Here is a 55576-nt window from a genome sequence, read left to right as displayed (position 1 = left end):
ATTCAAGTCATTTCACCAGGGACTTTAATGAACGAAAAAGGACTGCAAGAAAAAGAAAATAATTATATTTGCTCGGTCACGCATTTCCCAGATGACACGTTTGGATTAGCGCTATCGGATTTATCGACCGGGGAAAATAGCGTCACGCTTATTTCTTCATTCCATGACGTTGTTTCTGAAATCTATGCCAAAGAAGCAAAGGAAATAGTTGTTTCAAGCAGCTTTTCTGCTGAATTGCTGCAAACAGTGAAAGAGAGAATGACCATCACTATTTCGTTTGAAGAAAGTACAAAGGTTGAAGATGCCTTTTTACATTTAACTGAATCACTTCAACAGCAAAAATTAGTAGATACATTTGCTCGTATTTTACAGTATTTAGTACGTACACAAAAGCGTTCTCTTGAACATTTACAGCCTGTACAGCTTTATCAAATCAATGAATATATGAAGATTGATTTGTTTTCTAAGCGAAACTTAGAGTTAACAGAAACGATTCGTTCAAAAGGTAAAAAAGGATCTCTTTTATGGTTATTAGATCAAACAGTCACGGCAATGGGTGGACGTTTATTAAAAAATTGGATTGACCGCCCGCTTCTAAGCAAAGAGAAAATTGATGAGCGTTTAAATATGGTTGACGTTCTTATGAAACAATTTTTTGAACGTGAAGAACTGCGAGATTTATTAAAAGAAGTGTATGACCTAGAGCGTTTAGCAGGTCGCGTAGCATTTGGTAACGTTAATGCGCGTGATTTAGTACAGCTGCGCAAATCCCTGCAAAAGGTTCCTGAAATTCAAGAAGTGGTTTATCGATTAAATAATCCATATGCTTCTAAACTCGTTGAAGATATTGACCCATGTGAAAGGTTAACTGCGCTACTGGAAAGAGGATTAAAAGAACATCCTCCTCTATCAATTAAAGAAGGGGATATTATTGCAGATAATTATAACCATCAGCTTGATCAATATCGAGATGCTAGTCGGAACGGGAAGACATGGATTGCTTCTTTAGAGCAGAAAGAGCGTGAAAGAACAGGGATTCGTTCGTTGAAAATTGGTTATAACCGCGTGTTCGGCTACTACATCGAAGTAACGCGTGCCAACTTGCATTTACTACCTGAAGGGATGTATGAGCGTAAGCAAACCTTAACGAACGCTGAGCGCTTTATTACACCTGAGCTTAAAGAAAAAGAAGCGCTTATTTTAGAAGCGGAAGAAAAAATTGTTGAGCTTGAGTACGAGCTGTTTGCGCAAATTCGTGAAGAGGTCAAAGTATATATTCCTCGTCTTCAAGCGTTAGCTAAAAAAGTAAGTGAGCTTGATGTATTGCAGTGTTTTGCAAAGGTCAGTGAAGAGCGTCATTATACAAAACCTACATTCTCTACTAATGGAGATATTCATATTAAAAATGGGCGTCATCCCGTTGTTGAAAAAGTGATGAATGCACAAGAGTATGTACCAAACGACTGTCAAATGACTGACGATAGCTCAATCTTACTCATTACAGGACCAAATATGTCGGGTAAAAGTACGTATATGCGCCAAGTAGCGCTAACAGCCATTTTAGGACAAATCGGCTGCTTTGTTCCTGCAGAAGAAGCAGAGCTGCCCATCTTTGATCAAGTGTTTACGCGAATTGGAGCAGCGGATGATTTAATCTCAGGTCAAAGTACGTTTATGGTTGAAATGTTAGAAACGAAAAATGCAGTTACCAATGCGACACAGTCAAGCTTAATTTTACTGGATGAAATTGGACGAGGTACGTCAACATATGATGGAATGGCGCTGGCTCAAGCAATTATTGAATATGTGCACGAACATATTGGATGTAAAACACTATTTTCTACACACTATCATGAGTTAACGGTATTAGATCAACAGCTTTCAGCACTGCGTAATGTGCATGTTAGCGCAATTGAAAAGAACAATAAGGTGGTCTTCTTACACAAAATTAAAGAAGGGCCAGCAGATAAGAGTTATGGTATCCATGTTGCTGAGCTAGCAGAGCTTCCAGAGCCTTTATTGCAGCGTGCGCGCGTCATTTTAGCAGATTTTGAGAACGCGAGCGAAGAGCAAAAAGTGAAGCCGACTGCTGATGCAGTAGCTGAACCTGAACCTCAGCCAATTGAGCAACCAAAAGCTGAAACTAAAACAGATACCGAGCAAAGTCAACTTTCATTTTTCGGAGAAGAAAAAGAACAGCAGGTAAAAGAAGCCAGTTTATCGAAGCGTGAAAAGCAAATTCTAGCAGAATTAAAGCAGCTTGATCTTCTTGAGATGACGCCGCTTGATGCAATGAACGCCATGTATAAGCTACAAAAACTACTAAAGAAGAAATAGACTTGAAAGGGGTGAGTCTGTGGGTAAAATTAGACAGCTTTCAGACGAACTTTCAAATAAAATCGCAGCAGGAGAGGTTGTAGAACGACCTGCTTCTGTTGTGAAAGAGCTCGTTGAAAATGCGATTGATGCAAATAGCACAGTTATTGAAATTGAACTAGAAGAAGCAGGGTTATCAAAGATTCGTATTTTAGATAACGGAGACGGGATTGCACCTGAAGATTGCTTAACTGCTTTCCGTCGACATGCGACGAGTAAGATTAAGACTGAGAACGACTTGTTCCGAATTCGGACATTAGGTTTTCGCGGTGAAGCACTGCCAAGTATTGCGTCTGTATCCATGCTTGAAATTAAGACAAGTACCGGTGATGAAGCCGGTACCCACTTAAAGCTTCGTGGAGGAGAAATAACGCATCACGAACCGTCTTCAAGCCGAAAAGGTACAGAAATTATTGTAGAAAACCTATTTTTCAACACGCCAGCACGCCTTAAATACATGAAAACAATTAATACAGAATTAGGAAACGTAACGGATGTTGTGAATCGCCTTGCCATGGCGAATCCTCATGTATCCATTCGTTTAATTCACCAAGGTCGTCAGCTTCTCTATACAAACGGAAGTGGAGATGCGCGTCAAGTGTTAGCCGCTATCTATGGGATGGCAGTAGCGAAAAAGATGATTCCGTTAAAGGTAGAATCGCTAGATTATGATATCACCGGCTATATTGCCTTGCCGGAAGTAACACGTGCATCTCGAAGCTATATGTCTACGACAATTAACGGTAGATTTATAAAAAACTACGGGCTTTTAAAAGCTATCCAGCAAGGCTATCATACGCTGTTACCGATTGGACGCTTTCCGGTTGTATTTTTAGCTATTAACATGGATCCATTGCTAGTAGATGTGAACGTACACCCAGCAAAGCTTGAAGTAAGGTTAAGTAAAGAAGCAGAGCTGTATGAGCTTGTAGAAGAGGCAATTAAAGCTGCGTTTAAAAAACAGCAGCTTATACCAGAAGTGACAGCAGCTTCTCGCTCTAAACAACCAGTGCTGCCAACGGAGCAGCAAACCTTCACGTTTAATCATGGATTGCCTAAAGAGCCTCTTCCTTTATCGAAGGAATTTGTTGAACCGAGCAAAGCTCAGCCTTTCTTTAGCAAGAACGTTGCCGAAACGCAAGAAAAGCCAGGTTTTATGGTGACAGAAAATGTTGAAAATGAGCTTGAATACGATGAGCTGGAAGAGCAGGATGCAGAACCAGTGTTTTCTTATGAGGAAGAAAATGATGTACAAAAGCAAGAATCGGGTAATGAGAAAGTCGAAGAAGTGCAAGCAGAGCGAGTTCCTCCCATGTATCCGATTGGTCAGATGCACGGTACGTATATATTAGCTCAAAATGAAAACGGCTTGTTTATCATTGACCAGCATGCGGCTCAAGAGAGAATCAAATATGAATTCTTTAAGAAAAAGCTTGGTCAAGTAGATGCAGAAGTGCAGGAACTTTTAATGCCACTCACGTTTGAGTTTTCAGGTAACGAAGCGCTCATTCTAGAAGAAAATCGTAGAGCTCTTGAAGATGTCGGCGTATTTTTAGAACCGTTTGGCCAAAATGCTTATATCGTTCGAGCACACCCTCAGTGGTTCCCAAAAGGTGAAGAAAAAGAAACAATTGAAGAGATGATTCAGCAAGTATTTGTGATGAAACGTGTAGATATAGAAAGCTTACGTGAAGAAGCTGCTATTATGATGAGTTGCAAAGGTTCAATCAAAGCGAATCATCACCTTCGAAATGATGAAATTTTAGCTTTACTTGAAACGCTAAGAAAAACAACCGATCCGTTTACTTGTCCGCACGGGCGACCAATTATCATTCACTATTCAACATATGAAATGGAAAAAATGTTTAAGCGCGTGATGTAAAGTGATTTATACAATGTTTTACCCCATTTGATGAAGTTATATCTGCACCATTTTTCACCGTAATTGTGTGTTTAAAAGTAAAATTGCAAAGCGGTATGTGGTGCAGGTATTTTTTTAAAAGAAAAGATTGTTTTTCTTTTATTGTGTATGTAGATTCTGTAAGTCAGCTACCTATACGTTAGTAGTTTCTATTGCATATACTAGCGGTAGAAATTAAACATAATGTGAAGGGGAAGTTATGATGAATAACGATTTTAACAGATTACAAACCAATTCAAACCATGATATCGGTTCTAATAGAGATAATGAGTCGGGAAATAAAAATATTATTAGCAATAGTGGAAGCTCTAACGTTAATATTAATATACCTCAGATAAGAGAAACATCTCAAAATCGCTCGGGGCGTCGTAGAAAATGTCGAGCAGAAAACCGCTCTCAAGGTCGTGTACAATCCGAATCAGAAAACCTCTCTGGCCGTCGCAGAAAATGTCGAGCAGAAAACCGCTCTGGTGGTGGCACACAACCTCAATCTGGAAACCAATCCCAACCTCTTGTTCGACCCCAGTCAGAAAATCCTTCTGGAAATCGTGTACAATCTGAATCAGAAAACCGCTCTGGAAATCGTGTACAGTCACAATCAGAAAACCGCTCTCAATGTAGAAGGAATCCTTTTCGGTTCTTTTAATTCAGAAGGTAGAACTTTTAAGAGGAACAGATGTAGAATGCTAATTTTCAAAGCGAAAAAAGAATCTCCATCATTGTTTTGGAGTTTCGTGCTTGCTCAAAACTAGCTTTCAAACAATACCTGTTTCTCTTCTTTTTATAGGCCTGTAAAGAAATTTTTATGTACATTCAGCTTTTTTTCTTTTTTAGTAAATATCTTTTCCAACCAAGTTACTGTCATTGGTGTATGTTCAGGTTAAGAGTTGACTTTTTCTAAAAACCATTCATATTCTTTTATTATTTCATCAGTTAAACGAATTGAGTCTTTGTTTCTACTTTTATAGTCGAGCTCCGCTAATTCAATTGCTGTAACAGAACGTTCCTTCTTTATCAGCCTTGAATAAAGATGGGTTTTCCGGGTAAAATGAGAAGATGTAAATGTAATAGATGAAAGTAGTGTGGTTATGACGGGAGAGAAACAAAAATTAATAGTAATTATTGGTCCGACAGCCGTTGGTAAAACCAAGTTGAGCATTGAAATGGCCAAGCTGTTAAATGGAGAAGTTATTTCGGGAGATTCCATGCAAATTTATAAAAAGATGGATATCGGAACAGCGAAGGTTACAAGCGATGAAATGGAAGGAATTCCTCATCACTTAATTGATATTAAAGAGCCGACTGAGTCGTTTTCCGTGGCTGAATTTCAAGAGATGGTAAGAGAGAAGATTACAGATATTCATGACCGGGGTAAACTGCCGATTATTGTAGGTGGTACAGGGTTATATATTCAATCTGTCATCTATGACTATCAGTTTACTGAATCAGCAGGCGACGAACACTTCAGACAGCGCATGGAACATTTTGTTGCAGCGCATGGAATTGAGCCTCTTTATCAAAAACTTTGTGAAATAGATCCAGTTGGCGCAGAGTCCATTCATCCTAACAACCATAGGCGCGTTATTCGTGCTCTTGAAGTGTATGAAGTGACTGGTAAGCCTTTCAGCGTTTATAATCGTGAGCAAACTCAAGAGCTTCTCTATGATGTGACGCTCATTGGTTTAACAATGGAGCGTAAACAACTATACGATCGAATTAACCAACGTGTTGATCTTATGGTGCAAAAAGGCTTGGTAGAAGAAGTCAAATCACTGTACGATGCAGGGGTTCGTGATGTACAATCAATTCAAGCGATTGGCTACAAAGAACTGTATACATATTTCGACGGAAACTGCACGCTTGAAGAAGCGATTGAACAGTTAAAGTTGAATTCAAGAAGGTATGCCAAACGTCAATTAACGTGGTTTCGTAATAAGATGCCTGTAACGTGGTTTGAAATGGAAGTTGACAATTTTCATGAAAAGTTCAACAAAATTTTCACTTATGTAGCAGGAAAGCTGAAAGAAGAAGCGAATTAATCTAGTAAAGATAGAGAAATGAGGAGGCCGAATAGTGAAACAATCCGTTAATATTCAAGATCAGTTTTTAAATCAATTACGCAAAGAAAATATTTATGTCACTGTGTTTTTATTAAATGGTTTTCAACTGCGCGGACTAATTAAAGGGTTTGATAACTTTACAGTTCTATTGGATTCAGAAGGAAAGCAGCAGTTAATTTATAAACATGCAATCTCAACGTTTGTTCCAAATAAAAATATCTCTGTAGAATTAGAGTAGTCAGATAACCAGCCAAATCCGCGGGGATGAGGCTGGTTTTTCTTATGGTTGAAAGAGAGAAGTATTTTTCTTAACATGGTTTACTGTTTTACCACATACAACTATAATAAGCGTTTATTTCTTGGGTAATGGCGAGCTACAGAAAAAATACAAGCCGCTAAAAGAAAATGATGATTTCATTCGTTCGTCCTACAGCTAGAGATAGAGCGATACAATGTCATCAGCGTAACTGTGATGAAACGAGAGGTGAACAGTGTGGAGCAGCCTATAACTCTTAAAAACAATGGGCAAATTAATATTGTTTTAAATAACGAGACAAAGAAAGAACGAGTCTATACAACGTCAATTCCACGTCCTGTGAAACGACCGATTGTTAATCATGAACCACTGCTAGAAATTGAAAGAGAAATGAGCGGTCTGGTTGGAATGGATGAGCTAAAAAAAATGATTAAAGAAATATATGCTTGGTTATATATTAATAAAAAGAGAGAAGAAAGTGGTCTGAAGGCAGAAAAACAAGCGATGCATATGATGTTTAAAGGAAATCCAGGTACAGGAAAAACAACGGTTGCAAGGCTTTTAGGGAAATTGTTTTTAAATATGAATGTGTTATCAAAAGGACACCTCATTGAAGCTGAAAGAGCAGACTTAGTGGGTGAGTACATTGGACATACAGCACAAAAAACCCGAGATCTTGTGAAAAAAGCGTTGGGTGGTATTTTATTCATTGACGAAGCCTATTCGCTTGCCCGAGGTGGAGAGAAAGATTTTGGGAAAGAAGCAATTGATACGCTTGTGAAGCATATGGAGGATGCAAATGATAAGTTTGTCTTAATTTTGGCTGGCTATCCACGCGAAATGGAGAACTTTTTAAGCTTAAACCCTGGTCTTCGTTCAAGGTTTCCGTTCATCTTTGATTTTCCGGATTATGATGTCAATGAGCTAATGGATATTGCAGACCGGATGATGGATGATCGCCAGTATCAATTCAGCGGCGATGCTTATAAAAAGTTAAAAGAACATTTCATGGATGTAAAATACAATCAGACGCCTCTAGACTTTAGCAACGGTCGCTATGTGCGAAATATTTTAGAACGCTCCATTCGAGCTCAATCCATGAGGCTTTTAGAAGAAGCAAACTATGGTAAAGAGCAGCTGATAACGCTTAAATCAAGCGATATTCGTCTATAAAAAAATCCGGCTTTATGCCGGATTTTTTTATTACATATTTGGTTGGCGAATTGAACGAATTGGCAGCTTCCATTTGTACATATAAGATAGCATACGACATGCAACAAGCAAACCAAATAATACGTAAAGCTCTACCGGAGAGCTTGCGATTTGAAGGCCAACAATCAAGCCTGCAAGAATTGCCCAAAGCGCATAGATTTCATCTTTTAAAACGGTCGGTTTTCGGCGAGCAAGCAAGTCGCGTACAATCCCACCGCCGCTACCTGTTAATACAGCAGCAACGATAACAGCGCTTAAGGGGTGTCCCATGCTGGTAGCATAGAGTGCGCCTTGAATGGCAAAAGCCGCAAGCCCAATTGCGTCAGAAAAGTTCCCCCAACGTTTCCACTGTTTTAAGATGCTGTTTGGAAACAAAAAGGTTGCCGTAATCGATAATAGCGCAATTTGAAAAAATAATCCCTGCTCCCAAAGAGCAGATACTGGTACACCAATTAATAAGTTACGGATGGCGCCACCGCCAAACGCTGTGACGATTCCTAGAATGTAAACTCCTAAAATATCATATTCTTCTTCCATTGCAATAAACGCCCCGCTAACTGCAAAAGCAATGGTGCCGATGATGCTCAAAACGTCCCATGTCATCGCAACTTCCCCTTTATGTATAAAAATTCGTTGTTTGTTAGAAAGTATTACAATAATAAAGTCATTCAAATTGTATCCACTATTGAGCAGAATTTCAACGTTTTTTTAGGGATAATTTCTTAAAAGAAACAAAGCGTGATAAACTAGTAAAAACAATCTATTCTGCATCTTTGAAGAAGATAGAGAAAATCGTGTTTTTTTGTTATGATATGAGTGCGTTAATACTTTAACAGTAAGGGAAGGAAAGTCATTGACATTTGAGATGAAACAAGAGCTTGAGCGTGTGATTTTAGTGGGGTGTCAGCTTCACGATGATGATGAGCGCTTTGAGTATTCGATGGATGAACTAGCATCATTAACTGAAACAGCACAGGGTGAGGTTCTAGTACGCTTGTCTCAAAAGCGCGACCGTATACATCCAGCTACATATATCGGAAAAGGAAAAGTGGAAGAGCTCGTTGCGCTTGAAGAAGAGCTAGAGCCAGATTTAATTGTGTTTAACGATGAGCTTTCACCGAGTCAAATTCGTAATTTATCCAGTCAGCTAGAAGCTCGAATCATTGACCGAACACAGCTGATTTTAGATATTTTTGCGCAGCGTGCGCAAACAAAAGAAGGAAAGCTGCAGGTTGAGCTTGCGCAGCTAAACTACTTACTCCCTCGCCTAGTTGGACAGGGAACAGCACTTTCTCGCTTAGGAGGAGGAATTGGTACAAGAGGTCCAGGTGAAACGAAGCTTGAAAGCGATCGACGTCATATTCGTCGTAAAATCGATGAAATTAAGCGTCAGTTAAAAACAGTCGTCAGTCACAGGGAGCGCTACCGAGAGAGAAGAAAGCGTAACCACGTATATCAAATCGCTATAGTAGGATACACAAACGCCGGTAAGTCAACGCTTTTCAATCGTTTAACAGAAGCGGGCATTTATGAAGAAAATCAGCTGTTTGCAACCCTTGATCCAACGACGAGACAGTATACGATGCCGTCCGGCTTAACTGCTCTTTTAACAGATACGGTTGGGTTCATTCAAGATTTGCCAACAACGCTTGTTGCTGCGTTTCGTTCCACATTAGAAGAAGTGACAGAAGCTGATTTCATTTTACACGTGGTCGACTCTGGTAATCCAGACTATCACAACCATGAGCAAACTGTTCACAAGCTATTAGCGGAATTAGATGTAGAAGATATTCCGATGTTAACCGTTTATAATAAGCGAGATGTGAAGCATGAATTATTTGTGCCGACCACACCTGCTTCTGTTTTAATCAGCGCTTTTAATAAGGAAGATCTCGCTTTGCTGGGAACAAAGATCCAGGATGAAATGAAGAAAGAGATGGAGTACTTTCATCTATTTATTCCTTCGGATGAGGGCAAGCTGTTGGCGGAGTTAAAAACCGTTGCGCTGGTTGACTCCCTAAAGTTTAATGAGGAAAAAGAAAAGTACGAGTGCCGAGGCTATATTGCAAAAGAACACCCAATTTATAAGCAGCTAAGAATGATAGAAGAAAGTTGAGGAAGATAGAAAATGATGTTTGATCAGTTAGCAAACGGAGAGAGAATTAAAAGGTTAGCAAAGGAAGTGGAGCAGCAAATTAAGCCGATTCATGAACGAATTGATGAAGTGATTGAAGCAAATCAGTTTCGCGTGCTGCAAAGCTTTCAACAAAACCAGGTGAGTGATTCACATTTCATTCCCTCCACGGGCTATGGTTATGATGATTTAGGAAGAGATACGCTTGAAAAGGTATATGCTGATGTATTTGGGACGGAAGCGTGCCTTGTACGTCCCCAAATTATTTCAGGTACGCATGCAATAGGCATTTCGCTATTCGGTGTGTTGCGACCTGGTGATGACCTTTTATACATTACCGGTAAGCCATACGATACGCTTGAAGAAATCGTTGGAATTAGAGGGTCTGGCGTTGGTTCACTGAAAGAGTATAACATTGGATATAAAGCCGTAGATTTAACAAAAGAAGGGCGAGTAGACCTTGAAGAAGTGAAAGCGGCCATTACGGATACAACGAAAATGATTGGTATTCAGCGTTCAAAAGGTTATGGAATTCGTCCTTCGTTTACGGTCAGCCAAATTAAAGAAATGATTGCTTTTGTGAAAAGCATCAAGCCAGACGTTATCGTATTTGTAGATAACTGTTACGGAGAATTTGTAGAGACAATAGAGCCATCTCATGTTGGAGCTGATTTAATTGCAGGCTCTCTCATTAAAAATCCAGGCGGTGGGTTAGCGAAAATCGGTGGCTATATTGCTGGACGTAAAGAGTTGGTTGAAGCATGCTCTTACCGCATGACAACGCCAGGTATTGGAGCAGAAGCTGGTGCAACGCTGTACAGCCTACAGGAAATGTATCAAGGTTTCTTTTTAGCTCCGCACGTTGTAGGGCAGGCTTTAAAGGGGGCTGTATTTTCTTCGGCCATGTTTGAAAAACTTGGGATGCAGTCAGAACCAAAGTGGGACGCTGAGCGAACAGACTTAATTCAGTCCGTTCAGTTTGATGATCGGGATAAGATGGTGGCGTTTTGCCAAGCAATTCAATACGCGTCGCCAATTAATTCGCACGTGACGGCATACCCAGCTTATATGCCAGGATATGAAGACGATGTAATCATGGCAGCCGGTACGTTTGTTCAAGGGGCTAGCTTAGAGCTAACGGCAGATGGTCCAATCCGTCCACCGTATGTTGCTTATGTACAAGGTGGTTTAACGTATGCTCACGTTAAAGTAGCTATCTGCACAGCAATTGATTCAATGATTTTGAAAAAGTTAATTTAAGTATAATCTTGCTCAGTAAGAGAAAAAGATGAGCTATCGTGTATAAAAACAAATTAAAAATAAACTAAAATCGCTATTTTATTGTATTCGTGAAATATTCTAAAAATTTTTATGTGAGAATTGCTCACATATGGTTGACAGATAAACTAACATGGCATACAATGAAACTAGTTAATCAAAGGAGGAACTGAGATGAGTGACAACATACGAAGAAATACGCCGCTTTTCCCAATTGGAATTGTGATGCAGTTAACTGAGTTGTCGGCTCGCCAAATTCGCTACTATGAGGAACATGAATTAGTTACACCTGTACGATCTGAAGGTAATCGTCGATTATTCTCGTTTAACGATGTTGATAAATTACTAGAAATTCGGGACTTAATTGAACAAGGTGTAAACTTAGCTGGTGTTAAGCAGCTATTTCAAGTTCAGAAAGCGCAAGAAGGGCATAAAAAAGAGGCAAAACCAGAAGATGAAAAGGTTGTAGCAGAAGCAAGCAAATCTGAGCTATCAGATGAAGAGTTACGCAAGATGCTTCGCGCTGAGTTAATGCAAGCAGGACGCTTTAACAAAGCAACTCTCAATCAAGGAGATATGTCTCGGTTCTTTCATTAAAAATTGTAAGTATTTATATGCTTCGTTAACAGGAAGTATATAAACTATAAATATTTTTTAGATTTAGGGGAGGATCACACGATGGCAAAGTACACAAAAGAAGATATTTTCAAAAAGGTTCAGGAAGAGAATGTAAAATACATTCGCCTTCAGTTCACTGACATTTTAGGAACAATCAAAAACGTTGAAATTCCAGTAAGTCAATTAGAAAAAGCGTTAGACAACAAGATGATGTTTGACGGTTCTTCAATCGAAGGTTTCGTACGTATCGAAGAATCTGATATGTACTTATATCCAGATCCAGACACGTTTGTTGTATTCCCTTGGACGTCTGAAAAAGGTAAAGTTGCACGTTTCATTTGTGACATCTACAATCCAGACGGAACTCCATTTGATGGAGACCCACGTAACAACTTAAAGCGTATATTAAAAGAAATGGAAGACTTAGGATTCAGTGATTTTAACCTTGGGCCTGAGCCAGAATTCTTCTTATTCAAGCTAGATGAAAAAGGAGAGCCAACGTTAGAATTAAACGATAAAGGTGGCTACTTCGACCTAGCACCAACTGACCTTGGTGAAAACTGCCGTCGTGACATCGTATTAGAGCTTGAAGAAATGGGCTTTGAAATTGAAGCATCTCACCATGAGGTAGCTCCTGGTCAACATGAGATTGACTTCAAATATGCTGGCGCATTAAGAGCTTGCGATGACATCCAAACATTTAAACTAGTAGTTAAAACAATTGCTCGTAAGCACGGCTTACACGCAACATTCATGCCAAAACCATTGTTCGGTGTGAACGGTTCAGGTATGCACTGCAACCTTTCACTATTCAAAGATGGCCAAAATGCATTCTATGATGCAAACGGAAACTTAGAGTTAAGTGATACAGCTCGTCAATTCATCGCTGGTATCATTAAGCACGCTCACAGCTTCACTGCTGTAACAAACCCAACAGTAAACTCTTACAAGCGTTTAGTACCTGGTTACGAAGCTCCTTGTTACGTTGCATGGTCTGCACGCAACCGTAGCCCATTAATTCGTATCCCAGCTTCTCGCGGAGTAGGAACTCGTGTTGAGGTACGTAGCGTAGACCCAGCTGCTAACCCATACCTAGCGATGGCTGTATTACTAAAAGCTGGTTTAGACGGAATCAAGAACAATCTTGAAGCTCCAAAACCAATTGACCGCAACATCTATGTAATGACTAAAGAAGAGCGCGTAAAAGAAGGTATCGTAGATTTACCTGCTACGCTAGCTCAAGCTTTAGATAGCTTCCAAGCTAACGAAATCATGGTTTCTGCATTAGGTGAGCACTTAGCTGAACACTTCATCGAAGCTAAGGAAATTGAGTGGGATATGTTCCGTACACAAGTTCACCCATGGGAACGCGATCAATACATGAGCCAATATTAATTGGTAGAAAGCCTGATATGACTGCATTTGCAGTCATTCAGGCTTTTTTTATTGTGGACGTATTTCTTTAGGATTTTACAGCTTGACCACATTTTGACCACATTATTTTTTTTCGGTAGAAATATGGTCATAGTTCATGTATTCTGAATAGCTTGCTATGCTGCGTTTTTCAAGCGTATTTGAAATGTGAGTGTAAACGTCAGCTGTTGTTTGAATGGATTTATGACCCAATCTTTCTTGTACTTCTTTGAGGGAGGCACCGGATTCTAGCATCATCACAGCGTGCGTATGACGCAAACTATGAATGGTAAGATTTTTAGTAATATTGGCTTTTGTATAAATGCGTTTTATTGCTCGATGCAATGTGGATTTAGTATAAGGAAAACCGTCACCCCGTTCAAATACCAAATCTCCTTCACTAAAGTACAGTGTTCCTAACATCATTCTTTGTTCAGCTTGCTTAAGTTTATGTTTCTTTAACTCTTTTGCTAATTCTTGAGAGATAAGGACTGATCGATAAGAAGTTTCTGTCTTGGGAGGGCCAAACATTTTATTGAGCTCTTTTTCATCATAGTGTAACGTTTTCAAGATATTAATAGATGGCTGAGCAAAATCAATATCTTTCCACTGTAAGGCAAGTGCTTCACCTTTTCGCATTCCGGTATCAATTAATAGTCGAACAAGGGTGTAGTATTTTTGTTCAAGTTCACTTGCTACTTCTAACACATGAAACACTTCATCTTTCGTAAGGTACTGTAAGTCTTGATCAGTTTTAATTTTGTTTATCTTATTATTTGGAATACTTACTTTATAACAAGGGTTTTTATCAATAATATTAAGCGTTACGGCTTTATTCATTGCGTTAGACATTGTCGTATGAATAATGGAAACAGTACGTCTGCTGTATTTTTCAGCTAAGACATTGATAAACTTTTGATAAAAAGCGGGAGAGAAGTCTTTTAGTTTCACATAACCATAGTAGGGAATAATATGCTTGTGTATGTTATATTCGTGCAGCTTAAATGTGTTTGCTTTTACAGTGTTCTTCTTATAGACCTCTAGCCACTCAATTAAAAAATCCCTTACAAATACGTCCTTATACTCCATATTCAGCTTTCCAGTTTGCTTATGCACTTCAAGTTCAGCAGCGGCGAACTGTGCTTCTTTTTTCGTCTTAAACCCTCTTTTAGTTGTTTGCCGACGCTTACCTGTTACGGGGTCACACGGAAGCTCAGCTTTAAACATCCAAGCGGATGTACCGTCTTTCTTTTGATACTTTTGAAAATGTGCCACCAGCAACAACCTCCTAACAAGAACTAATCGCTTCTCTAAACTTCTGTGAATATGTAATCCCTAGAATTTGATTTTCAAAATGTTCAATTCTTCTTGATGCAAACAGCGGTGTGACGTTAAAAGTTGTGCTCACTTCATGAATAAATTCACGTTTAGTGGGAGGAGGAGACAGCTTTAACAGCATGAAGGTAGGCACACAAAACTGTAGCGCAAAGTTATTTGCCTTATTCTCTTGATAGGCAATGAATCCTTCTGGAAGGAACCACTGATGCCCACAATGAAATAAAACATGTCCTAACTCATGACCGAAGTCCTCCCACTGCTGCTGGGAGGAAAGGCTGCGGTTAATTAAAATACTGTATAGGCCATTACGATCAATTGCAGCACTTTCAAAATCGACAAAATGCAGCCAAATTCCAAGATTAGAAGCGATACTAATCATATCAATCTGGCTGGGAACATTAATATGTAGCTTCTGGTACAAATAGCGAACTGAGTCTTCTAGTGGAGTAAATTGATAATTCATGGAAATCACCTCTTATTGCATTTTACCAAACATACGTTCTGTGTTACAATAGTTTTACCTGAAATTTATTTTCTTTGATTTGATTATTAAGAATAATGCTGTATAATAACTTAAGTTTTGAAAATATAATCTAACTATTAGAAAAGAAATAGGGAGGGATCTTTAGTGGTAAGTTCTTTAAAAAGTTCATCCCATTATTTAGATACATTAAGTATAAAGGAAGAAAGTTTAGTTAGAGCTTTAGAAAACGATCTCAAAAAGAAAGTCAGTGGAAAAGAAAATCAGTTTTTGATTAGAGAGATGGATTGTTGGCAAGGTCGTGCGGATATTGTTTGGGCGGATATTAGAACCCAAGGTAAGTTGTCAGAAGAGCAAATAAAAGTAATATTAAAATTAACAAATGCACAAGTTTTGTCGTTGCTTCACTATCAGTCACCAAGAACGTTTCAGTATATAAAATTCAAAACGGGCCTAATGGATACTACTATAAAAAAAGCTTTAAAAGAGCTTAACGAATCGAAAATTATCAAAATTAATTTAAATGGAAGTTACTTAATTAATAATGAGTTTAAATTGCCTAAAATAAATTTTAATGCTTATGAAGCTAAGTTGCATAATTGGAAGAGGGCTTTATATCAAGCTATACAATATTTAGGATTCGCCCAATACTCTTGGGTTGTTATGCCAAAAAAACATATTAATCCAGCTTTGAAAAATTTGTATGCTTTTAAAGAAAATGGTATTGGTTTATTATCGATAGATGATAGAGGACAGGTTGATGTATATATTAAACCTAAAAAACACCAACCAAGCAGAAAGGCTTTCCACTTGATTGGTATAAGCAAAACTCTATATTCTTCTAAAAGTTAAGAGTTTAAGTTATGTTGTTCCTTAAAACTACTTAAAGCAAGTTGCCATGTATCTAAGTGCTTCCCTGTTGAAGCGGTGCTTAGCTGAATAGCCATATTATCTAAAATAGTATACAAAGCTTTAGCTTCATTAATTTTAGTTTCTAAATTATTAATACGCTCTGTAATATCAAATGTATCTGTAAAAAAAGCTTGAGAGCCATGCTGTAGAGCAGACCAATGCTGTAAGTGACTAATGCTACGTGACCACCCATCAGAAGGGTTATTCCCAGTAAGAATTATATTATCTAGGCCAGCCCTACTAAGGTAATCACTTAAGTTTCCTCCTCTTGCTGTTACCTGTCTAGATATAGAATCTAATTCTGATACTAAAACAGAATTTAACAAAGGGATTGAAGTATATCTCTCACGAGGCAATCTACCACCAGTACTAGGTAAAATTCGTTGCTGTACAGTGAATTTCCTAGAGCTATTATGCCAACCGGTACTAATACCAGAAGCACCTGCTGCTAAATACAGTAAACCAATGATATCTGAATAGCCCATTATTACCCTGAATTCATTAATGTCACTTAATGAGTAAATCATTGTAAGTAAGTTAGTTAAAGCAGTAGCTTCTTCGAAGTGTTGGTCGTAGGCAGTATTATTACGTGCTACTACAATATAAAAGCCTTCCACATTTAGCATTGTTAGCTCATTTAAAAACTCATTCACATGTACCGTATCATTTAAAGCTGTTTCTTGAAAAATTAGTGAAATCAAGATAGGCTTTCCTAGTTCTTGAGCTTGTTGAGAAGATTCTTCAGCCATTGTCAAGGCAATTTGAGCTTGCCTATCTGTAAAATTTGGCATTAGAATAGAAGGTGAAACTAAAGTGTCTATACCTAAATCATTTTGAAATTTTAAACATTCAGATACTAATTTACTAATGCTCCTAAAAGACCTTAACGAAGATAAAGTTAGAGGTCCGGGGTAGAAAGATAGTTGGTCCAGGTTTTTGCTTACTCCTTCTATGTAAGTCGCATAATAAAATTGAGGATCTATTAAAATATCCACATTTTCATTTAAGCCTAATAGTTCTTGTTTAAGAGTAATTAAGCTCTCATATTTATCATCTCGAGGACTAAGAACTACTCCATTTAAAGCGTTCATCTCAATACCTTTGTGAATTTTATCTCCTTTACCGTAACCTTGTTGTGCATAAATCTTCATTTTTAAATTTCCTCCTTTAACTTAGTAAGCATATCTATTAGATTTTCACAAGATTTGAATCTCATGTGAGGATGACGAGAAAGCAACCTGGTTATTATCCTTGAAAAGCGTTTATTAATGCCGCTTCTTAGATTCTCAATAGGGGTGAATTGAGCTTCCATTATGTTTGCTATTATCTGCATGGTGTTAACTCCTTGCTTATAGAAAGGGTGAGAGCCTGTTAAAGCTTGATATAAAACGATTCCAAGTAAAAATAGATCAGATCTAAAATCAATATTGATCTTTACATTGGTGATTTGTTCAGGCGACATATATATAGCAGTTCCTATGATAAGAGAAGCTTGAGTTAAAGCTTTTCCTTGTGTATCAAATGCAATTCCAGTATCTAGAAGGATAAAATCCCCATTTTTATTTTGCATAATATTCTTTGGCTTAATATCTCTATGAACCATGCCAATATTCCAAAGGTGATCAATAGCATCAGAAATATTAATTGCTAGATTTAAAGCTTCTTTTTCTGATAGTTTTCTGTTAAGTAGAATTGTGTGTAGATCTTCACCGTCGATATATTCTTCAGAAAACATAAGTAACTTTTTCTCATCAAAAGAGACAATATTTAAGCCTATAGGTCCTAATTTTACAAGAGTTGGAGTATCACATTGATTCATAATATCAATTTCACGAGAAGCTCTTGCTAGTACTTCAGATTCAATACCTGTGTCATTTTCATCAGTAGTCCCCTCAGTTTCTTTACTTTCAATTTCTAAAAACTTTAAAGTATAAGGTACTTTATCAATCTTACATTTAAAAACAATTTTTTGGCCACCTGTACTTAAAAACTCAATATCTTCGATAATATTTTGTGAATGACTTTCCATAATTTCATATACGTCACTTACACTTAAAATGGGAGCCTGCATATAATACCTCCAAATTATATTTATTTATAAAAAAGTGAGTATTTTGTATATTTAGGTTTAAATAACTTGTTTTTTAGAATAAAATTACATTTTATAGTTAAAAATAAACACGCATTTAAGCGCGTTTATAAACTTGATATATTGTTAGTATTTTATTAATCGTCTTCAACCTCACGATTACCTTCACTCTTAATAATCTCCCAAATCTTACGCAGCTGCTCTTGACGATCTTCAGGAGCATTTTTAATTTCTTTGAAGAAGACGCCTAGTTCTGGGTCGAGAAGGGATTCTTCATTCTTTTCTTGAATTAGATCAGGGTTGTCAGTGCGGCCTAAAAGATAGTCAGTACTTACGTTAAAGAAGTCAGCCAGCTTTTCTAATGTTTGAGTATCAGGTTCGCTTCTACCATTCTCATAGTGTGAATAACGTGCTCTAGAGACAGAAATTGCTTTAGCAACATCTTCTTGTGTACGTTTCCCTCTTAAAAATTTTAATCGACTACCCAGCATACAATACAACTCCTAATATTAAATAGCAAAGTTTTCGTAACACAAACTTATACTTATATTATAGATACAAAAAGTATCGTTTTAAATAAAAGATAAAAAAAGTATCAAATAAATCGTTGACGATACAAAATGTATCATTTATAATTAATACAAATGATACGAAATGTATCAAAGAGAGGAGGTGCTGTTGGATGAGAGAAAAACTCATTAATGAACGCTTATCTAGAGATTGGACTCAAAAAGAAGTTGCTGAGAAACTTAATATCTCAGAAGTTTATGTAAGAAAGATTGAAAAAGGGGTTAGAAACCCAGGGCGCTCAACGATGCTGAAATTTGAAATATTATATTCTACAAGTGAACGAGAGTTGTTTCCAGATCTTTTTCAGGTTATAGATGATACAAAATGTATCAATAATTAAATGCTTTTAGGAGGGTTCACATGAACTTTGACATCGGTAAATTACTTTACAACGCCGAACTAACAGTCGATCTCCTATACATTGCAAATGACTTGCTAGAAGAAAAAGATTTTACCAAAGAACAGGCCGCAGCTGAAATCATTCAGTTACTTGAAAAGCATGGTTTGACTAAACTTTATTTCACTGGAGGTGCTTGAAATGACATTTGAACAAATGCTTAAGGATGCTTTAGAAGAGGCATTGGCTCCTATAAAACGAGACATAGAAGAACTGAAATCAGCTTCAAGTTTATCTAAGTATGGTCCAGTTTTAACAGTGACTGAATTAATGGACTTTTTAAAGATTGGTCGCACGAAAGCAACAGAGTTAGTTAGTCGACCTGACTTTCCAGTAATTCGAGCATGTGGCATCAAAGTACCCACGCATCTGCTGATGGAGTGGATCGAACAAAATACTGAGTGGGTACAACATAATACAAAGTATTTCAACCAGGCTGTAATGTAAAACAGCCATACCTTTTACCCTTAAACGGAAAATTTTATCTTATTTAGAATCATAAAGAAAATGGTGTAACAAATGTACTGGGTTTTTGGTACGAAAGGGGAGATTGATATTGATTAAGTTAGGAGAGGAGTTGGCGGAAGCAAGAAAGCGCCAAGGCCTAACGCAAGAACAGTTAGCAATGGATTTACCGGTATCACGCGAAACCATTGCCAAATACGAAACAAATCAGCGTAAGTTTCAAGAAGATTTATATCAGCAGGTGGCTTATAGCGTGGATGATCCAGAATATTACTTCGCTACATGGAATGAAGCAGCAGGGCGCGTCAGCATTCCATATTTCAACGGTGACTACATAGATAGACATCCAGCCAGTATGAAATACATGGTACAACAAGAAACAAATGAAGCACTTGATCAGATGGAAAGGGTTTGTTGGGCAAAGCCGATACGAATGCAGAACGAAAGTGAACGAGAAGAAATCAAACGTGTCATTCATGAAATTCTCGACGCAGCGGCGTCCATGATTAATTTAGTAGCGGTTCTTTGTAAGGAGTACGATTTCTCCATGAAGTCGATTTATAAAATGTGGTGGGCATCCATTAAGACAAGGAGATGGAAGGCATGAGGGTATTAGAATCAGATTTTCGTTTAGCAACTCGTTTAGAAGAAGTCATTTTTGAAGGGCTTTTAAGCGCACACCAATCGATGTTCAAAGGGGAGTTTGAACAGTTTGATGAGCAGGTTAAAGAAGTGATGAAAGCAAAGAAAGAACTTCAGCGGCTTTATGAGAAGAAACAAACTCGTGAACGACTAGAAGCATTGGTAAAAGATTTGCAAAGTAAGGGAATGGCAATCGATTTTGTAAAGAGGGTCATTTAGTAGGAGGACATGATGAAAGAGACAGTAGTTTGGAAAAATAAAAAAGCAGCAAGTGCTGGAACACTTACTGCCGATCGTTCGCTTCGATAGAACGCTTAACTAACTTCAGTATAGCACAGCTTTATGTGTGCGACAAGAATGTATGTTCTTGTCGTCATGGTCAGGAAAGAGCTATCATTTGTTTCCCCCGACAATTGATACACACCTCTCATCCCTCTTTCCTGGCTATGACGATGCGAATAGCATCAACTAAATAAGAAAGGAGGACAGAAGCGTCTCATTCTATGTGTATGTTTCTAAACTGACATTATGCTATGGGATTTAGAGTTTGTAGATAAGAAGATGCAAACGATCCATAAGGAAATGGTTTTTGCATCTTGTGTGAATGAATGTAAAGAACTAGCGAAAACAATTTTAAAGCGCATAAAAAAAGAAGACAAGGAGTTGCAGCTCCTCATCTTCGAAGTGATTGTCGATTAATCAATTGCTTCCATTGTAGCTTAAGATGCTTGTAGAAAGCAAGCTTTATAGAAAGGGAGAGAGCAGATGGCTAAATTTAGACAGATTCAAGTGGATTTTTGGTCTGATCCACGCGTTTCAGAGGAAATGACACCGGAAGATAAATTCTTTTACTTATACCTTTTAACCAATCCAAATACGAAGCAGATTGGTGTATATACGATTACGAAGAAGCAAATGGCTTTTGATATGGGGTATTCAATTGAAACGATTAATAGCTTACTAAAGCGTTTTGAGAACGAGCATAAAGTGGTTAAGTATAATCCAGAAACGCGAGAAATCGCTCTATTAAACTGGGGCAAGTATAACTTGAATAAAGGCGGAAAGCCGATTTTGGACTGCGTTGTAAAAGAGCTTGGAGAGGTGAAAGATCTATCTCTTTTAGCGGAAGTAGCAAGTAGCATTAAAAACAGCAGCATTTTAGAATTGTTTACTAATAAGCTAAAAGAATTACGTGCCGTTGACGACACGTCATACGATACGTTAGACGATACGTCAACGCCAAGTGGACAAGAAAAAGAAGAAGAACAAGAAGAAGAAAAAGAAAAAGAAAAAGAACTACTACTACATGAACAAGATATAGATCTAGAAGAAGGCGCTCTTGAAAAAAGTGAAGTCGGTAGTAGTAGTCGTAATCAAACTCAATCAATCTTTGATTTTTATCAACAAAACTTCGGTATGCTAAATCCTTTTATCAGCCAACAAATTCAGTATTGGACTGAAGACATGGGAGAAGAGCTTGTGTTAGAAGCAATGTCTTTAACGCTTAAACAGCAAAAAACATGGAAATATGCTGAGGGCATCTTGAAATCATGGGCAAACCGCAACGTTCGTAGCCTTGATGATGTTCAAGCGTTAGAAGCAGCATTTAAAAACAAGCGTCGCTTTAATCAAAATGCATCTAATCGTAAAGAAATTGTGCCAGACTGGTTAGCTCAAGAAGCAGCGGATCAACCACAGTCATCTGTTGCTGTATTAGATACTGACTTCGAAGCAGAGAAACGTAAGCTAGAAGCGGAATTGAAGGAGTTAGAAGCAGAACTAAAGGCTGGAGCCGGAAAGGAGTGAGTACATAATGGCACTTCTAAAACAAGCGGTTGAACAGCGCTGTGCGTACTTAATCAACGAGCTTATGCGCTACGGCTATTTCAAAACTCCTGCTGGCAAACAGCTATATGAGCTTAGCTTAACCGAGCTAGAAATGATTCATATTGGCATTAAGTCTGAATTTGGCAAGCATATGAACCGAGGAGAGTGAACAGGGTGGGGCGTATTGAGATCTTTAAGCTGTCAAAAGCGGAATTGGAAATGTACAAGAAGCAATCGCAGCGTGTAGAAACACTAAAGCGTCCAACCGATTGGAAATGGCCTTCTTCTCGTCAAAAGAAGCGTCAAAAATAAACTGTGATATAGATTGCGAGGGAAGCGTTCATGCAGATTCAGTTAAGTGATGAGCAAGTAGAGTTTATTTACAAGGAGCTTAGCTGCTCCAGTGGCTATAATTTGCAATCAATTCATTGCAACGGAGAACTTCAAGAACTCGTGTCCTATTTGAGCAAGCGCATGGAAGAGATTACGAAAGTAAGAGCTGCCAAGTATGAAACACTGTCCTTAAGGGAACTTGCAAGGCTATGCAAGGTAAGCGACCAAGAAGCATTGCTAGAGTGGGAGCGGAGATGGGAAGCGACTTTTCCGATGATGCGTGGTTCAAGCAATGTGAGAGAAGGAGCTAGTGATAAATGAATTGGGAAGAAGCTAAAGCAATTGTGAATGAAGGGAAAACAGTATTCTTTCACCATAGAGCTAAAGTCGTTCCAGTTAATAAAGATACTACGTTTCAAGATTTACAATGGAACTATTTTGGAGCATTAGAGTTAACATGGGCTGATATTGTAAACGGAAAATACTCTATTGCATGAGGTGTGAACACTACACGTTAGACGAAAAATGCACAATAAAAAACGCTAAAGATTAGCGTTTAAGAAGCTCCATTTATATCATTATCTTTTTTTTCAAAACAAATATTTATTGTTTTACCATTAGATCTAGTTCTATGTTGAGTATATGCCGGTACATTAAAAATCTCACCAGGTAATAGTTGAATTGTTTTATGGTCTTCTAAATCAATAAGAAGCTCTCCTTCGAGCACCATAAATAATTCGTCTGTTTCATGCTCATGCCAATGAAAATCTCCATTAATTACAGCAATTCTTAAAACATGATCGTTAATCTCGGAAACGACAAAATTTTTATATTCAGTCACATCAGAAACTAAGTCTAATAAATTTAATTTTCTAAATGAATTTTCCAAGTGTTTTACCCCTTTCACAAATTAAGTAGTAGTATATAAAAAATATACCACTTAACAATAAGAAATAGTGGGAAAGTTAGATGAATTAATTAAAAATGGCTATTGAACAATACGAGAATAAAACGCAGTAAAAGGAGCGATCCAAATGCATGGGGAAGTGAAAGTGTGGTACATGACGGAAGAAGAGCGCCTGGCTTATATAAAAAAGCATCCAATCATTCCGACCAAAAAGAAAAAAGAAAAAGCATTTTCAGACATTCATTCGTATGGTCAAAGGCAGAAAAAGAGCAAATAAAAAAGCCGGGAGCACTCCCGACAATCGTTTAACCAATTATATCACAAAAGGGGTGCGCTGATGTCTGAACGAGCAAGATTTTTAGAAGTAGATCCAGATGATATGACAATTCATCATGCGATTGAACCAGGTAAAGTTGTTCTTTTAATTTTAGATGGACATCAAGGGAAAGCAAAGGCAATTGAAGCGGTGCATCATGGACATACCATCATTGAAACGGCTAAAGGAAAAACAGCAAGAATTCGTTTTGAAGAGAGTGAATTATTTTAATAATGAATCGTTGGAGGTTGTTTTAGTTTTATAACTACGTAGCGGTAGGAGAGTGAAACGATGAACAAATCGACTATTATTGCTAATGACATGCTGCCTGTTTATCAAACTGAAGCAGGCGAGACAGTAGTGGATGCAAGAGAATTACATGCTGTTCTTATGATTGGTAAAGATTTTACCACATGGATAAAAGATCGCATTGAAAAATACGGCTTTGTGGAAGGAGAAGACTTTTCCCCAGTTTTGGGGGAAAGTGTTGGCGGAAGGCCTCGAACGGAATATATTTTAACTTTAGATACTGCTAAAGAGATTGCAATGGTTCAGCATAACGAGATGGGGCGTGTCGTGCGTAAATACTTTATTGAAGTAGAAAAGCGATTTAAACAGCTGCATGTTCCGTCATATATGATTGATGATCCGATTAAGCGAGCGGAGCAGTGGATTCTTGAACAAAAACAAAAGCAGCTTGTTGAAACAAAGAACTTGATGCTAGAACAGCAGTTAGCAGAAACTGCACCAAAGGTTACGTACTATGATCAAATTCTCCAGTCAGATAGCGTAATTAACATTTCACAGATTGCAAAAGATTATGGTCTGTCTGGTAAGAAGCTGAATCAAATTCTCAAGCAAGAAGGCGTGCAGTATAAGTTAGGTGAGCAATGGCTTTTATATAGCAAGTATCAAGATAAGGGGTATACGAAATCTCACACAACGAACTATCGAGACTCAAGTGATGAACTGAAAACGAAGCTTCATACCAAATGGACGCAGAAAGGTCGTTTGTTTATTCATACTGTACTAGCTAAATGCGGAATCGAAGCATTAATGGACCGAGATATTAAGAAAGCGAATTGAATATGTCCAAGATAGGAGAGCCTGAGGACGCTGAATTAGTAGCAAAACGCTGCTTGTTCAGTGTCCTTTTTAATTTCAGAAAAGGGGAATGTAAATGGGAACTTTACGAGGTGAAATGGAAAAGTGGAATAAGTTAAATCATGTGCTAAATGAAAAAGATACAAGGGAAACAGAGCAGCCACCTAAGAGAAAGAAGAAGGAAACATTTTCTGAAAGAGAACTACGCGAACTAATGGGAACTAATCGCAGTACGTATCACCGTTCACGCGGAGCTATTCGACAAAAATAAGAGGCAGGGGGCAATTTCATGATGGACACACTGTTACCTGAAATTGATGTAAAAGCAACAAAAAGAGTAGTGGAAGCAGCACTTGAGAAATATCGAGTGCTGCTGTTAACGCAAAATGAGGAGGAACTGCCGAAAGTGACAGCTACGTACTCGTTAGTTCCACCGTCAAATACGAACGCATTCCATTCATCTACAGAGGATATAGCCATTCGTAATATTTCACACGAGCAAGCCAGAAGTAAGTATTTAAAGCGGATGGTAATGGCGGTAAATCGATTAGGCTACTGGGAACGAGCGATTCTTATTCAGCGGTACATGCTACAAGATGATGTGTTTGATTACCAGGTCTATAATGATCTTAATTTCTCAGAGCGCAAATACTACCGCTTAAAAGAAAAAGCATTTATAAAGCTGGCCTTGTCTCTACGGATTGAAGTATATAAGGAAGGTGATGACAAATGAACTTTGTACAGCCCATTCGTGACTTAGTGAAACTCCAGGAGATGAAGGTTTATTTAAAATCAAAAAGTCAGCGGAACTATATGCTGTTTATATTAGGAATTAGTACAGGCTTGCGTATATCGGATATTCTGAAACTGAAGAAAGAAGATTTATTAAGTACTCACGTTGTATTAAGAGAGACGAAAACGCGTAAACAGAAGCGGATACGTATTCCTCCATCTATTCGTAAAGAAGTGCTAGAATATGCAAAAGAATTAACTGATGGAGATTATGTGATACAAAGCAGGCAAGGAACAAACAGAGCTATCGATCGTTCTACAGCATATCGGATTTTAAGAGAGGCAGCGGCGCATGTTCATTTAAATGAGATAGGAACGCATACACTTCGTAAAACATTCGGCTATCATTTTTACCAACAGACAAAAGACGTAGCCATGCTGCAAGAAATGTTCAACCATTCCAGTCCACAAATTACATTGAGATATATCGGTATCAATCAAGATTCAATGGATAAAGCGATGATGAAGTTTAAGATTTAACGATGTGTTGCTTATAACTGCATCAAAAATAAGTGTAGCGTGCACTCAAAAAGGGATATGCGATAAACCTTGTAGTGACAGTGGTTAGAGCGATTAGGCGAGTGCAACAGAATATAAGATATGGTGAAGTCATTCCAGTATCATTGGTTTTATAAGTAAATTAATAACATGTGAAATAACATGTTATGAATAAGTGGCAGAATAGTGGCAGAAAGACGGCAGAACATTGCTGTATAACTCATGTAATATGGTAAGTAACAAAGATAGCGGTATTTAAGATGCTTGCTGATCTTGCTGCTCCTTGACAATTGAATAGTAGGTTATTGGCCACTTGTTAGCTTAAGTGGCTATTTGTAAACAGGATAGACGTTGGTCTGTGTTGTTTAGAGATAATTAAGGTTTGTTATAAATAAATTAATATTATTGTTAGTAACTGTACGTAAGTGCATAAATAATGAGATTGTAATGCATCTGCGATGTAATCTTAATTAAAGTTGATATAAGTAGGTTTAATACAAAAAAGACATTGTCCGTTAATGAACAATGTCTTTTTTTATTGGATGTGAAAAATGTGTTTTAGTTAATTTATTTACTATTTAGTGTAGAGATGATTAACAATCATCTCTACTGTTCCTCATTGCTTATTATCCTTTGGGATAACAACAATTAGTAGCGGAACAGTTACTAATTTAATATGAAGTGTTAAATAAATAACTAATAACACATTTTCACCTCCTTATCACGTAGGAGTTTATAGATTATATGCTTTCTATAACTATTTATACACCCAATAAGGAAGGAAGATAACAATGAAACCATTCGCTAAGAAGTTCTACAAGTCATCAGCCTGGTTGAAGTGCAGAGCTGCATATATAAAGATGCGTCACGGTTTGTGTGAGAGGTGCAGCGGTCCAGGTAAGATTGTTCATCATAAAGAATACTTAACACCAGATAATATTGATGATCCTAACATAACGTTAAACTTTAATAAATTAGAATATCTTTGCCAAGATTGCCACAACAAAGAGCATCATGAAAAGCATGGTGTGACCGTGCAGGGCGTGATATTTGACGAAAGTGGTATGCCTGTACAGAAGACATAAAAGAAGTGCATCGTGCCTTATGGTATCCCCCCTATCAAAAAGCCAAAAGTCAGTCGGCAAAGGACCGAAGGGGGACCTTCGAAAAATACACAGGGCATTTTACATGAGGGGGGGTATAAATTTATGGCGAAATTGGCGAAGAAAAAGCAGGATGAATTAATTAATCAAGAGGTCGAGCGATTAAGTCATATTTTCAAGGATTTATCGGAAGAAAAAAAGAAAGCAGCACAACGCTTAATTGAACGAGTTGCTTTTATGACCATCACCCTTCAAATACTAGAAGACTCCATTAAAACAAAAGGTCCCACCTACAATTTCAAACAAGGTTCTCAGCAAATGATTGTTGAAAACCCAGCGCAAAAATCTTATAACGCTATGATCAATCGATATACGACTGCTTATGAAAAGCTGTTTAACTTATTGCCTAAAGAGACAAACAGTCCACCTGTAGATGATGGTTTTGAGACCTTCGTGAACAACAGATGATTAGATATCCTCTTGCATATAATCCAATTTTAGAATATTGGGCTAAGATTGAGAGTGGCGATATTACTGTAGGTGATAAAGTAAGACGAATTTATAAGAAGTTGGCTGCGGATGTGTATGATGAACAATCTGTATATGAATATAGCGCTAAAAGAGCCAATCATGCGATTGAATTTATTGAGAACTTTTGTAAGCATTCAAAAGGTAAATGGGCAGGGAAACCAATCGTTTTAGAGCTTTGGCAAAAAGCATTCTTAGCGGCGACATTTGGCTTTATTCATAAAATAGATGGTACAAGGAAATATCGTGAAATTCTGCTTATTGTGGCGCGTAAAAATGGGAAGTCCACAATCTCATCAGGTATCTGTTTGTATTTAATGATAGCGGATGGAGAAGGCGGTGCTGAAGTTTATGCTGTAGCAACAAAAGAGCAGCAAGCTAAGATTGTATGGTTAGAGTCAAAAAGAATGGTGAAAAAATCGCCTACTCTTTCCAAACGAGTTAAAGCGTTAGTGAAAGAGCTTAATGCTGACTTTAATGATAGTGTGTTTAAACCTGTGGGAAGTGATAGCGATACCCTAGATGGACTGAATGTACATGGTGCTTCACTCGATGAAATCCATGCTTGGAAAGACAAAAACTTATATGATGTTATTGTGGATGGTACTTCGTCTCGTGAACAGCCTCTTATTGTTATGATTACAACTGCTGGAACGGTTCGTGAATCTGTTTATGATATGAAATATGATGAAGCGGTTATGCTGTTGAATGGCTTAGATGATGATAGTCCAGAAGCATACAAAGACGACCGTTTTCTCCCCATTATTTATGAACTGGATAAGCGAGAAGAGTGGACAGACCCAGCAAGTTGGCCAAAAGCCAATCCTGGGTTAGGTACTATCAAAAAAATAGATCAGCTTGAAACTAAAGTAAACAAAGCAAAAGCCAATCACTTGTTAGTTAAAAACTTGCTTACAAAAGATTTCAATATTCGCGAAACATCAAATGAAGCATGGTTAACATTCGAACAATTAAATAATAGTGCTACATTCGATTTAACGGAGTTAAAACCTTCATACGGTATCGGTGGTTGTGATTTATCTAAGACAACAGACCTTACAGCAGCGAAGGTTATTTTTATGCTTCCAGATGATCCAAAAGTGTATGTCTTGCAGATGTATTGGTTGCCAGAAGACTTGTTAGAAAAGCGAACGAACGAAGACAAAATTCCATATAATCTATGGCACGATGCAGGCTTATTGCGTACGACTCCTGGAAACAGCGTTCACCCTAAGTTTGTAACGGAATGGTTTTTAGAAGTTCGTGACGAATGGGGAGTATACTTGCCTTGGATTGGCTATGATGCTTGGTCAGCTGATTACTGGGTAGAAGAAATGCAGAGTTATTTTGGGAAAGAAGCGATGATACCTGTGTATCAAGGTAAAAAGACTTTATCAGGGCCTATGTATTTATTAGGTGCCGATTTAGAAGCGAATAAAGTTATTTATAATAATAACCCGATTGATAAATGGTGCCTGTCGAATACCGCGATTGAAATGGATAAAAATTTAAATATTCAGCCTCATAAAACGGAGAATCAGCGTCGAAGAATTGATGGCACGGCAGCGTTGTTAAATGCTTATGTGATTTTACAAGAAAAAAAGAATGAATATATAAATATGATTTAGTGGAAGGTGGTGAATTAATGGGTTTATTTGAAAAAATGTTTAACAAAACGAAGCAGCCTACCACTACTAAACATTTTGAATTTGTGAGCGATAACGGGGGAGGTTTTTATTCCTGGGATGGAAAGTTGTTTCAAAGCGATATTGTACGCTCATGTATTCGGCCAAAAGCAAAGGCGGTAGGTAAGCTTATTGCTAAACATATACGAGATAATGCGAATGAATTTAAAATTAATCCGGATCCATACCTTCGTTTTATTTTAGAAGAACCTAATCCTTTAATGACGGGGCAAATGATGCAAGAGAAATTGGTCAATCAGCTAGAGCTAAATCATAATGCCTTTGCCTTTATAAAGCGTGATGAAATGGGATTTGCTACTGAAATTTATCCAATTCCTTGTGTTTCAGTTGATGTGGTAGAAGGTTCGCTTGGAGATATCTTTCTGACCTTTTATTTTAAGAATGGAAAGAGGATGACCGTGCCGTATAGCGATGTCATTCATTTACGAAAGGATTTTCATGAAGATGATTTTTTCGGTGAGCATCCGGGTAAAGCTTTATCTCAACTTATGCAGGTTGTGACGACTACAGATCAAGGAATTGTAAAAGCCATTCAAAACAGTGCTGTGATTAAGTGGATTATGAAGTTTAAATCCGTTTTGAAGCCAGAAGATATTAAGCTACAAGTAAAGACTTTCATTAGTGATTATTTATCTATTGATAGTAACAGCGGTGGAGCTGCAGCAACGGATCCACGTTACGACTTAGAACAGGTAAAGCCAGAAGCATTTGTGCCGGATTCAAAGCAAATGCAAGAAACCATTCAGCGTATTTACAGCTTTTTTAACACAAACGAAAACATTATTCAGAGTAAATATAACGAAGATGAATGGAACTCTTATTACGAATCAGAAATTGAGCCCTTAGCGATGCAGCTTGCTGGAGAATTTACCAGGAAGCTTTTTACGCGTCGTGAGCGAGGATTTGGAAATAAAATCATTTTTGAGGCTGCAAGTCTACAATATGCTTCTATGTCTACAAAAATGAACCTTGTACAAATGGTTGATAGGGGAGCTCTTACGCCAAATGAATGGCGATCTATTTTATCACTTGGACCGATTGAAGGTGGAGATAAGCCAGTTCGTCGACTTGATACTGCGCAGATTAAGGATGGCAATGTCATCGATGAAGGAGGTGATGGAGATGAACAAGACGGAGAAACGTAATATCAATGCTTCATCTATTGAAATTAGGGAAGATGAATCAGATTCAAAGATTATCACTGGTTATGCAGTTAAGTGGGAAATGAAATCCCATCCAATGGGCTATTTTAGAAGGTTCAAAGAGCAGTTCAGAAAAGGAGCTTTTGCGGATTCATTAACAGCCGACGATCAGTTAGCACTTTGGAGTCATGATACGTCACGAGTACTAGGGCGTACAAAAAACGGCACACTGCGGTTATTTGAAGATGATATTGGTCTTCGGTTTGAATTAGATTTGCCGAATACTACTCTTGGTAATGACACGTTAGAAACCATTCGTCGCGGTGATGTTGAAGGTGTGAGCTTTGGCTTTCAAATGCGAAAAGAGGAGTGGGATGAAACAGACCGAGATAACATTATTCGTACCATCACAACAGCGAAATTGATTGAAATTAGCCCTGTAGCATTTCCGGCTTATCCAGATAGCCAAGTATCGGCAAGAAGTAATGATCCATATCAGTCATTTATCAAAGAACGTCAACAAAAGTCGCTACGAAAGAAGCTGCTGTTAAAAACTTATTTATAAAAGGAGAATCCCTATGACGAAATTAAAATATGAGTTTAAGCCTTTAATGAAATCATTTGATATTCAATACTTTGCTGTGCGTACACTAGAAGGTATTCAGCAGCGTAGACAAGAAATTCGTTCAATTCTTGAAGGTGACGATGAAAATATCAATTTAGATGAATTAGAGCAAGAATTACGTGAACTAGAAGACGCTGCCACGGCTATTGAGCGACGTCAGCGTTTAATGCAAGAAGCAACATCAATTAACGATGGAACAAGTGCCGAATCACGTACTATTCAAACCTTTAACACATCGACTACAGAAGAACGTGATTTAGGTACAGATTCGATGGAGTATCGAAACGCATTTATGAATTATGTATTGCGTAGTGAAGAGATTCCAGCTGAATTGCGTACTGTAACAAAAACAGGTGACGTTGGATCTGTCATTCCACAAACAGTATTAAACCGTATCATCGAAAAAATTGAAGCGGTAGGAATGATTTTACCACTGGTTACTCGTACAAGCATTAAAGGCGGTGTGACGGTCCCTACATCTGCCGTTAAGCCAGTAGCAACATGGGTAGCTGAAGGAGAGGGAAGTGAAAAACAAAAGAAAACGACAGGCAGTATTACGTTCAATTACCACAAACTGCGCTGTGCTGTAGCTGTATCTCTTGAAGTGGATACTATGGCCCTATCGGTGTTTGAAACAACCTTAGTAAATAACGTTGTGGAAGCAATGACAAAGGCTATTGAGCAAGCCATTATTAATGGTGATGGTATTGGCAAGCCAAAAGGTATTCTTGCTGAAACACCACTGAGCGGTCAGGCATTAGATGTCTCAAAAATCGAATATAAAACTTTAACAGATGCAGAAGCAGCTTTGCCATTGGAGTATGAAAGTAATGCTGTTTGGTGCATGACAAAGAAAACATTTATGAACTTTGCATCAATGGTTGATACAACTGGACAGCCGATTGCACGCGTAACGTACGGAATTTCTGGAAAGCCAGAACGCACACTGTTAGGTCGTAACGTTATTCTTTGTAACTATATTGATAGCTTCGCGACAGCAACAGCTGAAACGCCGTTTGCTTTCTTATACAACTTTAAAGATTACATCTTAAATACAAATTATCAAATGGGCGTAAAAAAATACGAAGATAATGAAACGGATGATTTAGTGACAAAGTCAATTATGATTGTGGATGGAAAAGCAGTTGACATTAATTCGCTTGTCGTACTGAAGAAAGCAGCAACAATCTAAAAAGGAGTGAGGACTGATGAGAGCAATGGTCATTAAAGCATTTACTGATAAAGAAACATTAACATGCTATTCTCCAGGTGAAGTGTATGAAGGAGAAGATGAAGAACGTTTTAATGTATTACAAGAACTTGGCTATATCAAGAAATCGGTAGACGAGTCATTTTTTCCGCGTCATGTTGGTGGTGGTTACTATGAATTGCCAAATGGAGAGAAGATTAAAGGCAAAGATCAAGCAATTAAGTTAATGACAAGCGGTGAAGAGTAATGTTGGATAAAGCGAAACTATCTCTGCGTGTGAGCAATGCTGCTTTTGATGATGAAATAATCGATTTAATTGAGGCTGCACGCTTAGAATTGATAGAAGCTGGGGTTTCAGGCGAGAAAGCGATGGATGACAGCGATCCATTAATTAAACGAGCTATCATTACGTACGTCAAAGCCAATTTTGGTTTTGATAATCCAGATTACGAAAAGCTTAATGAGTCATTTAAATCATTAAAAATACATTTAAGTCAGTCGAGTGATTATCATGCTATATCGTGATGTGCTTTTTCTAATCACTCCGGGTGAAGAGCAACAAAATGAGGATGGCTATCCAATACCGGGTAGTGATCAACCTGAAAAGAAGCAGGTTTTTGTGAACAAGAAAGATGTAAAAAGCAGCGAGTTTTATTTTGCTGCACAAGCAGGTGAGAAGCTTGAACAAATGTTTGAGCTTTTTTCATTTGACTATAATGGACAACCACAAGTTGAATATCAAGGCAAGATGTATGACGTGTATCGTACGTATGATAAGGGTGAAAAAATTGAATTAGTATGTAAGAGGTATGTGCCATGAGTATGAATACGGTAGGAATGAAGAACCTGATGAATGAATTAAAAAAGCTAGAAACGTTAGGTGATCGTATTGCTGAAAAGGCGCTGCAAGCTGGTGCTAAGATTCTGCAACGAGAAATTATTAAGCGTACGCCTGAACGAACAGGGAATTTAGCGGAAAATATTATCGTGTCCAAAGTAGTTCAAGGCTATATTGATATTGGGCCAGATTTCAAGAATGCCTTTTACGCAAGGTTTCTTGAGTATGGAACTTCTACAATGGATGCGCAGCCTTTTATTGAGCCAGCTTTTCTTGCGGTAAAAGATGAAGTTCAAGCTGCAATGGCTCAGGTTATTCGCCAGGAGCTTAGTAAATTATGAGTATGAACAAACTCATTATGAGTACATTGCAACCTTTAAACTATCCTGTTTATCCTATTCATTACCCTGGCGATTTAGATACGTATGTTACATTTTTTCAATACAACGAAGGCTCAGCTCTACATGCAGATGACAAAGAGCAGTTAACGCAATATTTTTATCAAGTTGACGTATGGACGAAAAATCCAACTGTGTATACATCGTTAGTAAACCAGGTGAAAGAAGCGTTGGTATCTGCAGGTTTTACCCGAAGAAGTGCCATTGATTTATATGAAAAAGAAACGCAGGTCTATCACAAGGCTATGCGTTTTTCTTTTGTCCAAAAAAGTATGTAGGAGGAATAGTACATGACAGAAGTTCAAGCGTCTGTTGGTTTGAAAGATTTAGTATACGCAGTATTAGTAAGTGATGATAAAACAGGTGTTGCCTATGATGTTGTAAAACCAGCTGCCCCTGCTATCTCAGCAAATATTAACCGAGGTTCCTCGGCTACGCCAATTTATGCGGATGACCGAGTGGTTGCGGTAACAACAAGCACAGGCGTCACAACAATTGAAATCGGTATTACACACCTACCTAAACAAGTACAAGCTGAATGGCTAGGTCATGAAATTATAAATGGTATTTTAGTTCGTAAAAAGACGGACAAAGCGCCTTACTTAGCATTAGGCTTTCGCTCGGAAACGTCAGATGGAAGCTATAAATATGTATGGCTGTATAAAGGCAAGTTTCAAGCCCCAAGTATGGAACATGGTACGAAAGGTGAATCACCTGAACCAAAAACACCAACCATTTCTGGGACGTTTATTGAGCGGAATTATGACGAAGCGTCGGATATTGATGTGCATGATACGGACACTGACATTCCAGAAGGGGTAATTGCAAAATGGTTTACTGAAGTAATTGATCCAACTGAATTAACAACACCTTAATGAAAGGCGAGCTTTTGCTCGTCTTTTTAATTGAAAAGGAGAGGGAAATATGAATTTAACATTAATGATGAGCGGCAAGCCTATTAAATTCGGCAAACCATTCATTTCTGGTCGCATCTACCGTGAGTTTTTAGCGCTAAAAGAACGAGGAGTGGATTTTAATAGCCCAACACCTGATGAGCTAGATGAAGTGGTACAAATGATTTGTGAGTCGTATAGCAATCAATTTACAATCGATGATTTTTACAACGGATTAGCCATTGATATTGATTCGGAAGATAACTTTTTCATCAAGATTGCGGAGTTTATTATGCTTGCTCAAGGTTTACGTCCTGTAAATCCATATGAAAAAGATGACCAATCAGAAAGTGGGGAGACAGAGCCTCCCACACCCTCAGACACTGTACAAGAATCTTAAGAAAATGTACAGAGATCTAATGAAGCAAGGATATAAGCTTCATGAATTAGATGCAATGGACATTCATTTCTTTTTTGAACTGTACATGGAACAAGCTGAAACAAAACAATCAAAGCAAGTCTACATTGATCAAATCTGGTAACTGGAGGTGAAAATATGGTAATGGGAGCCGGTGAAGTAGGACGTTTGAAAGTTAATTTAGCTTTGGATAGCGGCGATTTTACAAAGAATATGGCAGCTACTAATCGTAGTTTAAAACTCCTCGATGCTGATTTGAAAGCTGCTGAATCTGGTCTTGGAAACTTTGAAAATGGTTTAGATCAGTTAAAAACAAAATCAGCAAATCTTACTCAACAATTTCAAATCCAACAAACGCGTGTACAAGAGTTAAATCGTCGATATGAAGAGTTAGTTCGTACGAAAGGTGAAAACTCAAAAGAAGCTCAAAATATGCTTATACGTCAGCGGAAAGCCGTTGAACAAATGCGTAAAGTAGAGAAAGCTTTAAAAGGTGTTAATGACAAGATTGAAGACGAATCGAATCAGCTGAACATCTTAAAAAAGCGAGCAGATGAAGCTGCTCAGCAAATGGATGAGCTAGGTCAAAAAGCAGGTGCTGCAGGAAGTGCTTTTACGCCAGTAGTAGCAGGGATAGGTGCAGCGCTTTTAAAAATAGCGAATGACGTTGATTCTTCTCAGGCTCGCATCCAAGCTCAGTTAGGTGTGACGGGCAAAGAGGCTGAAAAGCTAACAAAAGAAGCTAGGGACATCTGGAGCGACGGATTCGGCGAAAGCATGGAAGATGTCACTCGTGGTCTCGTACAAGTTAAACACAATATTAAAGGACTAAATGACGGTGAATTAAAAAAAGTAACAAAAGACGCATTAGTATTAGCGGATGTATTTGAAGCGGATGTGAATGAAGTAACTAGAGCTGGGGGAAACGTCATGAAAGGTTTTGGCGTTGACTCCAAGAAGGCTTTTGATTTAATGGCATATGGTGCTCAGAATGGACTCAATTTTTCAAATGAAATGTTTGATAACTTGAGTGAATATGCACCTTTGTTTGCGAAGATGGGTTTTTCAGCTGATGAGTATTTTCAATTGCTTATAAACGGTAGTGAAGCTGGTGTTTATAACTTAGATTACATCAACGATGCGATGAAAGAAATGCAAATTCGTTTAAAAGACGGCTCTAAAACGACGTCTGAAGCGATGGGGCAGTTGTCTAGTAGCACTCAACAGGTGTGGAAGGATTATCTAGTAGGTAAATCAACCGTTAAAGATGTCTCAAACGCGGTTTTATCAGAGCTAAAGGGTATGGATGACCAAACTTTAGCCAATCAAATTGGTGTCGATTTGTATGGAACCAAGTGGGAAGATCTTGAATCTGATGCGATGTACGCCCTTGGTGGAATTGACGGTAAGTTAAAAGGCGTCGATGGATCTATGCAGAAAACATCTAAAGCAATCGAAGAATCATTTGGTGTGCGTGTAAAAGCTGCATGGCGTGAGTCACAAGAAGCCTTGGAACCGTTAGGAGAAATCCTATTAGAAATGGCGGAGCGTCATTTGCCTAAAATCGAAAAGGCTGTAGAATCTGTTGCTACTAGATTTGATAACATGTCCCCTGTTGCTCAAGATGCAACGTTAGCAATTGGAGGGTTATTATTTGTCGGTGGCCCACTTGTAAAAACCTTTGGGTGGCTTGCATCTGGTGCGAGTAAAGTTGTCCCATGGATTGCTCGATTAGGTGGAGGTGCTGCGATTGCTGGTGGTGCAATGACAGGAGCGGCAGGCGGTGCTGGTGTACTCGCTACAGCAGCATCCGTTTTGACAGGACCAATTGGTATAGCAATTGCATCTGTAGTTGCGCTTGGAACAGCTGCTGTTGTATTAGATAAAGAGTTAGACAAGCCTGTAATCAAGTCAAAAATATTTGGTGATGAAGTATCCAAGAGTACTCAAAAGGCTGTAGGAGCTTATTTGAAAATGGATGAAGATGCTTCGATGGCTCTTACTAATATGTTTGCTACGCAGGAAGTGATCACAGATGAGAATTTAAACAGCTTAGTTGGTAAGTATGACAAGATGGGGAATAGCATACTAGCTTCCATGGATAAAAATCATGCGAAACAATTGGAGAAAACACAAAATTTGTTTGCTAATACATCAGCCTTAACAGCGGAAGAAGAAGCAAATGTACTAAAAAAAATGAATGATAATCATGCGAATAAGCAATTAAAAGTGCAAGAATATGAAGCAAAAATCCAAGAAATTATGAATACAGCCAAAGAACAAAAACGTGCATTAACTGAATCTGAAAAGATTACAATTAACGGGATTCAAGAACAAATGCGTACAATGGCTGTTCAAACAATGAGTAAAAGTGCGGAAGAACAAAAGTTCATTCTTTCTAACTTAAAAGAACAGTCAGGTGTAATCACGGCAGAGCAAGCGGCAAAAGTTGTGCAAAATTCCATCAAACAACGTGATAAATCAGTAGCAGAAGCAGAAAAACAGTATAAAGATACGGTTATGCAAATTACGTATATGCGTGATGTGACCGGCGAGCTAACGACTGAGCAAGCCAATCGTTTAATAAAAGAAGCTGAAAGGTCTCGTGATAACGCAGTCAGCACAGCAGAAGATATGCATAAAAAAGTTGTGAAAGAAGCGCAAGGACAAGCCGAAGAGCACGTTGACAAAATTAATTGGGAAACAGGTGAAGTTAATTCTGGTTGGGATATGATGTGGAATAAAGTTGATAGTATTTGGACGAGCATTAAAGGCATCTTTGGTATTAAAGAAGAAAAGAAAAAGTCTAAATCAAAATCATCTAGTGCGCCACGTGTTCAAAAGGGTGTTGTACGAGGTGCTTATGCAAAAGGAACACCCTCTAGTGGACATCCTGGTGGTTTAGCCATTGTATCCGAAAAAGGTCGTGAACTTATTCATGAGCCTGGCATCGGAACTTATTTATCAGGTTCTAATGGAGCTGAAATGCGTTATTTACGTAAAGGAGCTAGCGTACTTCCCAATCATCACACTGAAAAGTTACTAAAAAACTATGGCTTTCCTGGCTATGAAAACGGTGTAGGTGATTATTTTGAAGCCATAATGAAAGGTCCGAGTGCACTTTGGGATGCCGTTACCTCCAAAGTATCCGATTTTAAGGATAGTTTAATTCCTGCTTGGTTTCGGAAAGCATCCGGTAGTCCAACAAAAGCGATTAAAGATATGGCATTAGATAAGATTCAAAGCCTCATTGATAACTTTAGTTTTGGTGGTTTTGGCTTAGGGCAAGAGTATGCTGGTCAAGGTGCAGCAATGGCTCGTGCAGCTATCACTCAAGCATTAAAGATATTGAATAAGCCGATGTCCTTATTAGGTCCATTAATGACAATTGCTAAAAAAGAATCTGGTTTTAATCCGAATGCGATTAATAACTGGGACATTAACGCCAAACGTGGAGATCCATCGGTTGGTTTATTCCAAGTGATAGGGTCAACTTTTAAAAGATGGATGATGCCGGGGCATGGAAATCGCCGTAATCCCCTTGATTCAGCTCTAGCAGCTATTCGTTATATGGACGGTCGTTACGGCGGTGTAATGGGACATCCAGGTATTAAATCTATGTCACGCGGTGGCGGCTATAAACCTTACTTTAAAGGCGGTATAGCTAGTCATCCACAAGCTGCTACATTAGCGGAGAATGGTTATCCAGAGTTTATTTTAACGACAGAGCCGGCATATCGTGACCGTAATAAAACATTGTGGACGCAAGCAGGGAAGGCTTTAGGGATGTTTGATGATAGTAACCAAGCTTTAGCTATTTCAAGTCATTCTCACTCTAATAATATTCAGTATTCAGACTTTGGAAATGAAGAAGAATTAGCTTTATTAAAAGAACAAAACGATTTACTACGAATAATAGCTTCTAAGAATTCTAGTTTCACAGCAGAAATTGACGGAAAAGTGTTAGTTGATTTCATTGAAGATGAGCAAGCCATCAATGGAAGTATACGTGCAATCTGGGGGAATAAGTAATGATTAGGATATTTGATAAGGAAATGACAGAAATCAATTTAGTAGATTATCGATTACAAGGGTTGAGCTTTCGTCCTTCAGCATTATCCCCTAACCACTATACAGATTCCGTATCTGGTAAACCAGGTATTAATCGCAACGGATCAGAACACGGTCCAAGAAGATGTGAAGCGGAGTTTTTTATTGAAGCTATTAATTTTTATACTCATTCTTTATTTGTAAGTGAACTGTTTGAATTGTTTGATCCTAGTCGTCTGCTATATATTGTGCAAGAAGAACAATTAGGTAAACGTTGGCCAGTTGTAGTAAGCGCTGAATGGACACCAGAGAGAATTAATCCATCCGTTAGTACGTTTACAGTGCCATTCGAAACATATGAGCTTCCTTATGCAGAGTCTATTAATACTTCGTTAACACCACAAACTTTTGATCAAGATTGGTGGCAGATGGGAATGGGGCTGATAGCAGAAGACACGCCATATACCTTTAATACTTCATCATTTCGTGTATATAATCCCGGGAACGTCACGATTAACCCTTTTTACTGCGATATGGAGATTACTATTCAGGCTGTATGTAGTAATTATATAGAGCTTGTTAATGAAACGACAGGTGATAAATGGAGGTATGATGGGGCGTTAACATCAAGTGATACGGTGAAGTTAGGGTTTAAGGCTAAAAAGAACAATTTGAGTATCTATCGTTCTACTAATAGACAAGTTATCACATTAAAACCTGGTTGGAATGATATTAAAATAAATGGAACTACGAGCATTCAAAACGTTCAGTTTGCTTTCCGTTTCTACTACAAGGGGTGATGAGATGGACACAATGTATATAGAAGACTTACAAGGTGAGCAATATCCTTTACAGGCTGCAGTAGATCGTGAGCGTGGTATTAATGGTGAAAAGTCTATCTCACTCACACTCTACGAAGAAAAATGGAATGAGGACTACTTTAAGAATATTGATACTTGCTGGAAAGTAGGATTTGATGACGATGAATACGAGGTTGTCATCCCAAGAGCGAAGGCAAGAGGTAAAAAAGCGGTGTGGGAGCTTAAAGCTGTCCATCGCTTTTTTGTTGATATGCGGAATAGTTGGAAGTACGAAACGCATACAGGATCTATGACAATCCAAGCGCGTATGAACTTTGTTTTTAATGGCAGTGGATACAATTTTGTCATTGTAGACTCGTTTGGTGCAAAGGATTTAGAAAACTTTGGTGACTCCTCACGATTAGATTTGTTTCAAAAAATTTTAGAAACGTACGAGGCAGAGTTTGAAATCGTAGGAAATACCGTCTATATCCGTACTCGAATTGGACAGGATACAGATTTTGTTTATCATCGTAACCTCAACCTAAAAGACATCACAATTGAAAAGGACTCAACAGACTTTTCTACGTATGGTGAAGGATTTGGAAAAGACGGGTTACATGTCACGTATACAAGTCCGTTAGCATCTATTCCAGGCATCGGAATTAGACATGCACCACCTGTACGTGACGAGCGTTATACTGTTGAATCTTCTTTATTTAATGCAGTAAAAAAAGGTATAGATGAATCATTGGTGGTCTCGATTACCGTCGATGTTGCTGAATTGCAAGCGCAAGGCTATCAAGATGCACCAAATGAGGGCGATAGAATCTTTTTAATGGATGATCGTCTGAATTTAGATATCGAAACACGTATTGTCAATATCAGTGAATCCTTTAATTCAAAGGGTGAATTAATTTCACAGAAAGTCACAATATCAAATAAAAGCATTCGAGAATCGTACCAGTCACAATTGAGCAATACCGTTAAACAGCTGCAAGACTTATTTGCAGGTCGAGGTAATATCCCTTATAACGTGTTACCAGAAGCCATTCGATTAGCAACAGCAGCATTATTAAGTGCTCAGACAGAATTGATTTTTGAAAATGGTATTGTTGCGGTTAGTAAAAACAATAAAAATTTAGTTGTTCTGTTGAATAGTGCTGGCTTAGGGATTTCAACTGATGGAGGACAAACATTCGAAAATGCTATTACAGCACTAGGGATAAATACAAATCTTCTTACAGCTGGTGCTATTCATACGAATCACATTCAAATCATCGGTACAGAGTCTTATTTCTTTTGGGATGGTAATGAATTTATGGCTATGGATCCAACTGATCAGCGGAAATATGTGAAAATTAAGCCGGGTTTTATTGATATTTCTGGTGGAGCGTTAAGGTTAAGAAGAGAAGATGATTATACAGTTATCCAAGATGGTATTTTACGTTATCAGTTCTCATTATCAGCTCATCAACCATTCTTTATGGGGGATGAAGTAAGACAAGTGCAATACGGATTTGAAACGTCAAGTCACCAATTACAGAATGCACAGTATTATGCATTTCGTCATGAAGGTAGATATTTGTGCGTTTTCTTAGGACTAACAACATCTGACCCTCGTTATGAAGCCACAGTTGAAGTTGTAAAACAAGGAACACAAGAAACCCTAGCAGCTTATAAAACGACTGCTACTGAAGACACAGTTGGTCAACTACTTAGAGTTGACTTAGGTCCTCCTACTGGTAATGAAACAGGAATTTATGTGAGATTTAGAAGTGGCTACACAGGTAATAAAGTCTATGTACGTGTTATTCGTACATATTTGGAGGGATAAATATGATAGAAGGAAAGACGCAACTGTACTGTGATGCTGACGAAAGTGGAAATATGACAAGGGTAATTTATGGAACAGACATAATTCCGACAAGTCCTTTTCGTTATTTTTTCATGGTATCTAAAATTGTTATTGCAAATTTAGATAAATTTTATATAAGTAATGGTGAACTAAAACAGAAAGAGAGTACAACTCTTATTCCTGTAGAAGAAGAGAAGCTTACTACTGAGAAACAACTAGAAGAAATGAAGAAGCAGATGGAAGAGATGAAGAAGCTAATTGGCTCTTTAACTAATTCCTAATGCTTCTTTTTTATTTTTAAGTTAAGGAGGAAAAATATGAGATACAGACCACCACGAAATAAATGGGACGCTAACTTCGAGGAAGAATACGAACAAAACTTGCGAGATATTGATCGCGACATAACAAAAACAGAAGTGAACTTAGATGAAGCTGTAAAAATAGCTAATTCTTCAAAAATGGATTCTGACCTTGCAATAAATATAGCAGAAAACGTTAAATCTCAACTCGATAATTTAGTTATTGAAGGTGATTCAAGCGTTGAAGCAGCACAAGCTAGAACAAATGTCGACAATGTAACTGCAAATACATTGAAAGAACGATTAGATAACGAACAAATGATTTTAAAGTCTATTGCATCAGAAAACGAAACATATAGCGCTAAACAAGTCAAAGCAATGGCAGCGTTAATGAATAAATTAGCAAACAATCAAAGTATTCGAGGTGTATGCCAAGGTGATAGTTTAACTAATGGGCAAGACACAGAGAGTGCAGATAGACGACCGTATACTGCAGATACTACCTATGTAGAAGGAGCTTCGACAGATACGCCTGTTGGTGCTTACACATACCCAGAAGTATTGAAGTCAGCTTTAAATGAGATGGGGAAACCCACGACAATCTTAAAACGTGGTCGCAACGGTGATACAGCGCAATCCTCGTATAATCGTTGGACAACAAATCCTAATGCTGATTTCCATATTATTCAGTTAGGTACTAATGATACGTGGCTAGAAAACGATATTCTAATTAACATTGAACATTATTATAAATTAGTCAAGCGTATCTTAGATTGGGGAAGTGCTGTTATTATCTTTACACCACCAAAAAAGAGAGGGTATTCACATTGGCAAGGGACTTATGGAGCGTTGTTGAAAGAACTTGGAAAGCGTTTTTGTATCCCTGTTATCGACACAACTATGTTTTTTGATGGATATGCTACAAGTGAAATTATACAATCTGATGGTGTCCATTTTAACGGGAAAGGGTATTACGTTTTAGGAGCAAAAGCTGCTTCTGTATTAACCGGGACGCGAACAGTCACCGATCCACTTTCTTTAAAATCTGGTAGACATTTAATTATTGATCCTAACTATAACCATTGGGCAAGAAAAGGAGATATCTCTTTCATTAATGACACTCAAAGCCCAATTGGTTCTGGTGACAATAAAGGACAAGGGATTGCGGTTAGACTAGGCGGTCAAGGTCAAATAAGCTTTGGGTTTTACGCAGAAGAGGATGATTTATTATTGATTCCTCAGTTTAGAGTGACAAGTGATGCTAGATGTTCAATTGAGTTAAATTACCGAGCAGAAGCACCTTATCCTGTAACCTCTTTAGTACAAGGTGATAGTAGTCAATCAACTCAAGAAAAACCACCAAATGCAATTTATTATCAAAAGGGCGAAAATCACATATTGGATTATCCGTACACATCAATGAGTAATTTTATTTATGATGCTGTACGAGTTACATCACGAGGTTATAATTCTGTTCAAATCAAAAATAGTGAGGATAACGGATATGTTTACTTCTATGGTTTTATTGTGGTAAGCATGTTTGATTTCTTAACAGATCATTTGATTAAATCTCGAGGTGACAATGTTAGGGTAGGTGATTCAAGTAAAACTTCCCTGGATTTAGTTGCAAAAGACTATATTTTTATCAGTGCTCTACTTGCTCCGAACACGAACGCGCCTAGGGATATTGGAGCGCATTGGGCAAAATGGCAAAAAGGTTTCTTCAATGGGTTTATTTCAACAGGTGCTTTTACAACAGCTAATAGACCAAATTATACAGACTATCAGCCTGGTGCTATGATATTCGATACTACGTTAAACAAACCGATATGGCGCAATGCCTCCAATAATGGATGGGTTGATTCGAATGGTAACAATGTATAGTGATAAAATACATCTTAAATTGCAAAAAAACTTTATAAAAAAATAAAAAGTAGTATATTAGTAGTAATTACTACTTTTGGAGGTTTTTAGTTTTGCGAGGAAATAAAATTACTATCACACTACTTTTATTAACTGTTTTCACTTTTGTTTTTATAGGGTTTAACTATATACTTTTTAAAACAGAAGTGAAGAATACTATTGCAGAAGATAAAGTGGTGGCAGATAAATTTAACGAAAAGCAAGAAGCATTAGAACAAAAGAAGATTAAAGAAGCAGAAGAAGAAAAGAAACGAATTTATAATAAACATAAAGGTGAACCGTTAATATATTCACCTATGGGTGACAGCCTAGCATTAGGACTTCACGCGACAACGAAAGAGAAAAAGTACACAGCTGTTTTACCGCAACTAATTGAAGAAAATTTAGGGTATAGTGTAACAGTCGCAGATGGTGCAACTGAAGGAGGAACAGGGTTAAAAGATTTCGGAATTCCCAATTTACCGAAAGTTATTGCTCAAAAACCAGACCTTGTAACTATTGAATTCGGGACGAATGATTCTGATGAAAATTTTAAGAAGGTTTACTCCACACCTGAAGAGTTTGAAGAAAGACTATTACACGTAATTAATACTTTAAAATCGCAAGAAAAACCACCTAAGATAATATTAGTTACAACTTGGGGTCTGTTCGAAAGATCTTTTAAATATGACGCTGTAATTGAAAAGGTTGGAAAACAGACAGGTGTTCCAGTTGCTAATATCCAATCTATTTGGTATGGAAGAAATGATACGTTTGGGCCTAAAGGGTATAAAGATTTGTTTGGTAATGAGAGTGATGGGTGGCATCCTAACGATCAAGGGCATAAAGAAATCGCCAATCAAATTTTTGAGCAAGCGTATGAAATATTAAAGTAATAACTTGTAAAGAGGACTAATTATAGTCCTCTTTTTATTTTAAAAAGGAGGAATAAATATGGCTGATTACGGTAAAGTAGCGTTATCGAAGATGAAGAAAACAGAAGAAGATATACAAGGTGTTACTGCACAATTGGAGACAATTGCGCAAAAAAGAAAAATAAAACGTAACAAAGGAAAGAGGGCTGAGTTAGTCCTCTTTTTATTTTATATAAGGGGGCAATAACGTGGAACATTTACTTTTACAATTATCACAGTGGGAGCCAATTCGCACCTATTTATTTGGACAAGTTAAGTTTGTGGACTTACTGGCTATTTTAATGCTTTGCGATATCGTCACAGGGGTGATGAAGGCGATAAAAAACAAGCGATTACGTAGCAGAAGTGCTTTGTATGGGTATTTTCGCAAAATCGGCATCTTTACTCTAATGGCAGTAGCAAATATCATTGACCAAGTATTCGGCTTAAATGGGTATGTTGCTGGTGCTACAATCACTTACTTTATCTTGTACGAGATTGTGAGTATCGTAGAAAACTGCGCTCAGCTTGGGTTAAATGTGCCTAGTGTAATTACAGATAAATTGCATGTGATTCAAGAAGAAAATAAGGAGGAAAAGAAGAATGACTTATAAATTTCAACAATTACCGCAGTTAGTTGATAAAAGAGGAAAGTTACCGAGTAAAGGATCATACGGAAAGCGAGCAAATGGGGTTAAATCCATTACAACACGTGTGTGGCATCACTCATTAACAAAATTATCTGCAGGAGGCTCTAATATTGTTTCCTTTGCAAATTTTCACGTTGGCACAAACGGTTGGCCAGAAATCGCGTATCATCTAGTTATTGATCCGAACACAATCATTAATGGTAAGGCTGCTATTTATTATTGTGTAGACATTAGTAAGCGTAGTTACCACGTTGGTAATAGTAATACAATTGGACTTGGTATCTGTGTTATTGGTGATTACCGCACTGATAAGCTTAGTGAAGCGACTATTCGCTCTATTATCGACTTACACAAAGCTTTAATGGCTGATGGAATTGGTAAATACGATAAGGCCCACAATGAAATGCCAGGCTACTCTTGGAAAGCATGTTGCGTGTTTGATTATAATAAGGCATTTAAAGACGTATTATCTGATATGCTTCCGGTAGTTAAGCAACCTGACCTAGTACCAGGTCTATATACTGTTCAAGAAGGCGACACATTCTGGAGTATTGCTTTAAAAGATGGAAAAGAAGGGATTACTGTTGAAGATTTAATTGCAGCTAATCCTGATGTAAAACCTTCTCAATTAAAAGTAGGTCAAACAATTAAGTTTGGTACTGCAAAAAATACGTATACACCTACTCCTGAAACGCCAAAAAAAGAGCAATCAGCATATAAGTATCCTTTACCATCTGAAGTACTTAAAACAGGTTCAACAGATAAAGCAGCAATTACGCAGCTTCAAAATGCATTGAATGCTGTTAACTTTAAATGTGGTACAGCTGATGGTATTTATGGAGCTAAAACAAAGGATGCTGTGACACGTTTCCAAAAGGTTTACTTGCCATATGAAGTTGATGGGATTTATGGCCAAAATACAAAGAATAAGTTACAAGCTGTTTTGAAATCTAAAGGTTATTAATCAAAGTCCCTACTCTTAGGAGTGGGGCTTTTTATTTACTTGAAACAAGAACATTCGTTCGTTATAATAGGTATACATAGTTGAAATGTATATTTTTTTTGACATCCAACTATAAAAGCTGTATTTTTTGTTTTGTTTTGTGTACAATATACTTAACCTACAATAGAAGAGGTGATTATGATGTTAACCCATGTTGATTTAGGGTTAAGATTAAAAGACGCTAGAAAATCTAGTGGTTTAACTCAGCAAGTTGCTGCAGATGACTTGAACATTAGTCGACAAAAATTAGTTAATATTGAAAAAGGTAATGGTCCCATTGATACTCTTTTGTTAACCCAAATGGCAAATTTATACGGTTATTCAATTGATTCTTTAGTCAGTGATACAAGTTCCGACAGTATTGACATTAAATTTGCTTTTAGAGCAGATGAACTTGAAGGTGAAGATCAAGAAATAGTTAATTGGGCACGTAAAGTCCTAATTAATATTCGTCAAATTAATGAAATTTGTGAGGAGATTGATTAATTAATGCAATCGCTTATTTCAAAAGCTAAAACAAGAGCAAATGAAGTTAGAAACAAGTTAGGTTTAGGTGATGAGCCTATAGCAGATATCTTTAAATTGTTAGAAAATCAGGGTATATATTTATTTGCCAAACCTTTTAGTGGGAAAGCGTCAGCAATGTTTATGCGCGCGCAGGACACTCATTTGGTGATTATTAATTCAAGTAAAACAGTTGGTCACCAGATATTTTCAGCTGCTCATGAGCTCTCTCATTTTCTTTTTGACAAGAACATTATGGGTGGGGTTTGTGCTGTAAATAAGTACAATCAAGACCTAGAAATTGAGAAATTAGCAGATGCATTTGCTTCTCATTTTTTGATGCCTGAAGATGGTATTTTTAAGCATGTAGATTTGCGTACCGAAGGCAAATTTGACAAACTTGATACCCAAGATATTTTATATCTACAGCATTATTTTAAAGTAAGTTGGCGTGCAATGCTCTACCGGTTGTACAGTCTTGAGCTTATCAATCAATATGAATTTGATCATTATTGTCAAATTCATATTACAAAAGAAGCTAAAAGGTATGGATATCCAACTGATATTTATGGGAAAGATGGTAAGAATATTTTTTCTCAAAGTTACATTGAAAAGGTAAGAAAAGCCTATGATAGTGATGAAATAAGCGAAATTAAGATGAATGAATACCTTCAAGATATAGGGTATATCTTTGATGAAGAAATTATACATTCTCAGTTAGGTGTATTTATTGAAGGGGAGGAAGATTAATTATGCTTACTCAACCTCCTCTTGTAATAGATACAGGAATTGTTTCCAGGTATGGATTTACTGGAAGGTTCGACATACTTGAAGCCTTGTATACAGATAAAATAATTATTCCTTCAGACGTGGTGACAGAATGTGTTAAAGTGTCAAAGATGCAAACCCCTCTTACGCAAGCTCTTTCTAGTGGTTGGCTAAAGCAATTTAGCATCAATTACGTTGATCATACAGAGATTTTCACAACCTTTGCTAGCTTAACAAAGCAGTTTGGGCCAGGAGAGTCAGCAGTAATGGCGATTGCAAAAATAAACGGTTATACTGTAGGTTGCGATGATATGGCAGCTGCTAGGAAGTTTTGTGAAAGAAATCAGATACCTTTAATGGGAAGTTTAGGGATTTTGTATGATGCTGTAAATAATCAAATTTTATCAGCTGCAGACGCAGACTTAGTTTTGAATGATATGGTTTCCAAGAGTTCATATCGATCTCCTGTTAAAAACTTTTCCGAAGTTGTTGGATGGTTTAAAAACAAGAAAGGTAAAAAATTATATTGAGTACAATGAAACTCCTATGATTATAGGAGTTTCATTGTTTCATAGTAATTATTTTTTATAGAGGGTTTATCGTGAATACTATACAAGACAAATACGCAAATATAGATGTAACAAAGGTTTATGAATACGCTGATCTACCAGATAAAATTTCTGGCCGATGTGATAACTGCGGCAGCGTTAAGTTCAAAAGCAGCGTAGGTGGGGGCAAACTTCTACGTGAATGTACTAACTGCGGAATGAAGAAGAACATCTAAAGCAGAATTGTGGACAGGTGTATTTTACAGGAGTACACTTTATAACGATGGTTATTTTACTATCATCACTTTACTGTTTGACAATGTAATGTTGTCGAGACCCTTTGTTATCTCCCCTGATAGCAAACAATCCCCTTAGCAAATCCTTTTCTGTTTGATGGCGGAAAAGGTAGAGCCCATACTCATGTTGAGTAGTGGGCTCTTTTTTTATTATTCAATTATCGTTGCGTTAATTTGTGGACTGCCATCGTCAGCCTTTTCAGCAATAGTAGTACCATAGATTGTGACTTTATCACCTTCTTGAACATCTGTTAAAGAAAAGTTGTTGATGGTATACATTCCATACCCGTCGCCTTCTTTAGTTGTTAATGTAAATGTAGTTCCCACACCATCTCCACTAACCATAGAAACGTCACCTGTAGCTTTTACTTTCTTGCCTTCTGGAGGGTTATCTACATTTAGTTCAACGAAATCTGCGTCTGTAGCTTCTTTCTTCAATTTAGCATCTAGCTCTTCTTGAGTAGGCTCATCTTTCTTTTCTACATCTTTTTGAACAGTTTCCTTTGATTCTGTAGAAGATCCACTTGATTCTTCTTTAGAAACTTCATTCCCTCCACATGCTGCTAATAACATGGCTGCCAATATTGGCATTACTAAAAACTTCTTCAATCTTCATCTGTCCTTTCAAATAGATCGTATACAGTACAATCTAATAATTCTCCTAATAGCATTGCTTTGTCAACTGGTGGAAAGTATTTTCCTTGTCTCCAAGCCAAAAATTGATTTGCTGATATACCTAATTGTTTTGCGATAAATTTCTTTGAGCGTCCACTTTTTTCTACATAGAGATCAATATTATTTTTCCACTTCATGTCCACATCACCAGTATATTCACTTCGATAACTAAGCATGTTTGTCCTGCAAAATATTTCTTTCAGATATATCAAAGGTTTTTGGTGTTATTGAAATAAATTTTTGGTGGACAACTTTTTATGTACAACCCTTACTAATATATTAGTGATATAAGCATTGAAGAGTTAACTGATATATTAGCAAATATAGTAGCTGATATATTTCCACTAATATATTAATAGCTGTTTCAAGCCTATCTATTAAAGGATTCTTCTGTTTCTTAATAAGGGATTTTCTCTCACTTCTTTTTTCATCTTTTCGGCAAGCCAACCAAACTAATTTAGAGGTGATGACATGAGTGGTTTAATTATTGTGGGTGTCGTTGGAAGTACAATCATTGCGGCTTCAGCAACTGAAAGTAAATTGCTGAAGGTAGGAAAGTATGTTGAGTCTGAAATGGTCCATAACCTTACTTGTTTTATCTTAGGTGTCATAACCGCAGGATCGTTTTTTTGGCTAATGTGGGACCTTGTCCAAAAATTTATTTGGGGGTTCATGTGATGATGAAGAAGTTATATCGAAAATATATTTATAAAGCGCGATTAAAGAACGCTTTTATCGTAGCTGACATTGTGTTGACGTTTAAAAAAGGGGACACGACCATTAAGCGATATCCATCGATTGCGGCGACCTATGAACAAAAAGACTATTTGGAATATGTATTTTATCTTCCGCAGGGGCTTAATCCAAAAGCGCTGCTGGATAAAAAGTATATTTTCAGCCAGACATTCGGGCACTCGTACGATTTAACAGGCAATGGATTGAGGTACAGTTTAAAGATTTTCACTAAGCAAGCTGATTCAATTAAGGTTTATAACGATGAAGATATCGAAGTGTGTTTAAAAGGTGGGCTCCCAATTGTAGCTGGGTATGACCATTTTAATAAACTTATCAGTTATAACATGGTTACGGATCCGCATTTATTGATTGCTGGAGAAACAGGTTCAGGTAAGTCTGTTATGCTGCGTGTTATTTTGACAACGCTGCTTATTCATAAACGACACATGATTGATTTTTATCTTGCTGATATGAAGCGTACGGAGTTTCATTTATTCCGCAATTGTGAAGGTGTCCAACAGGTTATTACGGATAAAAAGAAACTCAAGAAAGCTGTATTAGCCATCCACAAGGAGTTAGAAGGGCGCGGTGATTTACTTGATGAACATGGACTAGAACATATTGACGAATACAATAAGCTAAAAGGAATTGAAAAGAAGAAGTATATTCTTCTTTGTATTGATGAAGTGGCGCTGCTGAGAAAAGAAGCTGTTATTATGGATAAAATCGAAGATATCAGTACACAAGGGCGAGCTTTAGGTATCTTTCTTATTTTATCCATGCAGCGTCCAGATGCAAAAATACTTGATGGACAACTAAAATCAAATCTAACTGTTCGTTATGCCTTTCGTCACGCGGATCTAATTAACTCCAATATCACATTAGGTAGTGGTAATAATGTCGATGCATCTAAGATTAACAAAGCTGAAAAGGGTAAATTCTATATGCGTCATGAAGTGATTAAGCAGCTGCAAGCACCCTATTTATCTCTGGAACATGCAAAGGAGCTGCTTGAACCGATTAAACAAGTCCCAATTGACTTGCCGCCTGAACCGATGTTTGAGGCTGAAATTACTGATTTTTCGATACCAGGTGAGGACCATGAATAGTCGCGATAAAGCAATTATTGAGAATCTAAAAAAATTCAGAGTGTTAAACCGTGACCAGTTGATAAAGCTGCACTTCATTCGCAATAGTACACCGCATGTTGTAGCAAACAGAGTATTGAAACGTTTGGTTGATAGCCGGCTCATTGAAGTGGATAAAACCAATCGTCCATATAACTATTTTCCAAGCCCGCGTTCCATTAAAAAAGATTCAACCAAAATCCCTCATTTCCGTGCGATTGCTGACTTTTACATCACTTTGTGTGCATACGAGATACCAAGCCAGTTTGAAGTAGAGTTCAAGCCTTTAGCCAAAGGCGGCATTGAACCAGATGTTTTCATGAAGTGGAAGGGCTTTGCGTTCTGTGTGGAGGTTCAGCGCTCCATTTACTCCAAGAAACAAATGCAGAACAAGCATAAGCTTTACATGGAATACAAGGACTCAGGCAAATGGCAGCATCATTCCAAACGGTTCCCGGCTATTTGGATTCTCACGGATAAATACTATGATGTAGACTTTCAACCACTCAATGCTGTTCAAACAAAAGATGTTGATGGCATATTCAAATATTTTAATTCTTAAAATAGAACAAGATATTTCATGACCACATTTTGACCACATTCTTTGCGAAAACGAGCGGTAATTTGTGAAAAAAGATTTCTTTAGATAATCAACAAACCTTGTTAAATCAAGCTACATTGACTACATGTAAAAGTATTTAATAAGAAAAAACTTATTCCGTACACAAGTTCACCCATGGGAACGCGATCAATACATGAGCCAATATTAATTGGTAAATCCCTTGACACTACTGGTGTCAGGGGATTTTTTTATTTTGGTAGGAAACTTAATTTGATGTACTGAAACGTTCACGACCAAAATCGGACCAAAATTTTTTAACTTTCCAAAACAGACGATATATATTCCTCAAAAGAAGTGATAGAATCTTGATTAATCTTCTTACTAACATGAGTGTAAACATCAGATGTAATGGTGACACTTCCGTGCCCTAATCGTTCTTGAATGTACTTCATGCTTGCTCCAGATTCCAACATAAGCACAGCATGAGTATGTCGCAGCGAGTGAATGCTTAAAGGTGATAGGTTTGCTTTCTTTAAGATTCTTGAAAAAGCATTAAATAACGTTGACTTGGGTAAAGGATTTCCATCCCTGCGACAGAAAATCAGATCTAATTCATGGTGATATGAATTTGTTAACATTAACTTATCATTATTTTGCAATCGCCGGTGTGTGCTTAGTTCATTTTTTATTGATTGAAATAATTCCTTCTTTGAAGTTTATATCTTTCCATTGCAAAGCAGCGGCTTCACCTTTCCTCATACCTGTATGAATAAGCGTCTTAAAAAATAAATAGTAAATATAATTGTCTTTAGATGCACATTGGAGGAATAATTGGATATCTTCACTACGCATATACTTTAAACCGTTATGCTGTTTTTCATTCTTTTTGGAGATAGTGGCGCCACTGCAAGGATTCTTCTCAAGTTTTGAAAGCATAAGCGCTTTGTCCATAGCGTTATGCATTGTTCCATGGATGATTTCTACCGTTCTCTTGCTGTAGCCTTGATTGGTTAAATGGTTTAAAAACTTTTGATACATCATTGGCTTAAGATCCTTCAGCAAAAGATTTTTAAAATAAGGAAGAATATGATTTTTAATATTTTGAGAATGTAATATATACGTATTTTTACGTATGCTATCTTTTTTATATTCGTTTAACCAACTCAATAAGTAATCTTCTAAACGTAAAGAAGAATTATCAAGCTCAAAACCACTCTCAATTCTTTTCTCTTCTTCAGATGCTGCTGTTTGAGCTTCTTTTTTTGTAGAAAAACCACTTTTGGATTTCACTTTATACTTTTGGGTAAAGGGGTCTTTAAAGGAAACTCGATACTCCCATTTGCTGTTACACTTACGAAAAGTGGCCATCGTTATTAACTCCTTTCAAATAGAAATTGGTTTGCACACAAACTTTGTGCTTTCCTAGCATTTGAGAAAAATGTTTAGTAAATCGTTGACCCAATACTTGACGTTGAAAATGTTCTAAACGCTTCTTAGCAAAGATTTCAGTTACATTAAAAGGTGTTGCATATATCAGCAATAAATTCCTGCTTCGTTTGGGGGATAGGTAATTTTAATACCATGAAGGTAGGCACACAAAACTGTAATGCAAAATTATTTGCTTTATTCTCTTGATAGGAAATGAATTCTTCTGGAAGAAACCATTGGTGCCCACAGTGAAATAAAACATGTCCTAATTCATGACCGAATTCTTCCCATTGTTGTTGAGTTGACAAGTTACGATTAATTAAAATGCTGTATAATCCATTGCGATCAATTGCAGCACTTTCGAAATCAACAAAATGAAGCCAAATCCCAAGATTAGAAGCGATACTAATCATATCAATTTGACTGGGAACATTAATATGTAGTTTTTGGTACAAAAAGGTAACAGAATCTTCTAACGGAGTAAATTGATAATTCATGGAAATCACCTCTTAGGAATATAATACCAAACACATGTTCCTTTTTTATTGATATTAGAGGTGAGTTTATGTAGTTCATGTAAAACAATTTTAGCTTTGTCCCTTGTCTTTTCAATATAATCAGAATTGCGATTTTTACTGTCCATATTTTTTAAAATAGCAATTCGTCTATAGAATCCACAAATTAAATCAAAACAATCATTTGATATTTCAGGTCCTAAATTTGTTGAACAATTGTACCATTGAATATTCTGTAATTCTTTTTCAAGCAACAAATCTTGCTCGTTATCGTTTTCATAAGGAATTACAGCTTCTAAAATATTTAAATTATAATTAATTTCTTCTGCTATTAATCTTATGGAGTTAGTTATCAAATTCACGAAGAGACTGAGATAATTTAGTATAAGCTTCTATCCTATGCTCATAACTATTATGTGTATGCGTAGTATTCATAGTGATGGGGTTGTATAAGTTAATCAAGTCATCTTGACATTTAAAGAATGTTTCTGTTTGACGTTTATCAAAGAGCCATACCTATTTAATAGTGAAAAATAACTACTTCCTAAATATGGGTCTTTGATTCATTATACTTATGACTCTCCCATTATAAGTATGATAGTATCATACATGTATAAAACAGAGGCTACAACATAAATAAAAGGGGGGCAATGATGAAAAAACGTACTAAGACAATTATTGCAGTGATTACTGGAGCTGCTATTTTAATAGGAGGAATATGGATGATAAACGAAAGCCGTTACCCAAACGTCCCTGCTTTTGATGACCACTTTACACGTGAATTCTTGAACAAAGATAAAAAAGTGGACGATGGATTTTTTGAGTTTACATCGAAGACAGGGCAGTATACGATGTGGTTTCCACAGGAGTATCAGTTATTACATAAAGACAGAGAAGATTATACTATAAATAAAGAATCTTATGAGAACTGGTGGGCTGTTTATAATGAAGAAGTTGAAGATGAAATACAAAAGAATTATATAAAAACTGAATTTTCAACGAGTAATCCCACAGATGAAAATATTCATGTTGAAGCTTTATTTAAAAGAAGATTTGGATTAAGTAATCCTAAACGAATAGAAACTTCAAAAGCTAGAATTTACTACCAATCAGCTTACATTTATTTCAAAGGAACAGAAAAGCAAGTAATATCAGATAGAAAGAAACATATTCCTAATACATACTTGGCCTATGTAGCAGATAAGAGTTCTAATAAAATACTACAAATCTCTTTTGATAATAGTGGTAAATATAAAAGTGATGATGAAGAAAAAAAGAAAGCGTGGTTTGTTGAAATTTTAAAGAGTATTCGTTTTAGTGAGGAAAAAATATGAGTGGAAAACCTATATTGAATGATAGTATAAGAAATAAAGTAACACAACTTGAATATAAAGGGCTATCAGGAAAAGAGAAAGAAATTAAACGAATATATAAAGAAAGTACAGGCAAAGAACCGCCACCATTTAAAATTTATAGTAGCGATGAAATGAATATAGGTAAAGAATCTGGATTTGATGGAGCTGCAATTCATTTTTATGATGAAAAAAAGCATATTAACCAAGTATATTATATTTTTAGAGGAACAGAACCATCTAAGGACTTTGGAGATGTAGTTTATGATGCTTTAGGAATTGGCGCAGGAGAAGATCAAGCGCAAATTAGCGATGCAACAAAAATGTATGAAAAGGTAGAAGGAAATATAAAATCTTCTGGCACTAAAGTCGAAAGGTATGGTGATGGCCACTCTTTAGGAGGTCATTTGATAGTAACTTTAGGTTTAATAACTAAAAATTTTAAAGATGTAAGAGGAATGACTAGTGTTGCATTAATTTATTTTCACTATTAAAAATACTCAAAATGTTCAATTTTATTATTTTGTGCAAAGAAAAAGTCCTTTATAATGGATAAGTCAGGTGGTAACCCGTCCAAATCCACTAAAAAAGGACCAACTCATGGACAAGATTACACGAAAAACTTCATTTGGACAATGGTTTTCACCAATAAATCTTCAACTTTTTGAAGAAACCGTGAAAACGTTGAAAGTAGATTACTATACGAAAAAACTAAAAACAGACTCATTTCTAAAATTACTCCTTTTTGCACAGCTACAAGAAGTCGAAAGTTTGCATGAGCTAAGCGATT

Annotated in this window: 71 protein-coding genes and 1 pseudogene (1 of these 72 cut by a window edge); 60 read left to right on the top strand and 12 right to left on the bottom strand. The window is 37.2% G+C overall.

Translation table 11 applies throughout. From position 1 onward, the window contains the following. The 6 genes from mutS to spoVK form a co-directional block, all read left to right on the top strand. Window positions 1–2337, top strand: the 3' portion of a protein-coding gene (gene mutS / locus AS180_RS00335) for a DNA mismatch repair protein MutS (protein ID WP_025908609.1). It extends 312 nt beyond the left edge of the window; only the last 2337 of its 2649 coding nucleotides appear in the window; the start codon falls outside the window, past its left edge; it ends in the stop codon at window positions 2335–2337. 19 nt (window positions 2338–2356) lie between these two features. Next, window positions 2357–4258 (top strand): DNA mismatch repair endonuclease MutL, encoded by a 1902-nt coding sequence (mutL, locus tag AS180_RS00330; RefSeq protein WP_025908610.1) that lies wholly within the window; start codon window positions 2357–2359, stop codon window positions 4256–4258. Between the two features lie 241 nt (window positions 4259–4499). Beyond that, on the top strand, window positions 4500–4943 hold the full coding sequence (locus AS180_RS23405; RefSeq protein WP_062686193.1) for a hypothetical protein: 444 nt from the start codon (window positions 4500–4502) through the stop codon (window positions 4941–4943). A gap of 442 nt (window positions 4944–5385) precedes the next feature. Continuing rightward, entirely contained in the window at window positions 5386–6336 is a 951-nt protein-coding gene (miaA, locus tag AS180_RS00320; protein ID WP_025908612.1) for a tRNA (adenosine(37)-N6)-dimethylallyltransferase MiaA, read from the top strand. A gap of 34 nt (window positions 6337–6370) precedes the next feature. Further along, entirely contained in the window at window positions 6371–6595 is a 225-nt protein-coding gene (gene hfq, locus AS180_RS00315) for an RNA chaperone Hfq (protein ID WP_025908613.1), read from the top strand. A 255-nt stretch (window positions 6596–6850) separates the two neighbouring features. Next, window positions 6851–7786: a stage V sporulation protein K gene (gene spoVK / locus AS180_RS00310; protein ID WP_025908614.1), complete on the top strand. Its 936-nt coding sequence runs from the start codon at window positions 6851–6853 to the stop codon at window positions 7784–7786. Window positions 7787–7816: 30 nt separating this feature from the next. On the opposite strand, the gene AS180_RS00305 is transcribed toward spoVK, so the two are convergent. Next, window positions 7817–8428 carry a trimeric intracellular cation channel family protein gene (locus AS180_RS00305; RefSeq protein WP_025908615.1) on the bottom strand — a complete coding sequence of 204 codons (612 nt, stop codon included), beginning with the start codon at window positions 8426–8428 and terminating at the stop codon, window positions 7817–7819. A 250-nt stretch (window positions 8429–8678) separates the two neighbouring features. Between AS180_RS00305 and hflX the strand changes: the two genes are divergently transcribed. The 4 genes from hflX to glnA all read left to right on the top strand — a co-directional run bounded on the left by hflX (window position 8679) and on the right by glnA (window position 13250). After that, window positions 8679–9941 (top strand): GTPase HflX, encoded by a 1263-nt coding sequence (gene hflX / locus AS180_RS00300; RefSeq protein ID WP_025908616.1) that lies wholly within the window; start codon window positions 8679–8681, stop codon window positions 9939–9941. A 15-nt stretch (window positions 9942–9956) separates the two neighbouring features. Next, window positions 9957–11219 carry a methionine gamma-lyase family protein gene (locus AS180_RS00295; RefSeq protein WP_025908617.1) on the top strand — a complete coding sequence of 421 codons (1263 nt, stop codon included), beginning with the start codon at window positions 9957–9959 and terminating at the stop codon, window positions 11217–11219. 192 nt (window positions 11220–11411) lie between these two features. Then, window positions 11412–11834, top strand: a complete 423-nt coding sequence (locus AS180_RS00290; protein ID WP_062686192.1) for a MerR family transcriptional regulator — start codon at window positions 11412–11414, stop codon at window positions 11832–11834. A gap of 81 nt (window positions 11835–11915) precedes the next feature. After that, window positions 11916–13250: a type I glutamate--ammonia ligase gene (gene glnA, locus AS180_RS00285; protein ID WP_025908619.1), complete on the top strand. Its 1335-nt coding sequence runs from the start codon at window positions 11916–11918 to the stop codon at window positions 13248–13250. A gap of 102 nt (window positions 13251–13352) precedes the next feature. On the opposite strand, the gene AS180_RS00280 is transcribed toward glnA, so the two are convergent. Then, the gene (locus tag AS180_RS00280; RefSeq protein WP_062686190.1) at window positions 13353–14543 is read right to left on the bottom strand and encodes a site-specific integrase; all 1191 of its coding nucleotides are present in this window, start codon (window positions 14541–14543) and stop codon (window positions 13353–13355) included. A 13-nt stretch (window positions 14544–14556) separates the two neighbouring features. After that, window positions 14557–15069, bottom strand: coding sequence for an ImmA/IrrE family metallo-endopeptidase (locus AS180_RS00275; RefSeq protein WP_062686188.1), 513 nt, complete (start codon window positions 15067–15069; stop codon window positions 14557–14559). A gap of 165 nt (window positions 15070–15234) precedes the next feature. On the opposite strand from AS180_RS00275, the gene AS180_RS00270 reads away from it, so the two are divergent. Next, complete coding sequence (locus AS180_RS00270) at window positions 15235–15939, top strand: hypothetical protein (protein ID WP_062686186.1); 705 nt, start codon at window positions 15235–15237, stop codon at window positions 15937–15939. On the opposite strand, the gene AS180_RS00265 is transcribed toward AS180_RS00270, so the two are convergent. The 3 genes from AS180_RS00265 to AS180_RS00255 all read right to left on the bottom strand — a co-directional run bounded on the left by AS180_RS00265 (window position 15936) and on the right by AS180_RS00255 (window position 18579). After that, a complete protein-coding gene (locus AS180_RS00265) occupies window positions 15936–17150 on the bottom strand; it encodes a hypothetical protein (protein ID WP_062686184.1) in 1215 nt (404 codons plus the stop codon). The genes AS180_RS00270 and AS180_RS00265 overlap by 4 nt on opposite strands. A gap of 2 nt (window positions 17151–17152) precedes the next feature. Continuing rightward, entirely contained in the window at window positions 17153–18070 is a 918-nt protein-coding gene (locus AS180_RS00260) for a serine/threonine-protein kinase (protein WP_062686182.1), read from the bottom strand. A 155-nt stretch (window positions 18071–18225) separates the two neighbouring features. Continuing rightward, entirely contained in the window at window positions 18226–18579 is a 354-nt protein-coding gene (locus AS180_RS00255; RefSeq protein WP_062686181.1) for a helix-turn-helix domain-containing protein, read from the bottom strand. A gap of 191 nt (window positions 18580–18770) precedes the next feature. Between AS180_RS00255 and AS180_RS22020 the strand changes: the two genes are divergently transcribed. The 11 genes from AS180_RS22020 (at window position 18771) to AS180_RS00215 (ending at window position 22819) form a co-directional block, all read left to right on the top strand. Continuing rightward, a complete protein-coding gene (locus AS180_RS22020; protein WP_062686180.1) occupies window positions 18771–18998 on the top strand; it encodes a helix-turn-helix transcriptional regulator in 228 nt (75 codons plus the stop codon). Window positions 18999–19018: 20 nt separating this feature from the next. Beyond that, window positions 19019–19195, top strand: a complete 177-nt coding sequence (locus tag AS180_RS23050) for a hypothetical protein (RefSeq protein ID WP_175384177.1) — start codon at window positions 19019–19021, stop codon at window positions 19193–19195. A 16-nt stretch (window positions 19196–19211) separates the two neighbouring features. Next, entirely contained in the window at window positions 19212–19502 is a 291-nt protein-coding gene (locus tag AS180_RS00245; protein WP_025908625.1) for a MerR family transcriptional regulator, read from the top strand. Between the two features lie 112 nt (window positions 19503–19614). Further along, window positions 19615–20127, top strand: coding sequence for a helix-turn-helix transcriptional regulator (locus tag AS180_RS00240; protein WP_062686283.1), 513 nt, complete (start codon window positions 19615–19617; stop codon window positions 20125–20127). Further along, window positions 20124–20381 carry a hypothetical protein gene (locus AS180_RS00235; protein WP_025908627.1) on the top strand — a complete coding sequence of 86 codons (258 nt, stop codon included), beginning with the start codon at window positions 20124–20126 and terminating at the stop codon, window positions 20379–20381. Before AS180_RS00240 ends, AS180_RS00235 begins: the two co-directional genes overlap by 4 nt. Before the next feature lie 309 nt (window positions 20382–20690). After that, entirely contained in the window at window positions 20691–20861 is a 171-nt protein-coding gene (locus tag AS180_RS22015) for a hypothetical protein (RefSeq protein WP_156413414.1), read from the top strand. Window positions 20862–20927: 66 nt separating this feature from the next. Beyond that, the gene (locus tag AS180_RS00230) at window positions 20928–21968 is read left to right on the top strand and encodes a DnaD domain-containing protein (RefSeq protein WP_062686179.1); all 1041 of its coding nucleotides are present in this window, start codon (window positions 20928–20930) and stop codon (window positions 21966–21968) included. A 7-nt stretch (window positions 21969–21975) separates the two neighbouring features. After that, window positions 21976–22158 (top strand): Fur-regulated basic protein FbpA, encoded by a 183-nt coding sequence (locus tag AS180_RS00225; RefSeq protein WP_025908629.1) that lies wholly within the window; start codon window positions 21976–21978, stop codon window positions 22156–22158. Window positions 22159–22163: 5 nt separating this feature from the next. Next, the gene (locus AS180_RS22010) at window positions 22164–22301 is read left to right on the top strand and encodes a hypothetical protein (protein WP_156413413.1); all 138 of its coding nucleotides are present in this window, start codon (window positions 22164–22166) and stop codon (window positions 22299–22301) included. A 30-nt stretch (window positions 22302–22331) separates the two neighbouring features. After that, window positions 22332–22643 carry a hypothetical protein gene (locus AS180_RS00220; protein ID WP_025908630.1) on the top strand — a complete coding sequence of 104 codons (312 nt, stop codon included), beginning with the start codon at window positions 22332–22334 and terminating at the stop codon, window positions 22641–22643. Beyond that, complete coding sequence (locus tag AS180_RS00215; RefSeq protein WP_062686177.1) at window positions 22640–22819, top strand: hypothetical protein; 180 nt, start codon at window positions 22640–22642, stop codon at window positions 22817–22819. The genes AS180_RS00220 and AS180_RS00215 overlap by 4 nt, the downstream gene beginning before the upstream one ends. A 59-nt stretch (window positions 22820–22878) precedes the next feature. Here AS180_RS00215 and AS180_RS00210 read toward each other — a convergent pair whose 3' ends face one another. Next, a complete protein-coding gene (locus AS180_RS00210; RefSeq protein WP_062686175.1) occupies window positions 22879–23211 on the bottom strand; it encodes a cupin domain-containing protein in 333 nt (110 codons plus the stop codon). A 145-nt stretch (window positions 23212–23356) separates the two neighbouring features. Between AS180_RS00210 and AS180_RS23045 the strand changes: the two genes are divergently transcribed. From AS180_RS23045 to AS180_RS00065, 32 genes are all read left to right on the top strand, one after another. Next, complete coding sequence (locus tag AS180_RS23045) at window positions 23357–23506, top strand: hypothetical protein (protein ID WP_175384176.1); 150 nt, start codon at window positions 23357–23359, stop codon at window positions 23504–23506. A gap of 60 nt (window positions 23507–23566) precedes the next feature. Beyond that, on the top strand, window positions 23567–23776 hold the full coding sequence (locus AS180_RS00205; protein WP_025907123.1) for an XtrA/YqaO family protein: 210 nt from the start codon (window positions 23567–23569) through the stop codon (window positions 23774–23776). A gap of 60 nt (window positions 23777–23836) precedes the next feature. Then, a complete protein-coding gene (locus AS180_RS00200; protein ID WP_025907121.1) occupies window positions 23837–24631 on the top strand; it encodes a phage antirepressor KilAC domain-containing protein in 795 nt (264 codons plus the stop codon). Window positions 24632–24725: 94 nt separating this feature from the next. Further along, a complete protein-coding gene (locus AS180_RS00195) occupies window positions 24726–24920 on the top strand; it encodes a hypothetical protein (RefSeq protein ID WP_062686173.1) in 195 nt (64 codons plus the stop codon). A gap of 18 nt (window positions 24921–24938) precedes the next feature. Next, window positions 24939–25382, top strand: a complete 444-nt coding sequence (locus AS180_RS00190; protein ID WP_025907117.1) for an ArpU family phage packaging/lysis transcriptional regulator — start codon at window positions 24939–24941, stop codon at window positions 25380–25382. Further along, window positions 25379–25921 carry a site-specific integrase gene (locus AS180_RS00185; RefSeq protein WP_025907115.1) on the top strand — a complete coding sequence of 181 codons (543 nt, stop codon included), beginning with the start codon at window positions 25379–25381 and terminating at the stop codon, window positions 25919–25921. The genes AS180_RS00190 and AS180_RS00185 overlap by 4 nt, the downstream gene beginning before the upstream one ends. An 809-nt stretch (window positions 25922–26730) precedes the next feature. Further along, window positions 26731–27024, top strand: a complete 294-nt coding sequence (locus AS180_RS00180) for an HNH endonuclease (protein WP_025907114.1) — start codon at window positions 26731–26733, stop codon at window positions 27022–27024. Between the two features lie 123 nt (window positions 27025–27147). Next, window positions 27148–27510 (top strand): hypothetical protein, encoded by a 363-nt coding sequence (locus tag AS180_RS00175; RefSeq protein WP_025907113.1) that lies wholly within the window; start codon window positions 27148–27150, stop codon window positions 27508–27510. After that, window positions 27507–29198 (top strand): terminase large subunit, encoded by a 1692-nt coding sequence (locus tag AS180_RS00170; protein ID WP_062686170.1) that lies wholly within the window; start codon window positions 27507–27509, stop codon window positions 29196–29198. Before AS180_RS00175 ends, AS180_RS00170 begins: the two co-directional genes overlap by 4 nt. A 17-nt stretch (window positions 29199–29215) precedes the next feature. Then, a complete protein-coding gene (locus AS180_RS00165; protein WP_025907110.1) occupies window positions 29216–30421 on the top strand; it encodes a phage portal protein in 1206 nt (401 codons plus the stop codon). After that, complete coding sequence (locus tag AS180_RS00160) at window positions 30399–30983, top strand: HK97 family phage prohead protease (protein ID WP_025907109.1); 585 nt, start codon at window positions 30399–30401, stop codon at window positions 30981–30983. Before AS180_RS00165 ends, AS180_RS00160 begins: the two co-directional genes overlap by 23 nt. Before the next feature lie 46 nt (window positions 30984–31029). Further along, complete coding sequence (locus AS180_RS00155; protein WP_062686280.1) at window positions 31030–32235, top strand: phage major capsid protein; 1206 nt, start codon at window positions 31030–31032, stop codon at window positions 32233–32235. A 16-nt stretch (window positions 32236–32251) separates the two neighbouring features. Further along, window positions 32252–32500, top strand: coding sequence for a hypothetical protein (locus AS180_RS00150; RefSeq protein ID WP_062686167.1), 249 nt, complete (start codon window positions 32252–32254; stop codon window positions 32498–32500). Then, the gene (locus tag AS180_RS00145; protein WP_025907106.1) at window positions 32500–32778 is read left to right on the top strand and encodes a head-tail connector protein; all 279 of its coding nucleotides are present in this window, start codon (window positions 32500–32502) and stop codon (window positions 32776–32778) included. The genes AS180_RS00150 and AS180_RS00145 overlap by 1 nt, the downstream gene beginning before the upstream one ends. Next, window positions 32765–33073 (top strand): phage head closure protein, encoded by a 309-nt coding sequence (locus tag AS180_RS00140; RefSeq protein WP_062686164.1) that lies wholly within the window; start codon window positions 32765–32767, stop codon window positions 33071–33073. The genes AS180_RS00145 and AS180_RS00140 overlap by 14 nt, the downstream gene beginning before the upstream one ends. Continuing rightward, a complete protein-coding gene (locus tag AS180_RS00135) occupies window positions 33070–33432 on the top strand; it encodes an HK97-gp10 family putative phage morphogenesis protein (RefSeq protein ID WP_062686162.1) in 363 nt (120 codons plus the stop codon). The genes AS180_RS00140 and AS180_RS00135 overlap by 4 nt, the downstream gene beginning before the upstream one ends. Then, complete coding sequence (gene gp17 / locus AS180_RS00130; RefSeq protein WP_025907100.1) at window positions 33429–33767, top strand: tail completion protein gp17; 339 nt, start codon at window positions 33429–33431, stop codon at window positions 33765–33767. Before AS180_RS00135 ends, gp17 begins: the two co-directional genes overlap by 4 nt. A gap of 12 nt (window positions 33768–33779) precedes the next feature. Next, a complete protein-coding gene (locus AS180_RS00125; RefSeq protein WP_062686160.1) occupies window positions 33780–34364 on the top strand; it encodes a major tail protein in 585 nt (194 codons plus the stop codon). Between the two features lie 49 nt (window positions 34365–34413). Next, window positions 34414–34782 carry a phage tail assembly chaperone G gene (gpG, locus tag AS180_RS00120; protein WP_025907096.1) on the top strand — a complete coding sequence of 123 codons (369 nt, stop codon included), beginning with the start codon at window positions 34414–34416 and terminating at the stop codon, window positions 34780–34782. Between the two features lie 19 nt (window positions 34783–34801). After that, window positions 34802–34924 carry a hypothetical protein gene (locus AS180_RS23770; protein WP_258954097.1) on the top strand — a complete coding sequence of 41 codons (123 nt, stop codon included), beginning with the start codon at window positions 34802–34804 and terminating at the stop codon, window positions 34922–34924. 14 nt (window positions 34925–34938) lie between these two features. Next, entirely contained in the window at window positions 34939–38832 is a 3894-nt protein-coding gene (locus tag AS180_RS00115) for a phage tail tape measure protein (RefSeq protein WP_062686158.1), read from the top strand. Beyond that, the gene (locus AS180_RS00110) at window positions 38832–39650 is read left to right on the top strand and encodes a phage tail family protein (protein WP_062686156.1); all 819 of its coding nucleotides are present in this window, start codon (window positions 38832–38834) and stop codon (window positions 39648–39650) included. Before AS180_RS00115 ends, AS180_RS00110 begins: the two co-directional genes overlap by 1 nt. Window positions 39651–39654: 4 nt before the next feature. Beyond that, window positions 39655–41487 carry a phage tail protein gene (locus AS180_RS00105; protein WP_062686154.1) on the top strand — a complete coding sequence of 611 codons (1833 nt, stop codon included), beginning with the start codon at window positions 39655–39657 and terminating at the stop codon, window positions 41485–41487. Between the two features lie 2 nt (window positions 41488–41489). Further along, complete coding sequence (locus tag AS180_RS00100) at window positions 41490–41789, top strand: hypothetical protein (protein ID WP_025907092.1); 300 nt, start codon at window positions 41490–41492, stop codon at window positions 41787–41789. A 36-nt stretch (window positions 41790–41825) separates the two neighbouring features. Next, window positions 41826–43691, top strand: coding sequence for an SGNH/GDSL hydrolase family protein (locus tag AS180_RS00095; RefSeq protein WP_062686152.1), 1866 nt, complete (start codon window positions 41826–41828; stop codon window positions 43689–43691). A gap of 92 nt (window positions 43692–43783) precedes the next feature. Further along, complete coding sequence (locus tag AS180_RS00090; RefSeq protein WP_062686150.1) at window positions 43784–44605, top strand: SGNH/GDSL hydrolase family protein; 822 nt, start codon at window positions 43784–43786, stop codon at window positions 44603–44605. A 58-nt stretch (window positions 44606–44663) separates the two neighbouring features. Next, complete coding sequence (locus AS180_RS22000; RefSeq protein WP_156413412.1) at window positions 44664–44831, top strand: hypothetical protein; 168 nt, start codon at window positions 44664–44666, stop codon at window positions 44829–44831. Between the two features lies 1 nt (window position 44832). Next, window positions 44833–45237: a phage holin family protein gene (locus tag AS180_RS00085; protein ID WP_062686148.1), complete on the top strand. Its 405-nt coding sequence runs from the start codon at window positions 44833–44835 to the stop codon at window positions 45235–45237. Beyond that, window positions 45227–46237 carry a peptidoglycan-binding protein gene (locus tag AS180_RS23040; protein WP_062686146.1) on the top strand — a complete coding sequence of 337 codons (1011 nt, stop codon included), beginning with the start codon at window positions 45227–45229 and terminating at the stop codon, window positions 46235–46237. Before AS180_RS00085 ends, AS180_RS23040 begins: the two co-directional genes overlap by 11 nt. Before the next feature lie 177 nt (window positions 46238–46414). Further along, window positions 46415–46762, top strand: coding sequence for a helix-turn-helix domain-containing protein (locus AS180_RS00075; protein ID WP_082636335.1), 348 nt, complete (start codon window positions 46415–46417; stop codon window positions 46760–46762). Window positions 46763–46765: 3 nt separating this feature from the next. Next, window positions 46766–47530, top strand: coding sequence for an ImmA/IrrE family metallo-endopeptidase (locus AS180_RS00070; protein WP_062686142.1), 765 nt, complete (start codon window positions 46766–46768; stop codon window positions 47528–47530). Between the two features lie 2 nt (window positions 47531–47532). After that, window positions 47533–48078, top strand: coding sequence for a hypothetical protein (locus tag AS180_RS00065; RefSeq protein WP_062686140.1), 546 nt, complete (start codon window positions 47533–47535; stop codon window positions 48076–48078). Between the two features lie 464 nt (window positions 48079–48542). Here the strand turns inward: AS180_RS00065 and AS180_RS00055 are convergent, their stop codons facing one another. Beyond that, a complete protein-coding gene (locus tag AS180_RS00055) occupies window positions 48543–49001 on the bottom strand; it encodes a hypothetical protein (protein ID WP_062686136.1) in 459 nt (152 codons plus the stop codon). Beyond that, window positions 48998–49243, bottom strand: a complete 246-nt coding sequence (locus tag AS180_RS00050; protein WP_226372909.1) for a helix-turn-helix transcriptional regulator — start codon at window positions 49241–49243, stop codon at window positions 48998–49000. The genes AS180_RS00055 and AS180_RS00050 overlap by 4 nt, the downstream gene beginning before the upstream one ends. Window positions 49244–49538: 295 nt before the next feature. Here AS180_RS00050 and AS180_RS00045 point away from each other — a divergent pair, with 295 nt between their 5' ends. The 3 genes from AS180_RS00045 to AS180_RS00035 are packed head-to-tail and all read left to right on the top strand — an operon-like array spanning window position 49539 to window position 51491. Next, window positions 49539–49745, top strand: coding sequence for a hypothetical protein (locus tag AS180_RS00045; RefSeq protein ID WP_062686132.1), 207 nt, complete (start codon window positions 49539–49541; stop codon window positions 49743–49745). Then, entirely contained in the window at window positions 49745–50911 is a 1167-nt protein-coding gene (locus AS180_RS00040) for an FtsK/SpoIIIE domain-containing protein (protein WP_062686130.1), read from the top strand. Before AS180_RS00045 ends, AS180_RS00040 begins: the two co-directional genes overlap by 1 nt. Beyond that, window positions 50904–51491, top strand: coding sequence for a replication-relaxation family protein (locus AS180_RS00035; RefSeq protein WP_025907066.1), 588 nt, complete (start codon window positions 50904–50906; stop codon window positions 51489–51491). Before AS180_RS00040 ends, AS180_RS00035 begins: the two co-directional genes overlap by 8 nt. A 314-nt stretch (window positions 51492–51805) precedes the next feature. Here AS180_RS00035 and AS180_RS00030 read toward each other — a convergent pair. The 3 genes and pseudogenes from AS180_RS00030 to AS180_RS00020 all read right to left on the bottom strand — a co-directional run bounded on the left by AS180_RS00030 (window position 51806) and on the right by AS180_RS00020 (window position 53796). Next, a pseudogene (locus tag AS180_RS00030) lies at window positions 51806–52859 on the bottom strand (site-specific integrase). 146 nt (window positions 52860–53005) lie between these two features. Next, entirely contained in the window at window positions 53006–53416 is a 411-nt protein-coding gene (locus AS180_RS00025; protein WP_309599120.1) for an ImmA/IrrE family metallo-endopeptidase, read from the bottom strand. Window positions 53417–53421: 5 nt separating this feature from the next. Next, a complete protein-coding gene (locus AS180_RS00020) occupies window positions 53422–53796 on the bottom strand; it encodes a hypothetical protein (protein ID WP_061785711.1) in 375 nt (124 codons plus the stop codon). A gap of 291 nt (window positions 53797–54087) precedes the next feature. Here AS180_RS00020 and AS180_RS00015 point away from each other — a divergent pair, with 291 nt between their 5' ends. The 3 genes from AS180_RS00015 to AS180_RS00005 form a co-directional block, all read left to right on the top strand. Continuing rightward, complete coding sequence (locus AS180_RS00015; RefSeq protein WP_062686128.1) at window positions 54088–54768, top strand: hypothetical protein; 681 nt, start codon at window positions 54088–54090, stop codon at window positions 54766–54768. After that, window positions 54765–55280, top strand: coding sequence for a DUF6792 domain-containing protein (locus AS180_RS00010; protein ID WP_062686126.1), 516 nt, complete (start codon window positions 54765–54767; stop codon window positions 55278–55280). The genes AS180_RS00015 and AS180_RS00010 overlap by 4 nt, the downstream gene beginning before the upstream one ends. Window positions 55281–55386: 106 nt before the next feature. Next, window positions 55387–55576, top strand: a 190-nt coding sequence (locus AS180_RS00005) for a DUF4372 domain-containing protein (RefSeq protein WP_139109132.1), incomplete at its 3' end; no start/stop codon positions are given.

The organism is Priestia veravalensis (assembly GCF_001457055.1).
GTDB classification, from domain to species: Bacteria; Bacillota; Bacilli; order Bacillales; family Bacillaceae_H; genus Priestia; species Priestia flexa.
The sequence above is the reverse complement of the archived record's forward strand: the minus strand, read 5'-3'. Positions and strand labels throughout refer to the sequence as shown.

Excerpts from the sequence above, each read along its gene's own strand:
- AS180_RS23045 (WP_175384176.1), top strand. The coding sequence starts at position 23,357 with ATGCATGGGGAAGTGAAAGTGTGGTACATGACGGAAGAAGAGCGCCTG.
- AS180_RS00025 (WP_309599120.1), bottom strand. The coding sequence starts at position 53,416 with ATGAATTATCAATTTACTCCGTTAGAAGATTCTGTTACCTTTTTGTAC.
- AS180_RS00110 (WP_062686156.1), top strand. The coding sequence starts at position 38,832 with ATGATTAGGATATTTGATAAGGAAATGACAGAAATCAATTTAGTAGAT.
- AS180_RS00185 (WP_025907115.1), top strand. The coding sequence starts at position 25,379 with ATGAACTTTGTACAGCCCATTCGTGACTTAGTGAAACTCCAGGAGATG.
- AS180_RS00225 (WP_025908629.1), top strand. The coding sequence starts at position 21,976 with ATGGCACTTCTAAAACAAGCGGTTGAACAGCGCTGTGCGTACTTAATC.
- AS180_RS00215 (WP_062686177.1), top strand. The coding sequence starts at position 22,640 with ATGAATTGGGAAGAAGCTAAAGCAATTGTGAATGAAGGGAAAACAGTA.
- AS180_RS00135 (WP_062686162.1), top strand. The coding sequence starts at position 33,070 with ATGAGTATGAATACGGTAGGAATGAAGAACCTGATGAATGAATTAAAA.
- AS180_RS00305 (WP_025908615.1), bottom strand. The coding sequence starts at position 8,428 with ATGACATGGGACGTTTTGAGCATCATCGGCACCATTGCTTTTGCAGTT.
- AS180_RS00245 (WP_025908625.1), top strand. The coding sequence starts at position 19,212 with ATGCTTAAGGATGCTTTAGAAGAGGCATTGGCTCCTATAAAACGAGAC.
- AS180_RS00255 (WP_062686181.1), bottom strand. The coding sequence starts at position 18,579 with ATGCTGGGTAGTCGATTAAAATTTTTAAGAGGGAAACGTACACAAGAA.
- AS180_RS00260 (WP_062686182.1), bottom strand. The coding sequence starts at position 18,070 with ATGCAGGCTCCCATTTTAAGTGTAAGTGACGTATATGAAATTATGGAA.
- AS180_RS00200 (WP_025907121.1), top strand. The coding sequence starts at position 23,837 with ATGAACAAATCGACTATTATTGCTAATGACATGCTGCCTGTTTATCAA.
- AS180_RS00045 (WP_062686132.1), top strand. The coding sequence starts at position 49,539 with ATGAGTGGTTTAATTATTGTGGGTGTCGTTGGAAGTACAATCATTGCG.
- AS180_RS00095 (WP_062686152.1), top strand. The coding sequence starts at position 41,826 with ATGAGATACAGACCACCACGAAATAAATGGGACGCTAACTTCGAGGAA.
- glnA (WP_025908619.1), top strand. The coding sequence starts at position 11,916 with ATGGCAAAGTACACAAAAGAAGATATTTTCAAAAAGGTTCAGGAAGAG.
- AS180_RS00105 (WP_062686154.1), top strand. The coding sequence starts at position 39,655 with ATGGACACAATGTATATAGAAGACTTACAAGGTGAGCAATATCCTTTA.
- AS180_RS00070 (WP_062686142.1), top strand. The coding sequence starts at position 46,766 with ATGCAATCGCTTATTTCAAAAGCTAAAACAAGAGCAAATGAAGTTAGA.
- AS180_RS23770 (WP_258954097.1), top strand. The coding sequence starts at position 34,802 with ATGAAGCAAGGATATAAGCTTCATGAATTAGATGCAATGGACATTCAT.
- AS180_RS00100 (WP_025907092.1), top strand. The coding sequence starts at position 41,490 with ATGATAGAAGGAAAGACGCAACTGTACTGTGATGCTGACGAAAGTGGA.
- AS180_RS00290 (WP_062686192.1), top strand. The coding sequence starts at position 11,412 with ATGAGTGACAACATACGAAGAAATACGCCGCTTTTCCCAATTGGAATT.
- AS180_RS00160 (WP_025907109.1), top strand. The coding sequence starts at position 30,399 with ATGAACAAGACGGAGAAACGTAATATCAATGCTTCATCTATTGAAATT.
- AS180_RS00125 (WP_062686160.1), top strand. The coding sequence starts at position 33,780 with ATGACAGAAGTTCAAGCGTCTGTTGGTTTGAAAGATTTAGTATACGCA.
- AS180_RS00140 (WP_062686164.1), top strand. The coding sequence starts at position 32,765 with ATGCTATATCGTGATGTGCTTTTTCTAATCACTCCGGGTGAAGAGCAA.
- AS180_RS23050 (WP_175384177.1), top strand. The coding sequence starts at position 19,019 with ATGAACTTTGACATCGGTAAATTACTTTACAACGCCGAACTAACAGTC.
- AS180_RS00015 (WP_062686128.1), top strand. The coding sequence starts at position 54,088 with ATGAAAAAACGTACTAAGACAATTATTGCAGTGATTACTGGAGCTGCT.
- AS180_RS22015 (WP_156413414.1), top strand. The coding sequence starts at position 20,691 with ATGCTATGGGATTTAGAGTTTGTAGATAAGAAGATGCAAACGATCCAT.
- AS180_RS00115 (WP_062686158.1), top strand. The coding sequence starts at position 34,939 with ATGGTAATGGGAGCCGGTGAAGTAGGACGTTTGAAAGTTAATTTAGCT.
- AS180_RS00150 (WP_062686167.1), top strand. The coding sequence starts at position 32,252 with ATGAGAGCAATGGTCATTAAAGCATTTACTGATAAAGAAACATTAACA.
- AS180_RS00065 (WP_062686140.1), top strand. The coding sequence starts at position 47,533 with ATGCTTACTCAACCTCCTCTTGTAATAGATACAGGAATTGTTTCCAGG.
- AS180_RS22020 (WP_062686180.1), top strand. The coding sequence starts at position 18,771 with ATGAGAGAAAAACTCATTAATGAACGCTTATCTAGAGATTGGACTCAA.
- AS180_RS00040 (WP_062686130.1), top strand. The coding sequence starts at position 49,745 with ATGATGAAGAAGTTATATCGAAAATATATTTATAAAGCGCGATTAAAG.
- AS180_RS00145 (WP_025907106.1), top strand. The coding sequence starts at position 32,500 with ATGTTGGATAAAGCGAAACTATCTCTGCGTGTGAGCAATGCTGCTTTT.
- AS180_RS23405 (WP_062686193.1), top strand. The coding sequence starts at position 4,500 with ATGAATAACGATTTTAACAGATTACAAACCAATTCAAACCATGATATC.
- AS180_RS00235 (WP_025908627.1), top strand. The coding sequence starts at position 20,124 with ATGAGGGTATTAGAATCAGATTTTCGTTTAGCAACTCGTTTAGAAGAA.
- AS180_RS00230 (WP_062686179.1), top strand. The coding sequence starts at position 20,928 with ATGGCTAAATTTAGACAGATTCAAGTGGATTTTTGGTCTGATCCACGC.
- AS180_RS00265 (WP_062686184.1), bottom strand. The coding sequence starts at position 17,150 with ATGAAGATTTATGCACAACAAGGTTACGGTAAAGGAGATAAAATTCAC.
- AS180_RS22000 (WP_156413412.1), top strand. The coding sequence starts at position 44,664 with ATGGCTGATTACGGTAAAGTAGCGTTATCGAAGATGAAGAAAACAGAA.
- AS180_RS00050 (WP_226372909.1), bottom strand. The coding sequence starts at position 49,243 with ATGCTTAGTTATCGAAGTGAATATACTGGTGATGTGGACATGAAGTGG.
- AS180_RS00195 (WP_062686173.1), top strand. The coding sequence starts at position 24,726 with ATGGGAACTTTACGAGGTGAAATGGAAAAGTGGAATAAGTTAAATCAT.
- AS180_RS00010 (WP_062686126.1), top strand. The coding sequence starts at position 54,765 with ATGAGTGGAAAACCTATATTGAATGATAGTATAAGAAATAAAGTAACA.
- AS180_RS00170 (WP_062686170.1), top strand. The coding sequence starts at position 27,507 with ATGATTAGATATCCTCTTGCATATAATCCAATTTTAGAATATTGGGCT.
- gpG (WP_025907096.1), top strand. The coding sequence starts at position 34,414 with ATGAATTTAACATTAATGATGAGCGGCAAGCCTATTAAATTCGGCAAA.
- AS180_RS00180 (WP_025907114.1), top strand. The coding sequence starts at position 26,731 with ATGAAACCATTCGCTAAGAAGTTCTACAAGTCATCAGCCTGGTTGAAG.
- AS180_RS00295 (WP_025908617.1), top strand. The coding sequence starts at position 9,957 with ATGTTTGATCAGTTAGCAAACGGAGAGAGAATTAAAAGGTTAGCAAAG.
- AS180_RS00035 (WP_025907066.1), top strand. The coding sequence starts at position 50,904 with ATGAATAGTCGCGATAAAGCAATTATTGAGAATCTAAAAAAATTCAGA.
- AS180_RS00275 (WP_062686188.1), bottom strand. The coding sequence starts at position 15,069 with ATGAATTATCAATTTACTCCACTAGAAGACTCAGTTCGCTATTTGTAC.
- miaA (WP_025908612.1), top strand. The coding sequence starts at position 5,386 with ATGACGGGAGAGAAACAAAAATTAATAGTAATTATTGGTCCGACAGCC.
- AS180_RS00175 (WP_025907113.1), top strand. The coding sequence starts at position 27,148 with ATGGCGAAATTGGCGAAGAAAAAGCAGGATGAATTAATTAATCAAGAG.
- AS180_RS00075 (WP_082636335.1), top strand. The coding sequence starts at position 46,415 with ATGATGTTAACCCATGTTGATTTAGGGTTAAGATTAAAAGACGCTAGA.
- AS180_RS00205 (WP_025907123.1), top strand. The coding sequence starts at position 23,567 with ATGTCTGAACGAGCAAGATTTTTAGAAGTAGATCCAGATGATATGACA.
- AS180_RS23040 (WP_062686146.1), top strand. The coding sequence starts at position 45,227 with ATGACTTATAAATTTCAACAATTACCGCAGTTAGTTGATAAAAGAGGA.
- gp17 (WP_025907100.1), top strand. The coding sequence starts at position 33,429 with ATGAGTATGAACAAACTCATTATGAGTACATTGCAACCTTTAAACTAT.
- AS180_RS00190 (WP_025907117.1), top strand. The coding sequence starts at position 24,939 with ATGATGGACACACTGTTACCTGAAATTGATGTAAAAGCAACAAAAAGA.
- AS180_RS00165 (WP_025907110.1), top strand. The coding sequence starts at position 29,216 with ATGGGTTTATTTGAAAAAATGTTTAACAAAACGAAGCAGCCTACCACT.
- AS180_RS00220 (WP_025908630.1), top strand. The coding sequence starts at position 22,332 with ATGCAGATTCAGTTAAGTGATGAGCAAGTAGAGTTTATTTACAAGGAG.
- AS180_RS00155 (WP_062686280.1), top strand. The coding sequence starts at position 31,030 with ATGAAATCATTTGATATTCAATACTTTGCTGTGCGTACACTAGAAGGT.